Here is a 56,370-nt window from a genome sequence, read left to right as displayed (position 1 = left end):
TTAAAAAATGAAAAGAATATAGCCAGTAAAAATTTGGATAAATATAATAGCTACATTTATCTTAATAATTTTTTAATAAACACTAGAGCAATTGAAATATTTGATGAGGAGTATTCTAATAAAATTTTTAAAGAGGATGGACAATTTAAAAAACTAGATAAAAAATCATTACAGAATTTTGGAGAAAGTGCAAAAGGAGAATTTAAAATTTTAGAGGAACATTTGAATGATGTTAAAAAGCATATAAATGATAAACCTAAATATGATTTTGACCCTGAAGTTGAAAAATTTGTTAATACAGCTTTCAAATTGAAAGAAAAAATTTATTCTATTATAGATTATTATAGAAATGGGGACTTTGAGAAAGATAATTACAAAGAAGCTAAAAAATTAGATGAGGAATATTTTGAATTGTTAAACAATTTTTTTGACTCTTCAAAGGAGTACCTTGATAATATAGCGGATTTGGCATATGAAAATAATAAAGCATTTATAAAAGAATTGGAGAGAAATGGAGAAGTAGCTGTTTTAGCTATGGTGAAATACGGGAATACAGCAAATAGATTTTTAGATTTATTATATGGTAGAGATGATTTTGGCTTTTCAGATAAAGAATTGGAAGAGTTTAAAGAACTTAATCAAAAGCTTATTGAGGAGCTTTCAAATTTAGAAAATATTAAAGATAAACAGATTGAAGATGAAGGCTTAGATAAAAATATATATAGAAACCATTACACTAAAAATGCAAAAGAGCTTATAAAGTTTACAACAGCTATAATAGAAGGCATAGAAAAGAATAAAGAAAATCTTGACAATGAATTAGATGGTTTTGATAGAGTTTATTCTGATCTTGTAGATGCATATAATTCGATTATATGATGGTATTTTATTTTCTGAATTTGGTATGAAATGGAGGAAAAGTGAAGAAAAAGGTATTAATTTTATTAGTTGCAGTTTTTAGTTTATTTATATTAGCTTGTGGAGGCTCTAAGGATACCAAAAGTGAAAGACTAGAAAACTTTGCTTTTGAAGAAAGTATAGCTCAAAAAAATATAAAAAAGTATAATGATTATATAAAATTAAATAATTTTATAAAAGAGGAAAATCCTGTAGCTATATTTGATAATGAGTATCTAGATGAAATTTTTAATGAAATAGATTTTAGAGATCTTGAAGGTAAAAATTTACAAGATTTTGGACTTAAAGGTAAGGAAAGTTTTGAAAAATTTGAAGAAATTTTAAATGAAGTAAAGAAAAGTATAAGCGAAAGTCCAATCTATTATTTTGATGACAAAGTTGAAAAGCTAATAGAAGTTTCATTAAAATTAAAAGAGAATGTTTTTACTATAATAAATTACTATGGTAAAGCTGAATATAAAAATGATAACTATGCAAAAAGAGAAGATTTAAATAGGGAATATAATTTATTATTAGAAGATTTTTTTAATTACTCTGATGAGTTTTTTACTTATATGGAAAGATTAGAGTATGATGAAGATCTTAAAGAAATAATTACAGATTTAGGAAAAAATAAACAATTAGCACTTTATAGTTTGGGGAGATTTGTAATTTCTGCAAATGGCTTTGTGGATTTAATTTTCTATAAGGAAAAGTTAGAATTTTCTGACAAAGAAATAAGTAAATTAGCAGAAATAAATGAAAAGTTAAAAAAAGAATTGGCTAATATGGAAGCTTTAACAGATGAACAACTGACAGGAGAAAAGCTAAATATAGAAGAATTTAAAGAATTTTGGATTGTTAATGCAAAGGAAATTGTTGGATATTCTACTGAAGTAGTTGAAAAATTGAAAAGGAAAGAAAACATAGAAGAAACAATAAATACACTTGAAGAAACTCGATTTAATTTTGTAGATACATATAGCTCTATTGTGATGTAGAGTTTTATCTGAGAGCTTGTTCTAATCTATATGCCAATAAAAAATACTTGGAGAAAATAAAAAATGAAGACAGTAAAAAAAGAATGTGAAATAGAATTTGAGGAGAAGAAGTCGAAATTTATTGGCTATATAAAGCCTGTTTTTTCTAAGGAAGAAGCAGAAGAATTTATAAGAAAAATAAAAAATAAACATAGTGATGCAACTCATAATTGTTCCACTTACAAGATAAATATAGATGGGAAAGAATATTACAAAGCTGATGATGATGGTGAGCCGAGTGGAACGGCAGGTAAGCCTATGGGGGATATTTTAAATTACATGGGGGTAACTAATTTAGTTGTAGTTGCTACAAGGTATTTTGGAGGAATAAAACTAGGTGCTGGAGGTCTTGTAAGAGCCTATGCTAAGACGGCAAAATTAGCTGTAATTGAATCTGGAATAGTTGCTTTTGTGGAAAAAATAAATTTAATTTTTGAAATTCCTTATGAGAAAATTTCAGATTTAGAGGAATTATTAAGAGAGTTTGAAGCAGAAATTTTTGAAAAATCTTTTTTAGAAAGAGCAATTTATAAAATAAGAGTGAAAAAGGATTTTATAAATGCTGTACAGAGCTTATCTTATCTTAATATTATCAGCTGAATCTATCAAAACTATTAAAAAAGAAAAAAGGCTACTGCATTTTAAATTTAATTTGCAATAGCCTTTTTAATATTTTAAGCTATGTTCCACAATAAGTCCTATAGGAACTTTTATCAGTATTTCCTCTTAAATACATATCTTCAATTTTTTGAGAATAGTCATAGGGTCTAGATAAAATTTCTAAAAATTTCTTTAAACTTGTGAAATTTTTATTTTCACAGTCCTTTAAAATAACTTCTACAACTCGATTTCTAGGAATTACTAGTGGATTATTGGTCTGCATTAAATATTTTATATCCTTCTTAGTTTTGTTTTCAAGTTGTTGTCTTAATTTCCATTCTTCTTTCCATATTTTAAATTCTGTACTTGTGTAGAAATCTTTATTAGTCTTATCTTCGTAGTTTTCAGTTGTAAGAGCAACAAAAACATTTGTATAATCTGCCCTATACTTTTCCATTATTTTTAATAAACGATTAAATATCAGTCCATCATTTTCTTTTTCTTCAAATAGTCCTAGCTTAGCCCTCATTCCAGCTAACCAATAATTTTGATATAGCTTATTAAAATTTAACAGCTCTTTTTCTATCAGTTCAATGGACTTTTTTTCATCTAAACTGTCTTTATCTTCTTCATCATAAGTGTAGCTAAATAAAGGGAGTAAAGTTTCAGCAAAAACAGTTAAATTCCAATTAGCAATATATGGTTGATTTTTATAACGATATCTACCAAAAGTATCAATGGAACTAAAAACAGTATCGGGGTCATAAGTATCCATAAAGGCACAGGGACCATAGTCTATAGTTTCACCTGAAATTGACACATTGTCTGTGTTCATAACTCCATGAATAAAACCAACTAAAGACCATTTTGTAATTAATTTAGCCTGGAGTTCTGTAACATTTTTAAAAAACTCTAAATACTTTTTATTTGTAGTATATTTAGTATTTATATGAGGAAAGAGCCTATTTATTGTGTAGTCTGCTAATTTTTTTAAATCTTCGCTCTTCCCAAAGTTAAGGGCATACTCAAAAGTTCCCACTCTTATATGGCTGCTTGCTATTCTGCTTAAAATAGCACCAATTTTTGGAACTTCTCTATAAACAATTTCTCCTGTTTCGACTACAGCTAAGCTTCTTGTCGTGGGTACACCCAAAAAATACATAGCCTCACTTATAATATATTCTCTTAACATTGGGGCTAGGGCAGCTCTACCATCTCCACCTCGAGAATAAGGTGTTTTACCAGAACCTTTTAATTGAAGGTCATAGAGCTTTTTATCTTTTATAATTTCACCCAAAAGTATTGCCCTACCATCACCTAACATATTGAAATAAGCGAATTGATGACCAGCATAGGCCTGTGCTATTGGTATAGAAGTTTCTGGCAATTTATTGCCAGAAAATATATCAGTCAAAGTGCTTTCATTTTTTATATCTATATTATTTTTAAATTCACTTATAAGTTTTTCATTGAGAACTATAAGCTTAGGATTTTTTACTTTCGTTGGCTTTTGTATGGAATAAAACATTGCAGGTAGCTCATTATAATATGTATTTTTTATATTTAAAAACATTATTCTCCCATCATATTAAATTATCTTATATATTTTGTCTTTTTTTCTCTGAAAGGAAGATATAAAATGAATGAAAGTGCGATATAGATACCTTCAACAGAAAAAATATAATAAGGCCAAGGACCAAAAAAATCAACTGGTGATGCAGAAGATGGGGGTCTATTTACATATAAATAATTAGTTCCTAATCGTTCATTTAAAAAGTAAAGTCCAAAAGCAACTAAATTTAAGAAGATAAAAGAACCTATGGCACCAGCTTTGGTAACTCTGAAATTAAAATGAATTATTCCATAGGCAATACTGAATATTATAAAAAAATGAGTTATAAAAAAACTAATGCTTGCAAAATCTCTCATACCTTCTTTAAGTTCAGGCGTAATAATAGCAAATAGAGCTCCTATTCCCCAAAAATAAAGAGGTTGGAAAACAGCTTTGCTAGTAGTTAACATCATAATCCCTGCTAAAATAATAGTCAAGTTGCACAGATGTAAAGGCAGAAGATCTATAAACTTCTCTTCAAAGTAATGATGCCTATAGATAAGTTCAGCCACTTTTATTCCAAGTACAACAACAGCTAAAAATTTAGCCAAACTATCTTTTCTTACTATAAATCCTAAGAAAATAAATAATAAAGAAACAGCAAATCCAACTGCTATTGTTATAAGATGAGCATTTCCAAATAAAATAAATTTATCCATATAACCTCCTATTTATGAAAACCTAAGTCAGCAGGATTTATATCCCCCGAAATGTATTCTACTGAAGCATTGTTAAATTCAAATTTTTTACGATTTTCAGCTACTTTTTTTATAAGCGAGATAGTTTCCTGAGCTAAGTTATTTTCTTGATATTGACCTTTAGACCAATAGTTAATAACTAACTGACTATCTCCAAATACTTTATTTAAATTTGTTTTTTTTGCACATTCTAAAGCCAGATAAAGTCCTAAGAGCTCTCCAAAATTATTAGTTTTATCCTTTGTTAATTGGATATTATCAAATTCATTGATAAACCAAGAATTTTTATTTAAAAAGTTATTAAAGCTATCACTTTTTAAAATATAAATTAAGCTATTTCCTTCTTTATCAGTAATTCTAACCTCAACTCCTTGTCCACGACCAGTTCCAGCATCAAAGTATACACCTTCTTTTAACAGAGCTTTGAGCGAATTTGAAATTATTTTTTTATTTTCATATTCGGCACCGTTTTCAAGCCATATTTTTGCTTCATCATAAGATGAAAATGATTTGTATCTAGCCTTTGAGTTTTGGACAATAGATTTACATTCATCCCAAGTATTTACAATACCATAATTATTTTCATTTAAAAAATATGCATAAAATTTTTTTGCCATATTTCCTCCTATTTAACAATGATAACATAATTATCATGTTTTTAAAATAGAATTTATTTAAACATTAAAAAGTATAAAAAAATGATATAGTAGTACTATAAATAAAAACTATAGTATTTATTATATCTATATATTTTTATAAAACCAATAAAAGTAGTATACTTTAGCAATATAATTTTTATTAAAGGGGGAAATGTATGAAAAAAATAGCTTATTTGTTAATGTTAGTTTTATCAATTTTTCTTGTTGCTTGTGGTGGTGAGAAAAAGGAAAAGAAGGCAAGCCCAAATGGAAATAAGGTGATTATTGCACAAGGAGCAAAACCTAAATCTTTAGATCCTCATATGTATAATGAAATTCCAGGACTAGCTGTATCAAGACAATTTTACAATACTTTGTTTAATAGAGAAAAAGATGGAAGCATAACGCCAGAACTTGTAGAATCTTATGAATATGCTAGCGACACAGAATTAAACATTGTTTTAAAGAAGGGAGTAAAGTTTCATGATGACAGTGAACTTACAGCTGATGATGTGGTTTATAGTTTTGATAGAATGAAAGATAAACCAGGAGCATCTATAATGATAGCAGAAATAGATAAAGTTGAAAAAACGGGAGATTATTCTGTAAAAATACTTTTAAAAAATGCATCAGCTCCGCTTTTATTTAATCTAGCACATCCTATTACATCTATAGTTAATAAAAAATACGCAGAAACTAATGATTTAGCAAGTACTGCTATGGGGACAGGTTCTTATAAATTAATTTCATATGGAGATGGTGAAAAAATTGAAATGGAATCATTTAAAGATTATTTTGCAGGTGCTCCTAAAATAGATGGTATAGTATTTAGATCAATACCAGAGGACACAAGTAGACTTGCTGCTTTAGAAACAGGAGAAGTTGATATAGTTTATGGTATGTCTGCAATCTCAACTCAAACTATAGAAGCAAATGAGGCTCTTAGTTTAATTTCCGAACCAACTACTTCTACAGAATATATAACTCTAAATACAGAAAAAGCTCCATTTGATAATAAAGATTTTAGACTTGCTTTAAATTATGCAATTGATAAGAAAAGTATAGTTGACTCTATTTATTTAGGTAGGGCAAAAGTTGCAAAATCTATTGTAAATCCAAGCGTATTTGGTTATTATGAGGATATTGAAGGTTTTGAGTTTAATTTAGATAAGGCAAAAGAATTAATTCAAAAATCTGGAGTAGAAAACAAAAACTTTTCACTTTATGTAAATGATAATCCAGTTAGATTACAAGTTGCACAAATTATACAGGCAAATTTAAGAGAGTTAGGAATAGAGATGAAGATAGAAACTCTTGAGTGGGGAACTTATTTATCTAAAACAGGTGAAGGGGATTTCCAAGCTTATTTAGGTGGATGGGTATCAGGAACTTCTGATGCTGACATAGTTCTTTATCCGTTGCTTGATAGTAAATCTATTGGCTTTGCTGGAAATAGAGCTCGTTATTCAAATCCAGAGTTCGATGCAGAAGTTGAAGCAGCCCGTGTGGTTTTAAGCCCAGAAGCTAGAAAAGAACACTATAAAAAAGCTCAAATTATAGCACAAGAAGATTCTCCGCTTGTAGTTTTATTTAATAGAAATGAAAATATTGGAATTAACAAGAGAGTAAAAGGTTTTAATTATGATTCTACTACAATGCATAAATTAGGAAATTTAGAAATTGATGAGTAAAAATAAAATTATTTTAGAAGAGGAGGTTGTATAGATAAATATTTGGGTATTTATCATACAAAATAAGAATGCAAATTGATTTAAAATATATACTTGATAAAACAGTTGAACTTCTAGCTATTCCAAGTCCCGTTGGTTATACAGATTTGGGGATTGAATATATAAAAAAAGAATTAAAACATCTTGGACTTGAATATACAACGACAAAAAAAGGAGCTTTGATTAGCTATATAAAGGGCGAAAACTCTGAATATAAAAAAATGATTTCAGCTCATGTGGATACTTTAGGAGCCGTTGTAAAAAAAGTAAAGGCTAATGGAAGATTAGAGATAACCAATACAGGAGGTTATGCTTGGGGTTCTGTAGAAGGAGAGAATGTCAGTATACATACTATATCTGGAAAAATTTATGAGGGAACTCTCTTACCTATAAAAGCTTCTGTACATGTTTATGGTGATGTTGCAAGGGAAGCAGCTCGTGTGGAAGAAACTATGGAAGTTAGAATTGATGAAGATGTAAAAACAGCTGAAGATGTTTTTAAATTAGGTATTTGCCAAGGAGATTATATATCATATGAAACTAGAACTAAGATTTTAGATAATGGCTATATAAAATCAAGATATTTAGATGATAAGGTCTGTATAGCACAGGTATTAGGATATATAAAGTATTTAAAAGAGAATAATCTGAAACCTCAGACAGATTTATGGATCTATTTTTCTAACTATGAAGAAATAGGTCATGGAGTGTCGGTTTATCCTGATGACTTAGATGAGTTTATAGCTATTGACATAGGGTTGGTGGCAGGAGTAGATGCTCATGGAGATGAAAAAAAAGTAAATATAGTAGCTAAGGATAGCAGAACTCCTTATGACTTTGCTCTTAGAAAAAAATTGCAAAAAACTGCAGATGAAAATAAAATTAATTATACAGTTGGAGTGCACAATAGATATGGATCTGATGCAAGCATAGCAATACTACAAGGCTTTGATTTTAAATATGCATGTATAGGACCAAATGTAGATGCTACACATCACTATGAGAGATGTCATATAGATGGAATAGTTGAAACTGTAAAGTTAATGATAGCATACTTATAAAAGTTAAAAGAAGCTATTGCAAATAAGAATTTAAAAATGCAATAGCTTTTTTTATTTCCCAAATTTTCTCTTTTTATTAGAAAAAATAAATTTTTTTGAGCTGTCACAAATTAATGATAAAAATATTCAATTTGCAACAGCTCCTTTTTATTTTTCTTTATAAATATGTACTCCACTTGCTTGGTGTAGAGGAGTTATTGTAAGTTCAGGAATTTGAACTTTATCAGGGAGGTTTGCGACATAAAATATAGAGTCAGCAACATCTTCACCATAAAGGGGAACAATACCTTTGTAGACATTATCTGCTTTATTCTTATCACCATGAAATCGAACTATGCTAAATTCTGTTTCCACAAGTCCAGGTTTGACATTAGTTACCTTAATTTTTGTATCCATTAAGTCAGCCCTCATGGAGTCACTCATAGCTTTGACAGCAAATTTAGTGGCACAGTATATGCTACCACCTGGATAAGCTATATCACCAGCGACAGAACCAACATTTATAACAGAACAAACTTTTCCAGTTTTCAACATAAGAGGTATAATTGTGTTTCCTATATAAGCAAAGCCCTTAATGTTTGTGTCTATCATTTTGTCAATATTTTCTATTTTATAGTCATGAAATTTATCAAGACCTAAGGCTAAACCAGCATTGTTTACAAGGATTTCTATATTTTTCCAATTTTCAGGAAGAGAATTAATATTGGAGATGATTTCCATGTAATTTCTTACATCAAAAGAAAGGCAAATTACATCTATGTTATATTTTTCTTTAAATTTCTTTTTCATTTCATCTAAAATTTCTTTTCTTCTAGCACATAAAATTAAATTGGCACCAGCTTGAGCAAATTTTTCAGCACAGGCTTTTCCAATTCCACTGCTTGCTCCAGTTATAAATACAATTTTTCCTTTCACACGATTTTCCATATATTACCTCCTAATTAAATTATTTCTAATTTGTGGTCAAGCATTTATTTTCTTAATTTTAACATTAATTAAATTTCTAGTAAATAACAAAAAGCAGAGATTTCTTTTCTTTTTCAATTGACATGATATAAAAAAAGTGATAAAATCTATTGGCGTTAAATAATCACACCAATTATTTCTAAGCGGGGTGCTTCATAGAAATATGAATTGCTTAGTTTTGAGATTGGTGGAAGGATAACCAAATTAAAAAATCAGGAGGAAAAAATGTCAGTAGTATCAATGAAACAATTATTAGAAGCAGGAGTTCACTTTGGGCATCAAGCAAAAAGATGGAATCCAAAAATGAAGCCTTATATTTTCACAGAGAGAAATGGAATTCATGTAATTGATTTACATAAATCTTTAAAGAAGATAGAAGAAGCTTATGAAGAAATGAGAAAAATTGCTGAAAATGGGGGAAAAGTTTTATTTGTAGGAACAAAGAAACAGGCTCAAGAAGCAATTAAAGAACAAGCTGAAAGATCAGGTATGTACTATGTAAATAGCAGATGGTTAGGAGGAATGTTAACAAACTTCTCTACTATCAAGAAAAGAATTGAAAGAATGAAAGAATTAGAAAAAATGGACGCAGATGGAACTTTAGATTCTGGATATACGAAGAAAGAAGCGGCAGAATTTAGAAAAGAATTGGCAAAACTTTCTAAGAACTTATCAGGAATTAGAGATATGGAAAAAGCTCCAGATGCTATATATGTAGTGGATGTTAAAATGGAAGAACTTTCTGTAATAGAAGCAAATAACTTAAAAATTCCTGTATTTGCTATGATAGATACAAATGTTGATCCAGACTTAATAACTTATCCAATCCCAGCAAATGATGATGCAATAAGATCAGTAAAATTAATCACATCTGTAATTGCTAATGCAATTGTTGAAGGAAATCAAGGTAAAGAAGTTGTGGAACCAGAATCAGAAGAAGTGAATGTGGAAGAAGGTTCAGCAGAATAATTTATTAGCGTATTAGGAGGTATAAAAATGGCAGCAATAACAGCTGGTTTAGTAAAAGAATTAAGAGAAAGAACAGGAGCTGGAATGCTTGATTGTAAGAAAGCATTGGAAGCTAATGATGGAGATATAGAAAAGGCAATAGATTATCTAAGAGAAAAAGGTATAGCTAAGGCAGTAAGAAAAGCTGGAAGAATAGCAGCAGAAGGATTAATTTTTGATGCTGTTTCAGCAGATCATAAAAAAGCTGTTATATTAGAATTTAATTCTGAAACAGATTTCGTAGCAAAAAATGTTGAGTTTAAAGAATTTGGGAAGAAGCTAGTTGAATTAGTATTAGCTAAAAATATTTCAACACTGGAAGCTTTAACGGAAGCTGAATTTGAATCTGGGAAAACTGTTGCAACAGCTTTAACTGAGCTAATTGCTAAAATTGGTGAAAATATGAACTTAAGAAGATTATCAGTTGTAGATTCAAAAGATGGCTTTGTTGAAACATATAGTCACTTAGGAGGAAAGTTAGGAGTTATAGTTGAGATGTCTGGAGAAGCTACAGAAGCTAATTTAGTAAAAGCTAAAGATATTGCTATGCATGTTGCAGCTATGGATCCTAAATATTTATCAGAAGCTCAAGTGACAAAAACAGATTTAGAGCATGAGAAAGAAATAGCTAGAAAACAGTTAGAAGAAGAAGGAAAACCAGCACAGATAATAGAAAAAATACTTATTGGAAAAATGAATAAGTTCTATGAAGAAAACTGTCTTGTTGACCAAGTATTTGTAAAGGCTGAAAATAAAGAAACAGTTGCTCAGTATGCGGGAGATATAAAAGTTCTATCATTTGTAAGATACAAAGTTGGAGATGGAATAGAGAAGAAAGAAGAAGATTTTGCCGCAGAAGTTGCAGCTCAAATTAAAGGATAACAATTTAAGGAATGCAACATTTGCATTCCTTTTTTCTTATATTTGAAAACTTTAGGATTGATGAAATAATAATTGCCTGTTTATTAAAATGTATTATTAATATAGAAATATAAAAAGTAAATTCTATAAAAAATTAAAATAAAAAATTAGAAAACTTATTAGCTTTTTGCTATACTATATAATATAGAAAAATTTCTATTTATAAAAATGAACTTAGGAGGGAATATGGATACGAATCCTTTTTACAAAAAGATTCTATTGAAGTTAAGTGGTGAAGCTCTAATGGGTGAGCAAGAATTTGGAATATCAGCAGATATGATTATGATGTATTCAAGACAGATAAAAGAAATTGTTGAGCTTGGTGTTGAAGTCTCAATTGTTATTGGAGGTGGGAATATATTCAGAGGTCTGTCAGGTGCAGATCAAGGGGTTGATAGAGTGACAGGGGACCATATGGGTATGCTTGCAACAGTTATAAATTCGTTAGCTTTACAAAACTCTTTGGAAAAATTAGGTGTACAAACAAGAGTACAGACTGCAATTGAAATGCCTAAAATTGCTGAACCGTTTATAAAAAGGAAAGCTCAGAGACATTTGGAAAAAGGAAGAGTAGTTATTTTTGGAGCAGGAACAGGGAATCCATATTTTACAACAGATACTGCGGCGGCTTTAAGAGCTATAGAAATGAATGTAGATGTTGTCATCAAAGCTACAAAAGTTGATGGAATCTATGATAAGGATCCAGTTAAATATAAGGATGCATTTAAATATGAAAAAATAACATACAATGAGGTTTTAACAAAAGATTTAAAAGTTATGGATGCGACAGCCATATCACTTTGTAGAGAAAATAAATTACCTATTATAGTTTTTGATTCTTTAAAAGAAGGAAATTTGAAAAAAGTTGTAATGGGAGAAAATATAGGAACTATAGTATTAACAGACTAATAAGGGAGGAATTGAGATGACGGCAGAAATATTATTGAATGAATGTGAAACAAAAATGTTAAAAACGATTGATGCAGTGAAGGATAAGTTTACAGGAATAAGAGCTGGGAGAGCTAATATATCTATGTTGGATATGGTAAGAGTTGATTCTTATGGAAGTGAAGTGCCTTTAAATCAAATAGGGACAATTTCTGCTCCAGAAGCAAGGCTGCTAGTTATAGATCCTTGGGATAAAACTATGATATCTAAAATAGAGAAGGCTATACTTGCTTCTAATATAGGAATGACACCTAATAATGATGGTAGAGTTATAAGGCTTGTTTTACCTGAGCTGACTGCAGAGAGAAGAAAAGAGTATGTAAAACTTGCAAAAGCCGAAGCTGAAAATGGAAAAGTTGCAATAAGGAATATAAGAAAAGATGTTAATACTCATCTAAAAAAATTAGAAAAAGACAAAGATAATCCTATGTCAGAAGATGATTTAAAAGTTGCTGAAGGAAAGGTTCAAAATTTAACTGACAAGTATGTTAAAGAAATTGATGAACTTTTAGCTAAAAAGGAAAAAGAGATAACAACTATATAAAATCAAAAATCTCCTAAATTTTTTAGGAGATTTTTTATATATTAGAAGGAATAAGTTTAATGTATTTTTATATGAATAAAAGAATAAAAAAGATGCAGTTAATGTTTTAAGTTGAAGAGAAGAAATTATATATAATATTTAAGAAAATTAATAATACTATTTTTATAAAATTTTTTTAAATTTTTGTTGACAAAATAAAAAAAGTGTAGTATTATCATTTTATAAATTAGCACTCCTATAAGATGAGTGCTAACATAAAAATTAAGATTTGAAATGAGGTGAGTTTATGAATATATCTGATAGAGAGAAGTTAGTTCTCAATGCCATAATAGATTATTATTTAACTTTTGGTGATACAATCGGTTCAAGAACACTTGTGAAAAAATATGGAATAGATTTATCATCAGCAACAATAAGAAATGTTATGGCTGATTTAGAAGATATGGGATTTATAGAAAAAACTCACACATCTTCTGGACGAATTCCAACTGATATGGGGTATAAGTATTATTTAAGCGAACTTTTGAAGATAGAAAGACTTACTCAAGAAGAAAAAGAAAATATAAGTCTTGTTTATAATAGAAGAGTTGATGAGCTAGATAATATTTTAAAAAGAACTACAAATTTGCTATCTAAACTTACAAATTATGCAGGCATAGCAATAGAACCTAAAACAACCAATGAAAAAGTTGAAAAAATTGAGTTTGTTCATATAGATGAATATTTAATAATGATGGTCATTGTTATGGCTGACAGAAGAGTAAAAACTAAAAATATTCATTTGACATATCCAATGTCTAGAGTTGAGCTTGAAGAAAAAACAAGGGAACTTAATACAAAAATTAGAAATAATGAGATTGATATTCTTCAAATTGAAAGATATATACTAGGTGAGGATGAGGATTTAATATATGAAGATGAGATTCTTGAAAATGAAAATTTTAGTAAATATTTTGTAAATAACCTTTCTAGTATGCTTAAAGACAAAAGTATAAATGAAGTTGCCAATGTTATAGAATTTTTTAATGAAAGAGGAGATATAAGAGAACTTTTTGAAAAACTTATTGAACAGAGAACAGGAGAAAGTTCCAACAAGGTTAATGTAATATTTGGTGATGAGTTAGGTATAAAAGAATTGGAGGATTTTAGTTTTGTGTATTCTATTTACAACATACGAGGTTCTCAAGGAATAATAGGAGTTATGGGGCCTAAAAGAATGGCTTATTCCAAAACTATGGGACTTATAAATCATGTCAGTCGAGAAGTTAATAAGGTGCTCAACTTAATAGAGAAGAAAAAATAAAATTTAGGAGGATATAAATGCAAGAAAATGAATTAAAAGAAGAAGTTGTCGATGAGAAGATGGAAGAGATAAAAGAAACTAATTCTGACAATGAAGTATCTGAAGCAAGCGTTAATGAGGAGGGAAAAGAAGATCCTAAAGAAAATATAGAAAAACTAAAAGCAGAACTTGAGGATTGGAAACAATCTTATTTGAGAAAGCAAGCAGATTTTCAAAATTTTAGCAAAAGAAAAGAAAAAGAATTGGATGAACTTAGAAAATTTTCTTCTGAAAAGATAATAACGAAATTTTTGGGAAGTTTAGATAACTTAGAAAGAGCAATGGAGGCATCTTATGAAACTAAAGATTTTGATGCTCTAGTAAAGGGTGTTGAAATGATAGTTAGAGGAATAAAGGACATTATGTCCTCAGAAGGTGTTGAAGAAATAAAAGCTAGTGGAGAATATGATCCACAATATCATCATGCAGTGAGCGTGGAAGAGGATGAAAACTTTAAAGAAAATGAAATCGTGAAAGTTTTACAAAAAGGTTATATAATGAAAGGGAAGGTTATAAGACCGACTATGGTAACAGTTAAGAAATAATATTTAATAAGTGTATAAAAAAATTGATGAAATATAGGAGGAAAAAAATGGCAAAAATAATAGGAATTGACTTAGGAACAACAAACTCATGTGTTGCTATAATGGAAGGTGGAACAGCAACAATAATACCAAACTCAGAAGGAGCAAGAACTACACCTTCAGTTGTTAATATTAAAGAAAATGGAGAAACAGTTGTGGGAGAAATAGCAAAAAGACAAGCTATAACTAATCCTACTTCAACAGTGAGCTCAATAAAAACTCATATGGGCTCTGACTACAAGGTTGAAATATTTGGAAAAAAATATACTCCACAAGAAATATCTGCAAAAACATTACAAAAATTAAAGAAAGATGCAGAAGATTACTTAGGAGAAGAAATTAAGGAAGCAGTAATTACTGTGCCTGCTTACTTTACTGATTCACAAAGACAAGCTACAAAAGATGCTGGAACTATAGCTGGTTTAGAAGTAAAAAGAATTATAAATGAACCTACGGCAGCAGCTTTAGCTTATGGACTTGAAAAGAAAAAAGAAGAAAAAGTTTTAGTTTTTGACTTAGGTGGAGGAACATTCGATGTTTCTATACTTGAAATTTCTGATGGAGTTATAGAAGTTATTTCAACAGCAGGAAATAACCACCTAGGTGGAGATGATTTTGATGCTGAAGTAATAAAATGGTTAGTGGCAGAGTTTAAAAAAGAGACAGGAATTGATTTAGCAAATGATAAAATGGCTTATCAAAGACTTAAAGATGCAGCTGAAAAAGCTAAAAAGGAACTATCTACATTAATGGAAGCTTCTATTTCATTACCATTTATAACAATGGATGCAACAGGTCCTAAACATTTGGAAATGAAACTAACAAGAGCTAAATTTAATGATTTAACAAAACATTTAGTTGAAGCTACTCAAGGACCAACAAAAACAGCTCTATCTGATGCAGGACTTTCTGCAAATCAAATAGATGAAATACTATTAGTTGGAGGTTCAACAAGAATACCAGCAGTTCAAGAGTGGGTAGAATCTTATTTTGGTAAAAAACCTAATAAGGGTATAAATCCAGATGAAGTTGTTGCAGCAGGTGCAGCTATACAAGCTGGAGTACTTATGGGAGATGTAAAAGATGTATTACTTCTTGATGTAACTCCATTATCATTAGGAATTGAAACTTTAGGTGGAGTATTTACTAAAATGATAGAAAAGAATACTACTATACCAGTTAAGAAATCTCAAGTTTACTCAACAGCTGTAGATAATCAACCAGCAGTTACAATAAATGTATTACAAGGTGAAAGAGCGAAAGCTGCTGATAATCATAAATTAGGAGAATTTAATTTAGAAGGAATACCTGCTGCCCCAAGAGGAGTTCCTCAAATAGAAGTAACATTTGATATAGATGCTAATGGTATAGTTCATGTATCAGCGAAAGATTTAGGAACTGGAAAAGAAAATAAAGTAACAATTTCTGGCTCAACTAATCTATCTAAAGAAGAAATTGAAAGAATGACTAGAGAAGCTGAGGCTAATGCAGAGGAAGATAAAAAATTCCAAGAATTAGTAGAAGCTAGAAACAAAGCAGATATGTTAATATCTTCAACTGAAAAATCTTTAAAAGAAAATGGAGATAAGGCAACAGAAGAAGATAAGAAAAAAATTGAGGCAGCTTTAGAAGAACTTAAAAAAGTAAAAGATGGGGACAGCAAAGAAGCTATAGATAAGGCTGTAGAAGATTTATCGCAGGCAGCACATAAATTTGCTGAGGAACTATATAAAGAAGCACAAGCTCAGGCTCAAGCTCAACAGCAAGCAGGAGCTAATGCTGGAAATGATAAAAAAGATGAAGATGTAGCAGAGGCTGAAGTAGTAGATTAATTTATAAACTAATTAAATAAAATAGGAGGTTGTTGCAAATAAAATGCAACAACCCCTTTCTATCTTAAAAGAGAGGTACTTTATGAAAGGCGTATCATTTTTAGAAAATAATTATTTAGGATTAATAGCTATAATAGAAGAAAGAGATGGAATTAGCGCTATTGAATTTTTAAAGAATCAGAAAGATAGAATAGAGCTATTAAGAAATATGAAGGAAAGTGTACTTACAAAGGATTGCAAAAAACAATTGGAAGAATATTTTTCTGGAAAAAGAAGAAAATTTAATATTAAATTAGATACTATGGGCACAGATTTTCAAAAATCTGCATGGGAAGCTATGCAAAAAATTCCTTATGGGAAAACAATTTCTTATAGTGAAGAAGCAAAAATGATAGGAAATGAAAAAGCGGTTAGAGCAATAGGGCTTGCAAATGGGAAAAATAGAATACCTATTATTATACCTTGCCATAGAGTTATTGGAAAAAATGGGAAATTAGTAGGATATACTGGCGGACTGCATATAAAGGAATATCTTTTAAATCTTGAAAAGACTTATAGTATGTAATGTAAAATTAAAAAATTATTAAGTAATTTAAAGAGTAAGGAGAAAAGGAAATGACAAAAAGAGACTATTATGAAGTCCTTCAAGTAAATAAGGGAGCAAGTGAAGCAGAGATAAAAAAAGCCTATAGAAAGGCAGCTATGAAATATCACCCAGACAAATTTACAAGTGCAACAGAAAAAGAGAAAAAAGAGGCAGAAGATAAATTTAAAGAAGCAAATGAGGCGTATCAAGTGCTTTCAGATCCAGAGAAAAGGCAAAAATACGATCAGTTTGGTCATGCTGCATTTGAACAAGGTGGTGGCTTCAGTGGAGGAGCTGGCTTTGATTTTGGAGATATATTTGGAGATATATTTGGTAGCGGCTTTGGAGGAGGATTTAGTGGCTTCGGTGGTTTTGGAGGTTCAAGTGGCAGAAGCTATGTAGAAGCTGGAGCAGATTTAAGGTATACCTTAGAAATAACACTCGAAGAAGCAGCTCAAGGAGTAGAAAAGAAGATAAAATATAAAAGAACTGGCAAGTGTAATACTTGTGATGGAACAGGTGCAGAAGATAAACATTTAAAAACTTGTGCTAGATGTAATGGAAGTGGTCATATAATAACACAACAGAGAACAATTTTAGGAGTAATGCAATCACAAACGGTATGTCCTGACTGTCATGGTAGAGGAGAGGTTCCAGAGAAAAAATGTAAATCTTGCCATGGAAGTGGAGTAGAGAGAGAAACTCTGGAAAGAAAAATAAATATTCCTGCTGGTATAGATGATGGACAAAAATTAAAACTGTCTGGTTTTGGAGATGCAAGCACAAGCGGTGGACCTAATGGAGATTTGTATGTTCTTATTAAAATAAAAAGACATGAAATTTTTGAAAGAGATGAAGATGATTTATACTGTGAGATTCCTATATCATACTCAATGGCAGTTTTAGGGGGAGAGATAGAGATACCTACTTTAACTGCTAAGAAAACTATTAAAATACCAGAAGGTATAGAAAGTGGAAAATCTTTAAGAGTTAGAGGTGAGGGGATAAAATCTCTGAGAAGTGGTTATAAAGGAGATATAATTGTTAAAATTATAATAGAAACTCCAAGAAATTTATCTGATAAGCAAAAAGATCTGTTGCATAAATTTGAAGAAAGTTTAAATGAAAAAAATTATGAAAAGAAAACAAGTTTTTTTAAGAAAGTAAAAAAATTTTTCAAAGATGCTAGAGATTTTGTTGAAAAAGAAATGGAAAAATGAAAAATTATTCTTCTATAGCAGATGATGAAGAAAAGGAAGTTTAATACTTCCTTTTTTTGTGTAAAAAGAATTTTGAAATAAAGTAACTCATAGAAGAAATTTTAAAGTATCGATGAAAATTTAGAAAAAACTTGACGAAAGTTTCATTAGATAATAAAATTTCAAGTGTTAAGATTTATAAATAAATGAGGGCAGCAGATGAAAGAATATAAGCCATTGTGGATATTTAAAAATAGCCATATAAATACTATATTTCCAACTTTTTTCAGAAATATTGAAATAAAGTATGAAAGACAAAGAGTATTTTTTGAAGATAGTGATTTTTTAGATTTTGATTGGATAAAGAATAAAAATTCGAAGTTGATAATTCTTTGTCATGGTTTGGAAGGAAGTTCAAACAGCCATTATATTAAAGCTTTCGCTAAGTATTTTTCAAGTAGACAATGGGATGTATTGGCATTAAATTATAGATCTTGCAATGGAGAGATTAATCCCAGTCCTTTTTACTATGTATCTGGGAAGGGCGATGAAATAGAAAAAGCACTAGAATATACAGCAGATTACAGTGAGATAATTTTAATAGGCTTTAGTTTAGGAGCAAATAAGATTTTACATTATTTGGGAAATGAAGAGAATTTAAATAAAAAAATTAAAGGAGCCTTTGTTGTATCTCCTCCCTGTGACTTGGAAGGAAGTTCACAGATGATGATAAAAAAATCAAATCAACTATACACTAATTTCTTTTTAAAGCAGTTAAAAAACAAAGTTTTGGAAAAGCAAAAAAAATATCCGAATATCTTTAAAGCTTTTGATATATCGTTTGCAGATGTTTTGAATACAAAAAATTTAATAGCTTTTGACAATGAATTTACTGCTAAATTAAATGGTTATAGAAATGCAAAAGAATATTATATTAACAATAGTTCTCTATACACATTAAATAATATAAATATACCAACCATTATACTTACAGCTTTAGATGATCCTATGATGAGTTTAACCTGTTATCCTAAGGATATAGTAAAAAATAATCCTTTTTTAGAGTTAAAAACTCCTAAATATGGAGGACATGTGTCCTATGCTTCTTTTGGAAAGGAATACTGGTTGGAAAAATATGCTTATGAATATATAGAGAAAAAGATTTTGAAAAAAATGATGTTTTAGTTGAGAGTTTAAAAGAGATTTAACTGGGGGAAAAGATGGAAGAAAAAAAAGCAAAATTATCACTGGTAATGACAATGTTTATATTTGGAACTATCGGAATATTTGTGAATTATATAAACTTGCCCACCAATATAATAGCAGTTGTAAGAGGCTTTGTAGGAGCTATTTCTCTATTACTTATAACAAAGATAAAAAAAGAAAAAATTTCAATACAGGCAATAAGTAAGAATTGGAAGCTATTGTTCTTTTCTGGTTTTTTAATAGGTTTAAATTGGGTACTTTTATTTGAAGCATATAAGTATACAAGTGTTGCTATAGCAACTTTATGCTCTTATTTGGCTCCTATTTTTATGATGTTAACATCTTATTTTTTATTCAAGGAAAAATTAAGACCATCTAATTTTCTTTGTGTTTTTGTAGCTCTTTTAGGAATGGTTTTTGTTTCTGGAGTTTTTGAAACCAGTGAATATGCTGCAAATCATTTTAAGGGGGTATTATTTGGAGTAATGACAGCTATATGTTATACTTTTGTAATATTTATAAATAAGTCAATAAAAGATATTAGCCCTAATGATAAAACTGTAGTGCAATTATTTATAGCTGGACTTTCATTTTTGCCCTATACTTTGTTATCGAAAAATACAACTTCTATAAGTTTTGATTTTTTATCAATTTTTCTTTTACTCATAGTAGCTGTACTTCACACAGGTTATTCTTATTCTATTTATTTTAACTGTGTTGCTAAGTTGAAGACACAAACGGTTGCTATGTATAGTTATACAGACCCTATAGTTGCTATAGTTTTATCTACAATAATATTAAAACAAAAAATGACTCTTTTAAGTGTCATAGGAGCTATTTTAATTCTTGGTTCCACTATGGTAAATGAGTTACTGGAGAGGAGAAAAAAATAAAAGATTGATTTTAAACGGGGCTATTGCAACAGCCCCGTAATTTTTTTAAATAAATTTAAAATTTATAGTTTGCTCCAAGATTGAAAGCAATACCTCTTTGTTTTCCTAAAAACTTTTTAAGTTCAATATCCAAGGTTATATTATTTGTTAATTTAGCCTGCCATCCTAAATTTACTATAAAAGTACTACCTTTTAAAGATGGAGTAGGAGTAGTTAATCCTTTGTATGTTGCCTTTGCTTTTCCATTAAACTCATATTGATAAGCTAAGCTAGTGTGTATTCTATTGTTGTTATTTATATTATATGAAAAGTTACTTCCTAATAGAATATTACTACTTGTCGTAGATTTAAATTTATATTTTTCACCTGTGTTTAGCGTGACATCTTTTTTATTTTGGATATTCATAAGATATTTACTATATAACCTAATATTTTTGTTTTCATCTATTTTAAAAACTTTTCCAAGTCCCATATGCCAAGCATAGTATGATGTATTATATTTATAGTTAACAGGAGTAAAAAAACTACTAGATTTATAATCTGAATTAAGACGTCCTATATGCAGGCTATTTTCTAAAGATACATTATTTAAGAAAGTATATTTAGAGAAGAAACCTAGTCCTATATTTTTAATATCTCCTTCTGCTTTAATATTATTTTCTATATAACTTTTATATTTTCCCTGTCCATATTCAATTAATGCTCCATATACTAAATTGGCATTTTTAAGATATATTTTCTTTGATAGACCAGCATTTAAATGCTTTCCTTTTATGTCTATGTGTGAGCCTGTATTATTACGAATATCAGTATTATTCGTAGTAATAAATGAACCTGAGCTAGCTGTTGCAATATCTAAAACTTTTTCTGTAGTTAAGTGAAGTCCTTGATTGATAAAAGAAGCAAGCCCAGATGGAGTTTCTACTAGAGATTTAGTACTAGCATTTAAACTTATTTTAGGATTTTTTGTATTTACAAATATTTTTCTTTTGTCTTCAGAAATTTCTATATCATAAAGTAAAGAAATACCTTCTGATAATTTTCCAAGATTAATATTATTGTCAATGAAAGTGCCATTATCTTTTTTCAATAAAATAATTTCATTTACATTCGTATTTCCATCAACACTTGCATTGATGGTAGTGTTTGATAAATCGGTGTTATCATTAGAAGTTAGACTTAATATAATTTCATCATTTTTGATTGTATTTGGAATTTTAAAATCTATTTTTTGAAAAGCGGCTATATTATTAACACTAATTTTTTTAGTCTTTATAGAAAGACTGTTGTTTTCCATATTTTTATGAGTTTTAAAAAGTGGTGTTACAGCATTTTGCATTAAGATAGAACCATATAAATTAGTTCCATCTAAAATAGGATTTCCAGAAATTTCAATTTTATTATTTTTTGATTCAATATTATTTTCTGAAGAAGACAAAATTCCAGCAGCAATTATATTTTTAGCATTTGATACTTTACCACCATTGATAAAAATACTGTTATTATTTGCACTTGCTTTAGACTCTGCATCTGAGGATTCAGCTTGAGATATGGCAGCATAAATATTATTTTCTATTTCTCCAGAATTTATATGGATTTCATTATAGCTTGCTTCTGACATTACTGTATTTGAAGTAGAATTTGCAAGAGCTAAACCTCCTTCAACTGATTTATTTGTTGAATCACCTGTAATTTTTCCGTTGTTAATAATTACTTTATTTCCATTTGCAATTGAGCTAACCATTGTATTTCCCATGAAGTCACCAGAAAAAGCATATGCTCCTGTAATTTTTTTAATATTGCCATCATTAAGCTCTATGATATTTTGATTAGCAATTGATATAATTTCGAAATTTTTATTATCAGTAAAGTCATTTACCATGGCAGAGCTTTCTCCACCTGTAATAGAACTTAAATTGATATTTTTAATTGTTACTTTATTATTGCTAGCTTTTGCTGAAGCACTTCCATCGAATGTTGTAGAATCAGCTTTTCCACCGAAAATATTTCCTTTTAAACTAGAGTTATCAATAAAAATTTTGTTATTTTCAGCAAAAGTACTTACTTTTTCAGAGCCACCGCCTGTATAGTTATTCGCATCACCAGAAAATCCATAACTGTATCCACCAGCTATTTGCATAATATTTTTATCTATTTCGCCACCAAAAATTTCAAGTAAATTTTCCTTTGAACTAGCTGTAATTTCACTTTTTTGATTTAAAGAATTTGCATAACTTTGCCCAGCAGCTATGGTTGCACCATGAATATCTATACTATTTTTTATAGTTAATTTATTTTTTAATGTAGATGCATGTGCTACAGTAGAATTTGAATTTTCACTAACAATAATGCTAACTCTTCCACCAAAAGCCCCTCCAAATTCACTTCCATCAATATCTCCATTATTTATTAAAGTTTCGCTTTCACTTACCTCAGCTTTTCCACCATTTAAACTTAAAATATATGCCCCGCTTGTATCACCCATGGTCCCACTATTAATTATTGCTTTTCCCTTTTTTATATACCCGGTTGTAGTTGTATCTAAATTTAAATAACTTCCACTAACTTCATATACTTTTGAAGAATTTCCTATAAAAGGTTTAGTATAATTTAAAGTATTGATATTTCCTACTGTAATAGTAGCTTCTTTTCCATGAGAATTAGCAGTAACGATGTTTATACCTGTTGTAGGCGCACTCCAGTCTTCCTTAATTTCTTTTAATTCCAATGGAATAGCAGAGGCATAAATTCCTAAACCATATATAAAGAATATAGGGATAGTTTTTTTAATGTTTATTCTGCAAATTTTGTTCAATTTCATTATTGATTCCCCCTTATTTAGATATAAAAAAACAAAAAATTCTATTTATTATAGCATAGAAAAATATTTTTGCATATAAATTTTAATCACCAAAACAAAATTTATTTTTTTAAATATCAATATATTTAAAGTGTTTTTATTTTTATAAACCAAAATAAAAAATAAAAAAGATAAAAAAATACAAATAAATTTGATTTTTTATTTAACAAAAAATGAAAAAATTGAAAAAATAATTTCTTTATTTTATATAATGATATATAATGAATAAGAGATTTTTAGAAAAAATATTTCAAAAATTTATTTTCGGAGGGCTTATGTTAGAAGAGTTAATTTTAGATTTTAAAAAAATTTTTGGAGAATTTGAGAATATAAAAACATTTTTTTCACCAGGTAGAGTAAATTTGATTGGTGAGCATACAGATTATAATGGTGGGTTTGTATTTCCTTGTGCCTTAGATTTTGGAACTTATGCTGTAGTTAGGAAAAGAGAGGACAAAAATTTTAAAATGTACTCTAAAAATTTTGAACATTTGGGACTTATAGATTTTGCCTTGGAAGATTTAGTGTATAAGAGAAAAGATAACTGGGTCAACTATCCTAAAGGAGTAATAAAAGTATTTTTAGATCATGGTTTAGTAATTGATAGAGGTTTAGATATACTTTTTTATGGGAATATTCCAAATGGAGCGGGCTTATCTTCTTCTGCATCTCTAGAAGTATTGGTGGCAGTAATACTTAAAAATATGTTTAAGTTGGATATAGATATGATAGAGATGGTTAAATATTGCCAAATAGCTGAGAACAAATTTATTGGAGTTAATTCTGGAATTATGGATCAATTTGCAGTTGGAATGGGGAAAAAAGATAGAGCAATACTTTTAGACTGTAATTCACTAGATTATGAATATGTCCCTGTTAAATTAGAAAATATGAGTATAGTAATTGCCAATACAAATAAGAAAAGAGGACTTGCCGATTCAAAATATAATGAGAGAAGAGCTAGTTGTGAGGCAGCAGTAGAAGAACTTAATAGAAATGGTATTAATATAAAATATCTTGGTGAATTAACAGTTGAGGATTTTGAAAAAGTGAAGCACTTTATAAGAGATGAAGAACAACTAAAAAGAGCAAGGCATGCGGTTAAGGAAAATGAAAGGACAAAGGAAGCTGTTAAGATTTTAAAAGATGGTAAAATAGAAGAATTTGGAGAATTAATGAATGAATCTCATGTGTCATTAAGAGATGACTATGAGGTTACAGGAATAGAGCTGGATTCTTTAGTAGAAGCGGCCTGGAATGAAATTGGTACTATAGGTTCTCGTATGACAGGGGCTGGTTTTGGAGGATGTACAGTAAGTATAGTAAAAAATGAAAATTTGGAAAGCTTTATAAAAAATGTTGGAAAAAAATATAAAGCAAAGACAGGTTTAGAAGCTAGTTTTTATATAGCTAATATAGGAAATGGTGCTGGAGAAATAAAAGCTTAAAAACAAATTGGAGTTGGAAATATGGTTTATAGAGAAATAAAACATTTAATAGAATATGGAATAAAAAATTCTTTAATCGAAGAGGAAGATATAATCATAGTTAGAAATGAAATTATGACATTGCTTAATTTAAAGGAATGGACAGAGCCAGAGAATATAGAAACTGTAGTTGACTATCCGCAAGAGATATTAGATAAACTAACAGAATATGCTGTTTCACAAAAAATTATAGAAGATGGAATAGCAGATAGAGATCTTTTTGATACACTAATTATGGGGAAAATGACTCCTTTTCCAAGAGAAATAATAGCTAAATTTAAAAGCTTGGAAAAAGAAAGTATAGATAAAGCAACAGCTTATTATTATAATTTTTCGAAAAAAACAAATTATATAAGAACAGAGAGGATAGCAAAAAATTTATATTGGTTATCTCCAACTGAATATGGAAATTTAGAGATAACTATTAATTTATCAAAACCAGAAAAAGATCCAAAGGAAATAGAAAGAGAAAAAACTATTGTGAGAGCTAACTATCCAAAATGTTTACTATGCTATGAAAACGTTGGTTTTTCAGGAACTTTAGTTCATCCAGCGAGGCAAAATCATAGAGTTATACCTTTAAATCTAGCTAATGAAAAATGGTATTTTCAATATTCGCCTTATGTTTATTATAATGAACATGCAATAATATTTTCTTCTATTCACAGAGATATGAAAATAGATAGAGAAACTTTTAAGAGGATAGTGGACTTCTTAAAACAGTTTCCTCATTATTTTGTAGGTTCAAATGCAGATTTACCAATAGTTGGAGGTTCTATTTTAAGTCATGATCACTATCAAGGTGGAAGGCATGAATTTCCAATGGCAAAATCAGAAATAGAAAGAGAGATAAAATTTAAAAAATATCCAGAAATCCAAGCTGGTATAGTTAAATGGCCTATGTCTGTTATAAGAATAAAAGCTTTAGATACAGAAAAACTAATAGATTTGGCTGATGAAATCTTAAGAAAGTGGAGAGAATACTCAGATGCTGAGGTTGGACTTCTTGCTCATTCCTTTGAAAAAGCTCATAATACTATAACACCTATAGCAAGAAGAAGAGGTGAATATTACGAAATTGATTTAGTACTTAGAAATAATAGAACAGATGAAGGAAATCCTTTAGGGATTTTTCATCCTCATTCTGAGCATCATAATATAAAAAAAGAAAATATAGGTTTAATTGAAGTTATGGGTTTAGCTGTTTTACCAGGAAGATTAAAACATGAAATGAGAAAAATTGCAGAATTTTTAAAGGAGGAAGATAGTTTAAAAAAGATAGAAGAGGATAATGAAACTAAGAAACATTTAACTTGGCTAAAATCATTTTATAATAAGTATGAAAATGAAATAAAAGATTTTAAGGAAGAAGAGATTATTGAAAAAATTTTAAATGTAGAGATAGGAATTACTTTTTCAAGAGTATTGGAAGATGCTGGGGTATTTAAGAGAAATAAAAAAGGTGAGCAAGCCTTTTTAAAATTTATTGAAGAGCTAAATAAATAGGAGGACAAATGGCAGTATTGGTTTGTGGTGGTGCAGGATATATAGGTAGTCATGTTGTAAAATTGTTGGTTGAAAATAATAGAGAAGTTGTTGTAATAGATAATTTAGAAACAGGTCATGTGGATGCTGTTGATAAAAAAGCTACATTGGAAATAGGAGATTTAAAAGATGAAGAATTTTTAGACAGAGTTCTAAAAAAACATAAAATAGATGGAGTTATAGATTTTGCAGCTTTTTCTTTAGTTGGAGAGAGTGTACAAGAACCACTTAAATATTTTGAAAATAATTTTTATGGGACTCTATGTCTTTTAAAAGCTATGAAAAAACATAATGTTAATAACATAGTATTTTCATCAACAGCAGCAACTTATGGAGAAGCTGAAAATATTCCTATACTTGAAACTGATAAAACGGAGCCAACTAATCCTTATGGAGAAAGTAAATTAGCTGTAGAGAAAATGTTTAAGTGGGCTGCCAATGCTTATGGCTTAAAGTATACAGTACTTAGATATTTTAATGTTGCAGGTGCTCATTCAAGTGGAGAAATTGGAGAAGCTCACAGCTGTGAAACACACCTAATTCCTATAATTTTACAAGTAGCTTTAGGGCAAAGAGAGAAGATAGCAATATATGGAGATGACTATCCAACGGAAGATGGAACTTGTATAAGAGATTACATACATGTAATGGATTTAGCTGATGCACATCTTTTAGCATTGGATAGATTGAATAGTGGAGGGGATAATCAAATATTTAATTTGGGCAATGGAGAGGGGTTTTCTGTTAGACAGGTTATAGAGACAGCAAGAAAGATAACGGGGCATACTATACCAGAAGAACTATCTCCAAGAAGAGCAGGAGATCCAGCAAAATTAGTAGCATCATCGAAAAAGGCAAATGATATATTAAAATGGAAGCCTAAATATAATAAATTAGAGCAGATAATTGAGTCAGCATGGAAGTGGCATAAAAAAAATCCTAATGGATATGAAGATTAAAAAATAATTTTAACTGTATAAAATACGAAAAAATTAATTCTGAATACAACACATAACATTTAAAAAGGCGAGGAATGTTTAATATATATTTGACATATTGGAAATAATATAGTAAAATTTGAAAACTTAATCAATATTAATATGGAAAGTTAAATACAAGATAAACTATAAATTATTAAAAAATTTTTATAAAACTTAGGAGGACTGATAGAAATGAAATTATTTAAGAAAAGTATTTTTGTGGTGGCAATCTCTATGCTATTTATGTTTCTTTTAGCTTGTAGTAAATCAGAAGAGAAAAAAGAAGTTAAGGGAATTGACAGAAGTAAAGAGTTTATAACAGTTGCAACAGGACCAACAAGTGGAATCTATTTCCCAATAGGAGGAGCTTTTGCAGAGGCTTTAAAATCAGCAGGTTATAATACTAGTTCACAGGCAACAGGTGCTTCGGCAGAAAATATTTCTATGATTTCTAAAGGAGAAGCAGAAATAGCTATAGCAATGCAAGATTCAGTTATGCAAGCATATAAAGGTTTTGGTGCTTATGAAGGGAAGGCAAATCCAGAGTTAACTGCACTTATGCGTTTATGGCCTAACTATGTTCAATTAGTAACTTTAAAAAAATCAGGAATTAAGACAGTTGAAGATTTAAAAGGTAAGAGAGTAGGAGTGGGAGCAGCAAACTCTGGTGTAGAATTAAATGCTCGTATGATTTATGAAGCATATGGTATGACTTATGCAGATAGTAAAGTGGATTATTTATCTTATGGGGAAGCTATAGATCAAATGAAAAACGGTCAATGTGATGCAGCTTTTGTTACATCTGGCTTACCAAATGGAACTATAATGGAACTAGCAACAAGCTATGATATGGAAATAGTTCCTATAGATGGAGCAGGTAGAGATAAGCTTATAGAAAAATATCCATTCTTCTCTAAGACAATAGTTCCTGCAAATACATATAATAATGATAAAGATGTTGAATCAGTATTCGTTTACAATATAATGTTAGTAAATAGCAAACTTTCTGATGAAATGGTATATGATATGATAAATGTAATTTTTGAAAATATTGGAACAATAAAAGCTTCTCACAATGCTGCTAATAAAAATATAGATATGTCATTTGGTGTGGAAGATGTAAGAATACCATTACATCCAGGAGCAGCTAAATTCTGGCAAGAAAAAGGTTTTAAAACACCTAATAATTAAATTTTATAGAGTGGAGTTGCTGCAAATTAAATTTTAAAATGCAGCACTCTACAATTTAATAAAAAAAGGAAAAACGACTGATTATGAGGAGAATGAGATTAATTAAAATAGTCGTATTTTTTTTTATTCTCTTTTTGTTGTATGCTTGTTCTAAGAAAATAGAAATTTCTAATCAAATAACAAAAGAAATTTATTTAAGTCAGGGAATAAAAAAAGGAGATATTGTATCTTTTGAATGGGAACACTCATTTGAGCATATTGTATGGAAAGAATATTATAAACTGACAGATAAAAATACCTTTGAACTATTTACTATTGCAGTAGAGGGATTTGGAGCAGGGATACCAGCTGAAATGGATTGCACCTATAGATATGAAGATGGGATGATCTATATGGAAAATATAAAAAGTAGTAGTTTTAAAGAGTTTAATTGGATTAATTCTAAAAAACAACTAAAAAAAATTTTGATTAACGAAAGAGAAATTATAAAAGGAGAGGAACTCCCTGAGAGAGAAAAAATAAAACTATCAATAAAATAAAGAAATGAGGGAAATATTGTGATAAAAGAAGAAAAAATAGATAAGCAAGCTCTGCTAGAGGAATTTGAAAAAGAAAGCAGAACTAGAAATTTTGTAAGTCCCATTGTTGAGAAAGCATTAAAATGGATAGCTCTAATAGTTACTTTCTATCATCTAGCCTATGCATCTGGATATATAAGACCAGAAACTTTAAGGCATCGTTCTATACATGTTGGAATGATTTTATTTATGACCTTTGCTATATATCCAGCATTTAAAAAATCAAGTAGAAAATTTATTGCTTGGTATGATTATATATTTATGATACTATCAGTTGCTATTCCAACATATATGTGGGTTAATTATCAAGCTATAATTGATAGAGTTGGAGATGCAAATCAAATGGATGTAATTATGGGTACAATACTTGTTTTACTTGTAATAGAAGCATCTAGACGTATAACAGGTTGGGCTCTTCCTTTAATAGGGATAATTTTTATGATATATGCACTTATGGGAGCAAGACAGGGGCTTATACCTATAAATGTTCCAGGCTTATTTTTACATAGAGGTTTTCAGTGGACTAAGCTTATAGGACATTTATTTTCAAATACAGAAGGAATATATGGTACATCTGTAAATGTTGCATCAACATATATATTCCTATTCATAGTTTTTGGGGAAGTAATGAATAAGTGTGGAATGGGTAAATTTTTTAATGATATAGCAATAGGATTAGCTGGGCATACTAAAGGGGGACCAGCAAAAGTGGCTGTAATTGCAGCAGGTTTACTTGGTAGTATAAACGGTTCCGCTATAGCAAATGTTGTTACAACAGGAGCTTTTACTATTCCACTTATGAAAAAAATAGGTTATAGTAAAGAATTTTCAGGGGCAGTTTCTTCAACAGCATCAGTGGGAGGACAATTACTACCACCTATAATGGGAGCTGCAGCGTTTATAATGGCGGAAACTTTAGGTATAAAATATAAAGTGATTGTTGTTTCAGCAGCAATACCAGCTCTTATATATTATTTGGGAATTATATTCCAAATTCAAATGAGAGCTTCAAAAGATAAGTTGGATGGAATGCCAAAGGATCAACTTCCTAATGTAAAAGAAACTATGAAAATTTATGGTCACTTAGTAATTCCTATTATATTCTTAGTATATATGTTATTTTTTAGTGGTTATACAGTTATAAAGGGAGCTTTTTTAACTATTTTAATAACAATAGTTGTAGCACAGTTGAAAAAAGAAACTCGTATGAATTTAAAAGATATAGAGCAAGCTTTTATAGCTTCAGCTAAGTCAACTGTATCAGTTGCAATAGCTTGTGCTTGCGTAGGTATAGTTATAGGGGTTTCTAGCTTAACAGGTTTCACAATTAATATGGCAAGTACTATAATTTCATTAGGTGGAAAAAGTTTAATGCTGACTTTAGTATTTACTATGGTTACTTGTATGATATTAGGTATGGGTCTTCCAAGTATACCAGCTTATATTATAACTGTTACAATAGCAGCTCCTGCACTTATAGAATTGGGAATAAGACCTTTAGCAGCTCATTTATTCTGTTTTTACTTTGCAATGTTTGCAAATATTACTCCACCAGTTGCTTTAGCTTCTTTTGCAGCAGCAGGAATATCGGGTGGAAACCCTATGAAAACTGGTATTGTATCTGTAAAACTTGCATTAGCAGGCTTTATAATTCCGTATATGTTTGTATATAATAATCAATTATTATTGATAGATACAACATTTATTCAAGGAATACAAGTTGCATTAACAGCTTGTGTAGGAGTATTTTTAATAAGTGCAGCGGTAGAAGGATTCTTATATACAAAGGTAAATGTATTGATGAGGATTATTATGCTAGCTGGAGCATTTTTATTGATAGATAGCTCTTTATTAACAGATTTATTAGGAGTTGGAACTTTTATAGTAGCTGTAGCAGTGCAAAAACTACTAGCTAAAAAGCATAGTAATGTTGCAGTTTAACTTTTAGAAAAAAAGATAAATAAAATTTGTATGAGCTGTTGCAAATAGATTTTAAAAAGTTTTGCTTAGTTCTCTAAATATAAAATTTCGATATTTTAAAAAAATATAGCTTTGATAAAAATACTGGAATTATTATGAAGGAGCAACTTATAAAAACAGATGAAGTCTTTAAAGTGTAACAGCTTTATTTTTCTATGAATAAAAAAGATCTATAAAAATCTTTAAAATTGTCTATACTTATGATAGAATTAGAAATAGAAAAATTTAAGATATAAAGAGGGGATTGTATATGAAAAAGAGAGTTAGAACAAGAGTTGCTCCGTCACCTACTGGGGATCCGCATGTTGGAACAGCATACATTGCTTTGTTTAACATAGGTTTTTCTGCATCACACGATGGTGATTTCATTTTAAGAATAGAAGATACAGACAGAACAAGATATACAGAAGGTTCTGAGCAAATGATTTTTGATTCACTAAAATGGTTAGATTTAAATTATTCAGAAGGACCAGATGTTGGAGGGGACTATGGCCCTTATAGGCAATCTGAGAGATTTGATTTATATGGAAAATATGCAAAAGAATTAGTTGAAAAGGGGGGAGCTTATTATTGCTTTTGCGATCACGAAAGATTAGAAAATCTAAGAGAAAGGCAAAAAGCGATGGGAAAAGCACCAGGCTATGATGGACATTGCAGATCTCTTTCTCAAGAAGAAATTGATGCAAAGATTGCTGCAGGAGTACCCTATGTAATTAGATTAAAAATGCCTTATGAAGGAGAAACAATCATTCATGACAGATTGAGAGGAGATGTTGTTTTTGAAAATAGTAAGATAGATGATCAAGTTCTTTTAAAGGCTGACGGTTATCCTACATATCATTTGGCAAATATAGTTGATGACCACTTGATGGGGATTACACATGTTATAAGAGCAGAAGAATGGATACCTTCAACTCCAAAACATATTCAACTTTACAAGGCCTTTGGCTGGGAAGCTCCAGAATTTATACACATGCCTCTTTTGAGAAATGATGACAGAACTAAAATTTCTAAGAGAAAAAATCCAGTTTCTTTGATTTGGTATAAGGAAGAGGGGTATTTGAAAGAAGGGCTTATAAATTTCCTAGGTTTAATGGGTTATTCTTATGGAGATAATGTAGAAATATTCAGTCTTGAGGATTTTAAAAAGAATTTTAATATAGATAAGGTATCTCTTGGTGGTCCAGTTTTTGATCTTGTAAAATTAGGCTGGGTAAACAATCAACAGATGAAACTAAAAGATTTAGATGAACTGACAAGGTTAACTATTCCTTTCTTTATTAAAGAAAATTATTTAAAAGATGAAAATCTTTCTGAAAAAGAATTTGAAACTTTAAAGAAAGTAGTTGAAATAGAAAGAGAAGGAGCAAAAACTTTGAAGGAACTAGCGGGAAACTCTAAATTTTTCTTTATTGATGAATTTGATTTGCCAGAACTTAGAGAAGATATGGACAAAAAAGAAAGGAAAGGTATAGAAAGACTTTTATCTTCTTTAGAAGATGAAGCAGGAAAAAAATCTATAAAAACTTTTATTGATAAATTAGAAAACTGGGATAAAGATAGCTTTACTCCTGATGAAGCAAAAGAGTTGCTTCATTCTTTGTTAGATGAAATCGAAGGAGGACCAGGAAAAGTATATATGCCACTTAGAGCAGTTTTGACTGGTCAATCAAAGGGAGCGGATTTATATAATATTTTATATGTTATAGGGAAAGAAAGAGCTTTAAAGAGAATAAAAAGCACAATTACTAAATATGATATAAAACTGTAAAATTTAAAAGATGGAGTTATTGTATTTTAATGATTAAGTAAGTTATTTGTATGTTAAGCAAAGAACTTTAAATTCAAATTTACAATAGCCCCTTCTTTTTTTAAAAAAATTGGGGGGATAATGGAAGCACTTATTAAATCTTACTTTAAAATAAATGATTTTGGAACCGATATAAGAAAAGAAATAATAGCAGGAACAACAAATTTTCTAACAATGGCTTATATTTTAGGAGTTAACACTATAATTTTAAGCTCTACAGGAATGAATTTTAACTCAGTATTTTTAGCAACGGCTATTTCGTCTGCCATAGCATGTTTTGTAATGGGCTTATATGCCAATGCACCCTTAGGTTTAGCTCCTGGTATGGGTTCAAATTCTTTTTTTGCTTTTATTGTTGTAAAACTTTATGGTTATAGTTATCAAGAAGCTTTAGCTATGGTTTTTCTATCAGGCAGTTTTTTTATATTATTATCTTTAACAGGAATAAGAGATAAAATAATTAACTCCATTCCTAAAAATTTAAAACAAAGCATAGGAGCGGGAACAGGTTTTTTTATAGCTTTAATAGGATTGGTAAAAGCTGGAATAGTTGTTCCTAGCTCAGCAACTATAGTAACATTAGGAAATTTAAAAAATCCCACAGTTTTGCTGGCAATATTTGGATTTTTGTTAACAATTATTTTTATGAGTAGAAAAATAGAAGCAGCAGTTTTCCTAGGACTTTTGATAACAGGCTTTGTTGGAATAATATTAGGGAAATTTGGAGTTGAAGGTATGCCAACTTTTTCAAATGAAATTATAAAATTAAATAATAATTTAAATCATTTGGGAGAATTTAGTGAGGGATTAAAAAGTTTAATTAATAAACCAAAGGCAATATTTTTGATTTTTACCTTTTTCTTTGTAGATTTTTTTGATACAGCAGGAACTTTAGTCGCAATAACAAATAAAATAGAGAGTACTGTAGATAAAAAGTATGAAATGAAAAAGATGCTATTCAGTGATGCAGTAGGTACAGTCATAGGGTCAATTTTAGGAACTTCAACAATTACAACTCTTACGGAGTCAACAAGCGGTGTTGCAGCAGGAGGAAGAACAGGATTGACTGCAATAGTTACAGGTATATGGTTTTTAATATCATGGGTATTTACGCCACTTGTAACAATAGCTTCTCCTATAGCGATAGATGGAAGATTATTAGAACCAATAATAGCCCCTTCTTTAATATGTGTTGGAATCTTAATGGTGACACAGCTTTCAAAAATAGATTGGGATGATTTTTCATCAGCTGCCTCAGGCTTTGTAACTATAATTATAATGATTTTAAGCTACTCTATTCCTGATGGAATAGCAGCAGGTCTGATAGTTTATGTATTTTCCAAAATATTAACAAAAGATGTTAAAGATGTAAAAATAAGCGTTTGGTTAATGTTTATATTATTTTTGTTGCATTTTATATTAAAATAATGTTCCACAAGTTGTAAAAAAATATTCATCTGTGTTATAATTAAAATGGAGTTTTATCTAAAAATTTTAAGGGAGAGTGAATGTTTATAATTTTATTATTTCAGATAATTTTGGTTTTAAGCATTTTACTTTGGGTAAAAAGAAAGTTTATAAGAAAAATAAATTTAAAAAACATTATTTTATTAATAGGGATAGCTATAGCTCTGTTGCTATTAATGAATTATATTTTGCTTATAATAGCTTTTTATTTAGATAACTTAAATAATTTAAATCATTAGGGGGTAAGGTGGATACAATGTTACCTACACTACTGGTAATAGTATTTTTTATATTTGTTATTTCAGTAGGACTACAAAAAACAATACAGATTTTACCTGGTTTAATAATAATAGGTATATTATTTTGGATATTTGGCTGGGTAGTGATAAATTTTTTCTGGGTATTTGTAATTATTTGGTTTATAAAAAAATTATCTACACCTAAACAGACAAAAAGGACAACATATTACAGAACATATAGTACAAAAGATGCTGAGGAATTTTTTAGGCAATTTTATGGACAAAATGCATACCGACAAAATACAAGTTATGGGGGATATGGAAGATATAACCAAGGAAATTCAGCAACCAATACTTGGACATTAAATAAAGATGAATATTATAGAGAATTGGGTGTGAGTAAAGATTCTACCAAAGAAGAGTTAAGAAAAGCTTATTTAAGAAAAGTTAAAGAAAATCATCCAGATAGATTTACTAATGCTAGTGAGCAAGAAAAAAAATATCATGAAGAAAAATTAAAGAAAATAAACGAGGCTTATGATAATCTGACAAAGGATTTTTCATAAGAAAATGGAGGACTAATGGCTTTAAAAGCGATTATTATGGCTGCTGGAAAAGGAACTAGAATGAAATCGAATATTTCAAAGCTAATGCATATAGCTCATGGAAAACCTATAATTTCAAGAGTTATAGGTGCTTTGAGTCAGCTTGAAGTGGAGGAGAAAATTTTTATATTAGGGCATAAGAAGGAACAAGTTCTTAATTATTTTGGAGATATAAGTTATGTTGTTCAAGAAGAGCAATTGGGGACAGGTCATGCTGTTATGCAAGCTGAAAAGAAACTCTCTGGATATAAAGGAGATGTTTTAATTTTAAATGGAGATGTACCACTTTTAAAAGCAGAAACATTGAAGAAATTATATGACTTATATCTTGAGAGAAAAGTTGATGGCATAATTTTAACAGCTAATTTTGAAAATCCTTTTAGTTACGGTAGAGTTATAACTGAAGCGGGAAAAGTTTTGGGAATTGTAGAAGAGAAAGATGCAAGTGAAGAACAAAAAAAAGTAAAAGAAGTTAATGCTGGAGTTTATATATTTAAAGCTGAAGATTTACTTAATGCTTTATCTCAAATAAATAATAAAAATGAGAAGGGAGAATATTATTTAACTGATGTAGTAAAAATTTTATCAGGCTCAGGTAAAGAAATCATCTCTTATTCACTAGAAGACAGTATAGAAATACAAGGTGTAAACTCAAAGGTTGAGTTAGCACTTGTTTCAAAAATTTTAAGAGATAGAAAGAATAAAGATCTAATGGAAAAAGGAGTAATACTTATTGACCCAGCGACTACTTATATAGATGATGAGGTAGAGATAGGTATAGATACAGTAATTTATCCAAATGTAATAATTCAAGGTAAGACTGAAATAGGAGAAAATAATCAGATTCTTTCTAATACAAGAATTATAGATAGCAAGATTTTTAATAATATTAGGATAGAGAGTTCTGTAGTAGAAGAAAGTATATTAGAAGATGGGGTAACAATAGGGCCTTTTGCTCATTTAAGACCAAAGACTCATTTAAAAGAAAATGTACATATAGGAAATTTTGTAGAAACTAAAAAATCTATTCTAGAAAAAGGAGTAAAAGCAGGGCACTTAAGTTATTTAGGAGATTCACATATTGGAGAAAAAACTAATATAGGTGCAGGTACTATAACTTGTAACTATGATGGTAAGAATAAATTTAAAACAATTATAGGTAAAAATGTTTTTATAGGTAGTGATACTATGTTAGTAGCACCTGTGGAAATAGGGGACAATGCATTAATAGGAGCAGGCTCTGTAATAACTAAAAATGTTCCTAGTAATGCTCTTGGAGTTGCAAGAGGTAAACAAATAATAAAGGAAGGATGGAAAAAATAAAATGAAAAGTTTTAGTAATGTGAAGATCTTTGCAGGTAATTCGAACTTAGAATTGGCTAAGAAAATAGCTGACAGATGTGGCTTAGAATTAGGAAAATCAGAAATTCTTAGATTTAAGGATGGAGAAATTTATATTGAAATTGAAGAAACTGTAAGGGGTAGAGATGTATTTGTTGTACAATCAACATCTGAACCAGTAAATGAAAATATAATGGAGCTTTTAATCTTTGTTGATGCATTAAGAAGAGCTTCTGCTAAAACTATAAATGTAATAATTCCATATTATGGTTATGCAAGACAAGACAGAAAGTCTAAACCAAGAGAACCTATTACATCTAAACTGGTTGCCAATTTATTGACTACTGCTGGAGTAAATAGAGTGGTAACTATGGATTTACATGCAGATCAAATTCAAGGTTTTTTTGATATACCTGTTGATCATATGCAAGCTTTACCATTAATGGCAAAGTATTTTAAAGAAAAAGGACTTTTCGGTGATAAGGTTGTAGTTGTTTCTCCTGACATTGGAGGTGTAAAAAGAGCTAGAAAACTTGCTGAGAAATTAGATTGTAAAATAGCTATAATTGATAAAAGAAGACCGAAACCAAATATGTCTGAAGTTATGAATCTGATAGGAGAAGTTGAAGGTAAGATTGCGATATTTATAGATGATATGGTAGATACAGCAGGAACTATAACAAATGGAGCAGATGCAATTTTATCAAGAGGAGCTGTTGAAGCTTATGCATGTTGTTCACATGCTGTATTTTCAGATCCAGCAGTTGAAAGATTAGAAAAAAGTGGCTTGAAAGAGATAGTTGTAACTGATTCTATTTGTCTTCCTGAATATAAAAGAATAGATAAAGTTAAAATAATATCAGCAAATACAGTGCTTGCAGATGCTATAGATAGAATAGTGAACAATAAATCAGTTTCAGAATTATTTGAATAGGCGGGCTATGAAATTAAAAATAGAAAAAAAATTAGAATTTATCGGTGGAGAAACTAAGGATTTACTGAAGGAAAAAATCTTGGATGGTGGTTTAATAATATATCCAACAGATACAGTTTATGGCTTAGGGGCAATTATAACTAATCATATAGCCTTAGAAAATATATATAAAGTAAAAACTAGAAATTTTTCATCTCCACTTATAGCACTTATAAGTTCTGTAGATAAAATAGATAAAATTGCTTATTTAAGCGATAAAGAAAAAATTTTAGTTAAAAAATTAGCAAAAAAATTTTGGCCAGGTGCATTGACTATTATTTTAAAAAAGAAAGATATAGTTCCAGATATTATGGTATCGAACGGTAATACAGTAGGTATTAGAATTCCTAATTTAAAGTTAGCCTTGGATATAATAGATTTAGCAGGTGGCATACTTGCGACAACGAGTGCTAATATTTCAGGAGAAGCAAGCCCTAGATCGTATGAAGAATTAAGTGAAATTATAAAAGATAGAGTGGATATTCTTGTAGATGGAGGAAATTGTAAAATAGGAGAAGTGTCAACAATAATTGATTTGACAGGAAAAGTACCTAAAGTATTAAGACAGGGAGCAATAAGTTTGGATGAAATAGAAAAAACTATTGGGGAAGTGGAGGTGTAAAAATGAAAATGAGAGTTAATCCAGCAACTATGAATCCTATGGAGATGAACAATGTTTCATCTATGATGGGAATGATGAATAGTATTCAAAAAATAGGAAAATCAAAAAGAAAGTATTCAGTAAAATTAGAAAAAGGAGACAAGAAACTTCTTGTAAAATTTATAAATGAAGCAAAAAAACAATTTTCTGAAACAACATCAGGAGATCAGTATGCAGGTGTATATAATTTTCTGAATTATGTAAGTGATGTGGCAGCTAATAAAGATAGCAAAGAATTAAAAGTGAGTTTTGAGGAATATGAATTCTTGAAAAAAATGCTTATAGATTCTGTGAGGGCTATGGAAAAAATGCAATTTTTTTGGTATCAATTTATAAAAAAAGGAATGGTAAAAATATTGTGTAAACAATATAGAGAACTTCTAAAAAAATTTAATTAAAAAAAGGGCTATTGCAATATAGTGATTAAATAAGTAAAAACTTAAAAATCAAATTTGCAATAGTCTTTTTTATATAAATATCCTTTTTACTCGTCTTCCCAATCCTGTCATAATGTCCCAAGTACATAATTCATCTATATTTAAAGAATTTATAATCTCTGTGTTAATAATGGTAGCAGTATCACCAATTTTTATATTTTTTCTCTTTTCTTTTGGAATTTGAACCATGGTCATATCCATACAAATACTTCCTATGATTGGACATTTTATATTATTTATTAAGACATACGAACCTTTAGATAGATACTTTTTCATTCCGTCAGCATAACCTATGGGAAGAACAGCATAGGTTTCGCCAGCTGGGAGTTTAAAAGTTCTACCATATGAAACAAATGAAGATTCTAAAGTTTCTTTAATAAAAATAACTCTTGATTTAAGTGTGAAAACATTTTTTAGTCTTTTGTCTTTACTATTGCCACTAAAACCATACATTCCTAGTCCTACTCTGACTAGATTTCCTATTATATTTTCAGAAAAATTAGTAATACCAGCACTATTAGATATATGTATAAATTTAAATTTATAAGCTTCAACAATATTTTTAAATTTTTTAATTTGTTCTAAAGTGAAATTTCTTGACTCTTCAGTTAACAAATCTGTATCGGAAAGGTGAGAAAAAATACCTTTTAATTCGAGTTTATTCTTCAGGCAAAAACTTATAGCCTCTTCAATTTCAGTAATATTAAAACCAAGTCTAGTCATTCCTGTATCAATTTTTAAATGTATAGGAATTTTTAAATTGGATTTTTTTATGAAGTTTAAAGTTTCAAATGAACTTACAGATAGGTGAATATCTTTTTCGTGACTAGCATTTTCAAAATCTTCATTAAATGAAGCACCTAGGATAAGTATAGTATTTTTAATTCCAGATTTTCTTAGCTCTAAAGCTTCTTCTAAATTAGCGACACCAAAAAAATTTATACCAGCATCAACCAAGATTTTTGTTATCTCTATGGAGCCTAAACCATAGGCATTTGCTTTTACAACAGCTAAAATTTCTCTATTAGAAGCTAGTTCCTTTAATTTTTTTACATTATATATTATGTTCTTTGTGTCAATTTCAAGCCATGCTCTCATAACTTCCTCCAAATATTTTATTTTAAGAGGCTGTTGCATATTTTAAAAATTTTCTCAGTTCTGCACTTAAGCCTAAATAATCAAAAAAACTTTTTAGTGAATTTTTGAAATATTTAGATTACTAAGCAAAACTTTGTAAAAATTTAATTTGCAACAGCCCCTTATTAAGCTACTTATTAAAAATAAGATTTATTTAGATCCAAAAGGTTGTAGTTTTTTTACAGCACTATCTATAAAATTCTGGAAAACTTTTTGAGAGATAGAGTTTACCTCCTCTTTATTTACAGCAAGCAAAGAATAAATTTTACTATTATCTTCCCAAGCTCCTTTTTGAGTGACTTTTTTCATAATTAAATCTGTGGCATAAACAGTTAAGTCAGAAACAACAGGTGAAACTATACTTTTTGAAAAAGCATCCATATCTTCTAAGTTAGTTTTATAAATTGCTTCAACTTCTTTTCTTACTTGAGATCTAAGAGCTAAAGCAGCATCTTTATTAGCTTGTGATTGAGCAACTATAGAGCCACTTTTTGAAAGAGAAGCACTATTTAAAACATATAATTCCTTATCAGGATTAACTCTGGATGCAACAGCTTCTTGGATAGCTGTTGGTGCAGGAGTTGATGTCAGTTTAGGAAATACAGATTCAATTGATGAGCAAGAACTCAATAAAAGAATTGAAAGAGTTAGTAAAAATAACTTATTTTTAAACATTATTATCCTCCTAAAAAATATTTCTTGTATATTATAATATTATAGCACATATTATTATAACATATAAGAAAATAAAAAATAAGCTATTGAGAAATTCAATAGCTTAAGTTTTTTTATGCATTTATATCGTTTTTACAAGAATTTGTATCAAGATATTCTTTTAAGTTTTCAAAAGTTGTTTCTATCATATTAGAAGCTGCCTCATCAGTGTAAGAACCTACATGTGGAGTAACTAGTACTCTTGGATATAGATCTAAAAGTCTTTGGAAAGTAGGGAAACTTGCTTTAAATTCAGCTTCTCTATCTTTAAAATTCTTGAAGAAATAATTAACTTCTCCTTCTATTGTATCAATTCCAGCTCCCATTAAATGATTGCTTTCTAATGCATCAATAACAGCTTCAAGATCCATAAGCTCTCCTCTAGCAGTATTGATTAAAATAGAATTCTTCTTCATTTTAGATAAAAATTCTTTTGTAATAACTTTACCATTTTCTTTTATATATGGAGCATGAATACTTATAATATCGCTATTTTTTATTAGTTCATCCAAAGAAACCTGAGTTACTATATCTTCAATACCAGTTTTAGGAAACATATCATATCCTAAAACATTAGCTCCCAGTCCTTTAAATAATTTAGCAGCAGTAAACCCTATTTTTCCAAGCCCTATAATTCCAACATTACAATTTCTTATTTCTCTAGCAAACATAAATGGATCCACTGTAAAATTTCTCTCTTTGAATTTTTCTGCAGTGTAAGGTAGAGCTCTAAGCAATGACATTGCCATTGAAACAGCTAGTTCTGCTATTGCATTTGGAGAATAGAAAGGAACATAAGCAAGTTTAAAACCTAATTCTTTTGCATATTTTACATCTATGTGATTTGTTCCCACTGTTCTTGTGAAAAGATATTTAACGCCATAACTCTTGTACATATCAAGAACTTCTTTAGTAGCAAAACAGTTTCCACGAAGAACAACGCATTCAAAACCTTTTGCTTTCTCAGCAGTTTCTTTGCTGTTTAGATAATCTGGAATTAACTCTATTTCATAGTTAAACTTTTTGTTTAATGAATGAAATAAAGGAACTTCAACTTCTCTTACTCCATAAAATAAAACTCTCATAAAAAATCCTCCTTGATAAATTATTATAAAAAATTTTAATATAAACTATTTTAATAGATTATAACATAAAAAAAAAAAAAGATAAGTACAAAAAAAGAATAAGAAAAAGAAAAACAGTAAAAAAAAATAATACATTAAATATAAAGTTTAGAAAGCCTAGAAGAAACCATCATTACAATGATGGTAATATATACAAATTATTCATAGTATAAATACATATTTCAATAATAATTAAGTTTTTATATAAAAATTAAAACTTAAACCAAACAAAATGCTAAAAAAATGAAATAAAATTTTTCTTCTTGACAGAAATTTAAAAAATGTTAAAATGTATATAACAAAATCACTAATTTATTTGATATTATTATTTTTAATATTTTTAAGGAGGATTAGAATGAGTAAAGAAACTTTAAACCCACTATTGAATGCACAAGCACAAGTGAAAAAAGCATGTGATGCATTAGGAGCAAATCCAGCTGTATATGAACTTTTGAAAGAACCACAAAGAATAATAGAAATATCTATTCCAGTAAAAATGGATAATGGAACTATAAAAACTTTCAAAGGTTATAGATCTGCTCACAATGATGCTGTAGGTCCTTATAAAGGAGGAATAAGATTCCATCCAGATGTAAATGCAGATGAAGTTAAAGCACTTTCTATTTGGATGAGTATTAAATGTCAAGTTACAGGAATTCCTTATGGTGGAGGAAAAGGAGGAATTACTGTAGATCCTTCAGAATTATCAAAAAGAGAATTAGAAGAATTGTCTAGAGGTTATGTTAGAGGAATGTATAGATATTTAGGTGAAAAATTAGATATACCAGCTCCAGATGTAAATACTAATGGACAAATAATGGCATGGATGCAAGATGAATATAATAAAATTTCTGGAGAACAAGGAATAGGAGTTTTCACAGGAAAACCTTTAACTTATGGAGGGTCTCAAGGAAGAAATGAAGCAACTGGATTTGGAGTTGCTGTAATAATGAGAGAGTCTTTTAAAGCTTTAGGAAAAGATTTAAAGGGTTCTACAGTTGCAGTTCAAGGATTTGGAAATGTTGGAAAATTCACTGTAAAAAATATAATGAAATTAGGTGGAAAAGTTGTAGCTGTTGCTGAATTTGAAAAAGAAAAGGGAGCTTATGCAGTATATAAAGCTGAAGGATTCACTTTTTCTGAATTAGAAGCTGCAAAAGCTGCAGGAAGTTTAACAAAAGTAGCAGGGGCAAAAGTTCTTACTATGGATGAATTCTGGTCATTGGAAGTTGAAGGATTAGCTCCATGTGCATTAGAAAATGCAATTAAAGAACATGAAGCAAATTTAATAAAGGCAAAAGTTATTGCAGAAGGAGCAAATGGTCCAATAACTTTAGAGGCAGATGAAATTCTTTATAAAAAAGGAGTTGTAGTGGCTCCAGATATTTTAGCTAATGCTGGTGGAGTTACAGTATCTTATTTTGAATGGGTACAAAACTTATATGGATATTATTGGACAGAAAAAGAAGTAGAAGAAAAAGAAGAAAGAGCTATGGTTGATGCCTTCAAACCAATTTGGGAAATGAAGGTTGAGAAAAATGTTTCTTTCAGACAAGCGACTTATATGAAATCTATTGATAGAATCGCAAAAGCAATGGAAGTTAGAGGATGGCTATAATTCTTTAAAACAATAAAAATAAAGCAAAAAATGGTCTAGTTCTAACTAGACCATTTTTTTAAAAGTCATATAATAAAATAATATTGTGTTAAAATGATAAAAAATTTAATTTACAATAAAAAAAGTATAAAAAAAATAAATAATTTGCCTATATAAGATATATATTATGAAAAAAAAATAAAATAAAAAACTAGAAAAAATATGAAAAAAATAGTATTATTATATAGATAAAGATGTGAAAGGCAAACTTAGAGCTTTTTCTAAAAAAGAACTTAAAGTTCGAAAATAAGAAATAGTTTCTAGGTTAGAAAGTGACAATTTAATATTGTTAAAAGTACATAAAAAAGGAGGAACTATATGTGGACATCTCAGACTATGACTTTTTATGAAAGTTTTATAACTTTTTTAATAGGTTTTACAGTCGTTTTTACTTGTCTTGTTGCGCTTGCACTGTTTATAATTATATCTTCTAAGATAGTATCTATTATAACGAGTGCAATTCCAGAAGAAAAATCACAACAAGTAACAACACCTAAAACAGTTGCATCAACAACAACAGCAACAGTGGTAAAAGATAATCAGGAAGAATTGGAAAACTTAGCTGTTATCATTTCGGCTATTAGTGAAGAAATGAGAGAGCCAGTAGAAAATTTCCAAATAGTTAATATTAAGGAAATTTAAAATTAAAAGAGTTAAAAAAATTTAAGCTAAAATTGAAAGGAGAAAAAAATGAAATATGTAGTGACTTTAAACGGCAAAAAATTTGAGGTGGAAGTTGAAAAAGTTGGGGGAGGAAAATCTTTATCTCGTCAACCGATTGGGAGAGCAGAAAGAACAGTTGTGGCTTCAGAACCTGTAGTGGCAGCACCAGTAGCACCAACACCAACACCAGCTCCTGTAGCAGCAGCACCTGCACCATCAACAGGAGGTACAGAAATAACTTGTCCTATGCCAGGATCAATTTTAGATGTGAAAGTAAAAGTTGGAGATGTAGTGAAATATGGAGACTGTCTAGCTGTTTTAGAAGCAATGAAAATGGAAAATGATATTCCTGCAACAGCAGATGGAACAGTAGCAGAAATAAGAGTAAAAAAAGGAGATATGGTAGATACTGACGCCGTTCTAATAGTATTAAAATAATAGGAGGATTTTAAAATGAATTTTTTTAAAGTTATACAAGAATTACTAGAGCAGTCAGGATTCATTGCACTTAACTGGGAAAATATGGTAATGATATTAATTTCTTTTGTGCTTATATATTTAGCCATAGTTAAGAAATTTGAGCCTTTACTATTATTACCAATAGCTTTTGGAATGTTTTTAGCTAACATACCTCTAGTGGATTTAATGAAAGAAGGAGATCCTTGGTATACTTCAGGGGTTATTCGAATAATGTATAGTGGAATAAAAAGTAATTTATTTCCATGTTTGATATTTATGGGGGTAGGAGCAATGACAGATTTTGCTCCGTTAATAGCAAATCCTATAAGTTTAGTTTTAGGAGCAGCTGCTCAATTAGGTATATATGTGGCTTTTATGTTTGCTAATGCGACTGGACTTTTTACTCCAGCTCAGGCAGCAGCAATAGGAATAATAGGAGGAGCAGATGGACCAACATCTATTTATATAGCTAATAATTTAGCGCCTGAATTAGTTGCACCTATAGCAGTAGCAGCTTATTCTTATATGGCATTAATACCTCTTATTCAACCACCTATAATGAGACTTTTTACAACGAAAAAAGAAAGATCTGTAAAAATGAATCAATTGCGTAAGGTTAGTAAAGCAGAAAAAATAGTTTTTCCTGTTGCAACGGTACTATTTTGTTCTTTACTTTTACCTTCTGTAGCACCCTTACTTGGAATGTTAATGTTAGGAAATATATTTAAGGAATCAGGAGTTGTTCAAAGACTTTCGGATACAGCCCAAAATGCAATGATAAATATTATTACTATAATGTTAGGAGTAAGTGTTGGAGCAACAGCTAATGGTGCTATATTTTTAAGGATTCAAACTTTAGCAATAATCGCTATGGGGCTTGCAGCATTCGCTTTTTCGACAGCAGGTGGAGTGATTTTAGGGAAAATTTTATATTATTTAACTGGTGGAAAAATAAACCCATTAATTGGTTCCGCAGGGGTTTCTGCAGTTCCAATGGCAGCACGTGTTTCTCAGTCTGAAGGAGCTAGAGAAAATCCAACAAATTTCTTGTTGATGCATGCTATGGGACCAAATGTTGCAGGAGTTATAGGATCTGCAGTAGCGGCAGGATTTTTTATGTTAGTTTTCAAATAGAAGTAAAACAAGCTTTAAAATAAATTTTAGGAGGGATTTTTGTGAGTAAAGTAATGTCTTTACATGATGCGATAGCTAAATATGTTAAATCAGGAGATAGCTTATGTTTCGGTGGTTTTACAACAAATAGAAAACCATATGCAGCAGTATATGAAATAGTTAGACAAGGGTTAACAGATTTTATAGGATATTCAGGTCCAGCAGGTGGAGATTGGGATATTTTAATTGGAGAAGGAAGAATAAAGGCATTTATAAATTGTTATATAGCTAACTCTGGATATACAAATGTATGTAGAAGATTTAGACATGCAATTGAAAAAGAAAGAAGTTTATTAGTAGAAGATTATTCACAAGATGTCATTATGTTAATGCTTCATGCAGCTTCTTTAGGTTTACCATATTTACCAGTAAGTCTGATGCAAGGAAGCGATCTTGTTAATAAATGGGGAATCAGCAAAGAAGTAAGGGAAACAATAGCAAAACTACCTAATGATAAACTTGTGGAAGTAGAAAATCCGTTTAATCCAGGAGAAAAAGTTATAGCTGTTCCAGTTCCTAGATTAGATACAGCAATTATTCATGTACAAAAGGCATCTATAAATGGAACTTGTTCAATAGAGGGAGATGAATTTCACGATATAGATATAGCAATAGCTGCTAAAAAATGTATAGTTATAGCGGAAGAAATAGTGACAGAAGAAGAAATAAGAAAGGATCCTACAAAAAATTCGATTCCACAATTCTGTGTAGATGCTGTAGTTCATGCACCACATGGAGCACACCCATCTCAAGTTTACAATTATTATGATTATGATCCAGCATTTTATAAAATGTATGATAAGGTAACTCAAACAGAGGAAGACTTTAAAGCTTTTACAAAAGAATGGATATATGATATAAAAAATCATGATGAATATTTAGATAAGCTTGGAGCGAGTAGATTAGCTAAATTAAAAGTTGTTCCTGGGTTCCAATATGCAGCTAAATTAGTTAAGGAGGAAAAATAATGGCAAAGAATTATAAGAATTATACTAATAAAGAAATGCAAGCAATAACTATTGCTAAGGAAATAGTAGATGGACAAATTGTTATTGTTGGTACTGGATTACCTTTAATAGGAGCTTCACTTGCTAAAAATATTTTTGCCCCAAATTGTAAATTAATAGTGGAAAGTGGACTTATGGATTGTAGTCCTATAGAAGTTCCTAGATCTGTTGGAGATTCGAGACTTATGGGTCACTGTGCTGTTCAATGGCCAAATGTAAGATTTATAGGATTTGAAACTAATGAATGGCTAAATGATAATGACAGAATGATAGCTTTTATAGGGGGAGCTCAAATAGATCCTTATGGAAATGTCAACTCTACTTGTATAGGAGATTATTTTGCACCTAAAACAAGATTCACAGGAAGTGGAGGAGCGAATGGAATAGCTACATACTCAAATACAGTAATAATGATGCAACATGAAAAAAGAAGATTTATTGAAAAAATAGATTATGTAACAAGTGTTGGTTGGGGAGATGGGCCAGGTGGAAGAGAAAAACTTGGTTTACCTGGAAATAGAGGACCAAAGGCTGTTGTTACAGACAGAGGTGTTTTAAGATTTGATGAGAAGACAAAAAGAATGTATCTAGCTGGTTATTATCCAACTTCATCTATCGAAGAGATAGTTGAAAATACAGGTTTTGAAATAGATACATCAAGAGCTGTTTTATTAGAGGCACCTTCTGAAGAAGTTATTAAAATGATAAGAGAACAAATAGATCCAAATCAAGCATTTATAAAAGTGCCAGTAGAAGAGTAAAAGAAGGAGTGATTAAATAGATGAGTAATTTTTCAATGCCTAAATATTTTCAAAATATGCCAATTGTAGGAAAACCGCTATCTGTAATAGATGAAGCTAATGAAAATGAAATTAGAGAAGTAGAGGAATCTATAGCACAAGCTATAGAAGATATGCAACAAGCTGGAACTCCTGATCAAACAATTAATGATAAAGGTCAAATGACAGCTTTGCAAAGAGTTGCCGAATTAATAGATGAAGGTACATGGTATCCTCTAAATACTTTGTATAATCCAGAAGACTTTGAAACTGGAACAGGTATAGTAAAAGGATTAGCCAGAATAGAAGGAAAATGGGCAGTGGTAGTTGCCTCAGATAATAAAAAAATAGTTGGAGCTTGGGTTCCAGGACAGGCTGAAAATCTACTAAGAGCCTCAGATACTGCAAAATGTTTAGGTATTCCGTTAGTTTATGTATTAAACTGTAGTGGAGTTAAATTAGATGAACAAGAAATGGTATATCCTAATCGTCGTGGAGGGGGAACTCCATTCTTCCGTAATGCGGAATTACAACAATTAGGAATTCCAGTAATAGTTGGAATATATGGAACAAACCCAGCAGGAGGAGGATATCACAGTATAAGTCCTACAATTTTAATAGCACATGAAGATGCAAATATGGCAGTTGGAGGGGCAGGAATTGTTGGAGGAATGAATCCTAAAGGCTACATTGATATGGAAGGTGCTATACAAATAGCTGAAGCAACAATTAAAAGTAAAAATGTAGAAGTTCCTGGAACTATTGATATACATTATAATGAAACAGGATTTTTTAGAGAAGTATATGGAGATGAAATAGGAGTTTTAGAAGGAATTAGAAAATATATGAGTTATTTACCATCGTATAACTTAGATTTCTTCAGAGTTGATGAACCAACTGAACCACAATTTGATCCAGAAGATTTATATAGCATAGTACCGATGAATCAAAAGAAAATTTATAATATCTATGATGTAATAGGACGTCTATTTGACAATTCGGAATTTTCTGAATATAAAAAAGGTTATGGACCAGAAATTGTAACAGGGCTTGCTAAGGTGGATGGATTATTGGTAGGTGTAGTTGCAAATGCTCAAGGTTTACTTATGAATTATCCTGAATATAAAGAAAAATCTGTGGGTATTGGTGGAAAATTATACCGTCAAGGTCTTGTTAAAATGAGTGAATTTGTAAACCTATGCTCAAGAGATAGAGTACCAATAGTATGGTTACAAGATACTAGTGGAATAGATGTAGGAAATGATGCTGAAAAAGCGGAATTACTAGGGCTAGGTCAATCTTTAATTTACTCTATAGAAAATTCTGGTGTTCCTCAAATTGAAATATCTATCAGAAAAGCATCTGCAGCAGCTCACTATGTATTGGGTGGTCCACAAGGGAATAATACAAATGCATTTTCTTTAGGAACAGCAGCTACAGAGGTATATGTAATGAATGGAGAAACAGCAGCAAGTGCTATGTATTCAAGAAGGCTTGCTAAAGATCATCAAGCTGGAAAAGATTTACAACCTACAATTGATAAAATGAATAAACTAATAGAAGAGTATAAAACTAAGTCAAGACCAGCATACTGTGCAAAAATGGGAATGGTTGATGAAATAGTTCCTCTAAGAGAACTAAGAGGCTATATATTGGCATTTGTAAATGCAGTGTATCAAAATCCTAAATCTATATGTGCATTCCATCAAATGATATTACCAAGAGCAATTCGTGAGTTTAATACTTATGTTAAAAAATAAAATTATGAGAAAGAGGTAAAATATGGAAAGAATTGTTTTAAAGTTAGGAATGTTTGAAACTTTAGCCCTAGGAGTTTTAGCAATATATTTTGGGGATTTTTTAAGAAAAAAATTTCCAGTATTAAAAAAATACTGTTTACCAGCATCAGTTGTTGGAGGTACTATTTTTGCATTGATTTCTATGGGACTTTATTATGGTAATATCTTTGAATTAAGTTTTGATTACAAGGCAGTAAATACATTATTTTATTGTATATTTTTTGCAGCCAGTGGAGCAGCAGCATCTATGGCACTTCTAAAAAAAGGTGGGAAATTAGTTGTAATTTTTGCTATTTTAGCAGCTATTCTTGCTGCAGCACAGAATGCTATGGCACTTTTTGTGGGAAAACTAATGAATGTAAACCCTTTGATATCAATGATGACGGGAAGTATTCCTATGACAGGTGGGCATGGGAATGCAGCAGCATTTGCACCAATAGCCGTTGAAGCAGGGGCTTCAGCAGCCATGGAAGTAGCTATAGCAGCAGCAACATTTGGTTTAATATCAGGTTGTATACTAGGTGGACCATTTGGAAATTTTATAATAAAAAGACATAAATTAGAAGATCCAGAATTAGATGGAAAAGCTGAACTTGCTGAAATGGAAGAAGGGGAAGGAACTACAGGGCTGGCTATAGATAAAAAAAGTGTTGTAAATGCAATGTTTTTAATGTGTATAGCACTTGGAATAGGGCAAGTTTTAACTATTGTATTAAAAAATTATGGAATAAAATTTCCGATTCATGTTAGCTGTATGTTTGGTGGAATATTGATAAGACTTTTCTATGATAGAAAAAAAGGGAATCACGATGTATTATACGAAGCTATAGATACTGTAGGAGAATTTTCTCTAGGATTATTTGTATCTATGTCGATTATCACTATGAAATTATGGCAATTAGCAGATTTAGGTCCTGCTTTAGTAGTTTTACTATTAGCTCAACTTATATTAATAGTAGCTTTTTGTTACTTGTTATCTTTCAATTTGCTTGGAAGAGACTACGATGCAGCGGTTATGGCTGTAGGGCATACTGGTTTTGGATTAGGAGCAGTTCCAGTATCTATGACAACTATGCAAACTGTATGCAAGAAATATAGATATTCAAAGTTAGCTTTCTTTGTTGTCCCAGTCATAGGTGGATTTATAAGTAATATATCAAATGCTATAATAATTACAAAATTCTTAGATATAGCAAAAAGTATGGTGGGATTAGGATAGTCTTAAATTTTTAGGAATTTAAGTTTTTTAGGGAAAGGATAAAATAAATGAGTAAATATACAATGGGAATAGATATAGGTTCTACTGCATCTAAGGCTGTTATAATAAAAGATGGAAAGGAAATTGTTGCTAAATCTGTTATATCTGTAGGAACAGGAACAACAGGTCCTGCAAGAGTAATAAGAGATACTTTACAACAAATTGGTTTCGAAAGTATAGATCAGCTTGATGGTGCAGTTGCAACAGGCTATGGTAGAAATTCTATAGAAGAAGTCCCAGCACAGATGTCAGAATTATCATGTCATGCAAAAGGGGCACACTTTCTTTTTCCAAAAGTTAGTACCATAATAGATATAGGAGGTCAGGACTCAAAAGCTCTTAAAATAGGAGACAACGGCATGCTAGAAAATTTCGTAATGAATGATAAATGTGCAGCTGGGACAGGAAGATTCTTAGATGTTATAGCAAAAGTTTTAGAACTTCGTTTAGAGGATTTAGAAAAATTAGATGAAGAATCTAAGGTAGATGTTGCTATAAGTTCGACTTGCACAGTTTTTGCTGAGTCAGAAGTAATATCACAATTAGCTAAGGGAACAAAAGTTGAAGATATTATAAAAGGTATACATACAGCAATAGCTAGCCGTGTTGGAAGTTTAGCTAAAAGAGTTGGAATAAAAGACCAAGTTATAATGACTGGAGGAGTTGCATTAAATAAAGGAATGGTTCGAGCTCTAGAAAAAAATATAGGATTTAAAATATATACTAGCGAATATTGCCAATTAAATGGTGCAATTGGAGCTGCATTATTTGCTTATCAAAAATGTATGATGAACGAAAATAAATAAGTTTTAATAAATTCTAAAACATAGGGTAAGTATCAAAATTTTACCCTATGCATTTTAGAATTATTGTTATTTATAAATAAATATAGAAAAATACTATAAGTTTTTGTTTTTAAAAGGAATAGGAGGATACACTATGGCTGGTAAAATGGAAAAATTACCGAATAAAAAACCAAGACCAATAGAAGGACATAAACCTGCGGCAGCAGTTTTAAGAGGTGTTGTTGATAAAGTTTATGCAAATGCTTGGGAGGCAAAAAGAAGAGGAGAATTAGTAGGGTGGAGTTCATCAAAATTCCCTATTGAGCTAGCAAAAGCATTTGATTTAAATGTTGTATATCCTGAAAACCATGCAGCATCAACAGCTGCAAAGAAAGATGGATTAAGATTATGTCAAGCAGCAGAAGACATGGGCTATGATAATGATATATGTGGATATGCAAGAATAAGCTTGGCATATGCGGCTGGAGAACCAACGGATGCAAGAAGAATGCCTCAACCAGATTTTTTATTATGCTGTAATAATATTTGTAATATGATGACAAAGTGGTATGAGAATATAGCAAGAATGCATAATATTCCTTTGATAATGATAGATATACCATTTTCAAATACAGTAGATACACCTGAAGAAAAAATAGATTACTTAATAGGTCAATTTGAATATGCTATAAAGCAATTAGAAGAACTTACAGGTAAAAAATTTGATGAAAAGAAATTTGAAGAAGCTTGTGCAAGAGCTAATAGAACAGCAGCAGCATGGTTAAAATCTTGTAACTATATGTCATATAAACCATCTCCACTTAGTGGTTTTGATCTATTTAATCATATGGCAGATATAGTTGCTGCAAGATGTGATGAAGAAGCTGCAATGGGCTTTGAATTGTTGGCACAAGAATTTGAACAATCAATAAAAGAAGGAACTTCAACTTGGGAATATCCTGAAGAACATAGAATTTTATTCGAAGGTATACCTTGTTGGCCAGGTTTAAGACCTCTGTTTGAACCACTGAAAGATAATGGTGTCAATGTAACTGCTGTTGTATATGCTCCAGCATTTGGATTCAGATATGAAAATATGAGAGAAATGGCAGCAGCTTATTGTAAGGCTCCTTGTTCTGTGTGTATAGAAACAGGAGTTGAATGGCGTGAAACTATGGCGAAAGAAAATGGAATAAGTGGAGCTCTAGTAAATTACAATCGTAGTTGTAAACCTTGGAGTGGTGCTATGCCTGAAATAGAAAGAAGATGGAAGGAAGATTTAGGGATTCCAGTAGTTCACTTTGATGGCGACCAAGCTGATGAAAGAAACTTTTCTACAGAACAATATAATACAAGAGTACAGGGGCTTGTTGAAATAATGAATGAAAGAAAGGCAGAGAAATTAGCTAAAGGTGAGGATGTTTACACTAATTTTGAAAATACTAAAGAAACAGATTGGTCAAAACCAACACTAAAATAGGAGGAAAGAAATGGCTGAGATTAAGGAATTGTTAAATGATTTTAAGTACTATGCAAATAATCCAAGAAAACAATTGGATAAATATTTAGCTGAAGGAAAAAAAGCTGTAGGAATATTCCCTTATTATGCTCCAGAAGAAATTGTTTATGCTGCTGGAATAGTTCCTTTTGGTGTTTGGGGAGGACAAGGTCCAATAGAACAAGCAAAAAATTACTTTCCTACATTTTATTATTCATTGGCACTTAGATGTTTAGAAATGGCTTTAGATGGAACCTTAGATGGTTTGTCAGCTTCTATGGTAACTACTTTAGATGATACATTAAGACCATTCTCACAAAATTATAAGGTAAGTGCTGGAAGAAAAATACCTATGATTTTCTTAAATCATGGGCAACATAGAAAAGAGGATTTTGGTAAAAAATATAATGCTAGAATTTTTAATAAGGCAAAAGAAGAACTTGAAAAAATTTGTGATGTGAAAATAACAGATGAAAATCTAAAGAAAGCCTTTAAAGTATATAATGAAAACAGAGCAGAAAAGAGGAAATTTATAAAATTAGCAGCTACTCATCCACAAACAATCAAGGCATCAGATAGATGCTATGTTTTAAAAAGTTCTTATTTTATGTTAAAAGATGAACATACAGCACTTTTAAAAAAATTAAATGACAAGCTTGCAGCATTACCAGAAGAAGATTGGGATGGTGTTAGAGTTGTAACAAGTGGAGTTATAACTGATAACCCAGGATTACTAGAGGTTTTTGATAATTATAAAGTTTGTGTAGTTGCAGATGATGTAGCACATGAATCAAGAGCATTAAAAGTGGATATAGATCTATCAATAGAAGATCCTATGCTAGCATTAGCTGATCAATTTGCTCGTATGGATGAAGACCCTATACTATATGACCCAGATATTTATAAACGTCCAAAATATGTTCTTGATTTAGTAAAAGAAAATAAGGCAGATGGATGTTTGTTGTTTATGATGAACTTTAATGATACTGAAGAAATGGAATACCCATCTTTAAAACAAGCATTTGAGGCAGCAAAAGTACCTTTAATAAAAATGGGTTATGACCAACAAATGGCTGACTTTGGACAAGTTAAAACACAACTTGAAACATTTAATGAAATCGTACAACTTAGTAGATGGTAATATAAGGAGAGGGAAATGAGTCAAAATATATGGGAAAATGATGATTTTATTTTTAAAGGTGATGAATTGAAAGGAATGACACCAAAAGGAAAAGATAAAGTAAAATCTCAAGGTTTTACTGATATGGTAATTCCTGCGACTACTCCTGAAGGAGTACCAATAAAGAAAATCGGAAGTGAAGCTTTCTATAGAAGAGGACTTACTTCTGTTGTAATTCCTGATAGTGTAGAAAGTATTGGTTATGATGCTTTTGGAGTATGTAAATTAAGGGAAGTAAAGTTACCAGTTGCTTTGGTTGAAATTCAAGGTTTTGCTTTTTATAATAATAAATTAGAAAATATTATCTTTGGTGGAAAAGAAAGAATAATTGAACCAAGTGCATTTGCAATGAATAAGCTTGAAACAGTTAACCTTCCTAGTTCACTTGAAGAAATAGGAGCTTCGGCATTTTATAAAAATGAACTGAGCTCTATAAAATTCCCTGAAGGAATGAAAAAAATAGATATGTATGCTTTTTTAAAGAATAATATTTCTGAGGCAGAAATACCTAAAAATATAGAAGTTTTACATAGAAATGCTTTTGAAGCTAATACTACAATTATAAAATAAACATAAATGAGGAAATACACTTCTATATTTAAAAGATAGGAGTGTATTTTTATTATAAAATAAAATTTAAATTAAGAAATCACATTTAGATTATTTATTTCAAGTATTTGTTATAAGGAGGCTCTCTATGAAAGTTGAAAAAAATTTTAAAAGAAAGATTATGCTATTAGGAATTTTTGCCCTTTTACTTACTAGCTGCGGAGGTGGAGGAGGAGGCGGCGGTGGTGGAAGTTCGAATCTTCCAATAAAACCAAGTACTCCATCAGTTCCAGGAAAACCAAGTGTTCCAGGAAAACCTAGCACACCAATTCAACCTATTCCAGATAATTTTACAAAATTGGATAAAAGTAATATGTCTATGCTAAAAAATAGCTTAGAGAATGGAAGAAAAAATGTGATAGTAGCTATTCCAAGTGATACTAGAGCTTTAGATGGTAGTCAAGTTAAGGTTGCTATATTGGACAGTGATTTCAAACATAATCATACTTACAATGACCATTTTGAAAATTTTGATAATTTAAATATTAACTATTCTATAGAAATACTAAACAGACCAAGTTGGGATACAAAGGATAGTAAAAGTCCACATGGAGAACAAGTTCTGGAAGTATTAGCAGATAGAAATGTTGAGTATACAGGAAAAATTTTTGGAAAAGAAAGATATGATACTAATAATAAGACTAAGCTAAATATAATTGCAGCTAGCATAGGAAGTGGTGGAACAGATGTAAATAATAAAGGAGTAATTGCTAATTTAGATACTTATAGAAATATATTGAGCAGATTTGGTAGTCAAAAAGTAAAAATCTTTAATCAGTCTTGGGGTTCTGAAAAAACTATAATGGATCCAGAATATAAAGGAAAAAATTTAAGGAATTATGTATTTGATACTAAAGATGATGTAGGTTTCATATCTTTTTTTGAAGATGTTGTTGACAATAAGGGAGGACTTTTAGTTTGGGCAGCTGGAAATGATCCTAAAAATGATGTAGCTTTAGAAGCAGGACTTCCATATTTCAGTAAAAAATTGGAAAAAGGATGGATTGCAGCTGTTGGAATTTTTGCAGAAGAAACAAAAGTTGAAGGTGGAATAACAAAACCTACTGGAAGACTGAATGTACATGTTAATCCACATTTAAATTATCCAGGAAAAGAGGCAAAATGGTGGTCAATTTCAGCTGATGCTAAATCTATTTTTTGGCCCAAGGCAGGTACTGAAGGAACTCAATATAGTTATGGAATAGGTTCCTCTTATGCAGCACCAAGAGTTTCAAGGGCAGCGGCCTTGGTTGCAGAAAAATTTGATTGGATGAGTCCAAATCAAATTAGACAAACTCTGTTTACTACAACAGATAAAACTGAAATAGACAGTAGTCTAAGTTTGGAAGAAAGAAGAAGAGTTGAAATGTTACCTGATGATAGATATGGTTGGGGTATGTTAAACCAGGACAGAGCTTTAAAAGGACCAGGAGCTTTTACAAATATTTCATCTGATTTTTTTGGATCTCATGATTTTACTGCTAATATACCAAGTGGAAAAACTTCATATTTTGAAAATAAAATTTTAGGTAGAGGAAAACTAATAAAATCAGGTAAAGGGACTCTACATTTAACTAATGATAATTCATATTCTGGCGGAAGTATAGTAAATGCAGGAACTCTTGAAATCCACAAAATCCACTCTTCAGAAGTAACAGTTGAATCAGCAGGGAAATTGATTCTAAATCAGAAAGCTTTAATAGGTTATGATGAAGCATTTTTCAACATTATTAAAACAATAGATCCTCAAAAAATAACAACAAATACTCCTTTAAAAAATTATGGAAGCGTTGAAATTAATGGAACAACAGCAATAGTAGGAGGAGACTATACAGCATACAAAGGCTCAACAACTACATTTAATAGTGGAGCAAAACTAAATGTTTTGGGAAATATAAAAATAGAAAATGGAACAGTTAAGGTTCTTTCTGATAAATATGTTACTCAAGGTGAAAAATCTACTTTAATGGAAGGAAAAGCTTTTGAAGGCAATATTTCCAATGTTGAAGTAAATGGAATGAGAGTTGCAAGTGTAGAAGCAAATGATGGAAAATTAGTTGCAGAATTAT

General features: G+C 30.1%; 51 protein-coding genes. 43 read left to right on the top strand and 8 right to left on the bottom strand.

Going from position 1 to position 56,370, the window contains the following annotated elements:
- The 3 genes from Q4A58_RS01920 to Q4A58_RS01910 form a co-directional block, all read left to right on the top strand.
- Nucleotides 1-879, top strand: an 879-nt coding sequence (locus tag Q4A58_RS01920; protein WP_303116131.1) for a DUF3829 domain-containing protein, incomplete at its 5' end; no start/stop codon positions are given.
- A 41-nt stretch (nt 880-920) separates the two neighbouring features.
- A complete protein-coding gene (locus Q4A58_RS01915; RefSeq protein WP_303116130.1) occupies nt 921-1,898 on the top strand; it encodes a DUF3829 domain-containing protein in 978 nt (325 codons plus the stop codon).
- 63 nt (nt 1,899-1,961) lie between these two features.
- Nucleotides 1,962-2,537, top strand: coding sequence for a YigZ family protein (locus Q4A58_RS01910; protein ID WP_303116127.1), 576 nt, complete (start codon nt 1,962-1,964; stop codon nt 2,535-2,537).
- A gap of 79 nt (nt 2,538-2,616) precedes the next feature.
- On the opposite strand, the gene Q4A58_RS01905 is transcribed toward Q4A58_RS01910, so the two are convergent.
- The 3 genes from Q4A58_RS01905 to Q4A58_RS01895 are packed head-to-tail and all read right to left on the bottom strand — an operon-like array spanning nt 2,617 to nt 5,464.
- Nucleotides 2,617-4,110, bottom strand: a complete 1,494-nt coding sequence (locus tag Q4A58_RS01905; RefSeq protein WP_303116125.1) for a YdiU family protein — start codon at nt 4,108-4,110, stop codon at nt 2,617-2,619.
- Between the two features lie 20 nt (nt 4,111-4,130).
- Nucleotides 4,131-4,808 carry a TIGR02206 family membrane protein gene (locus tag Q4A58_RS01900; protein WP_303116123.1) on the bottom strand — a complete coding sequence of 226 codons (678 nt, stop codon included), beginning with the start codon at nt 4,806-4,808 and terminating at the stop codon, nt 4,131-4,133.
- A gap of 8 nt (nt 4,809-4,816) precedes the next feature.
- A complete protein-coding gene (locus Q4A58_RS01895; RefSeq protein ID WP_303116121.1) occupies nt 4,817-5,464 on the bottom strand; it encodes a ribonuclease H family protein in 648 nt (215 codons plus the stop codon).
- 197 nt (nt 5,465-5,661) lie between these two features.
- Here Q4A58_RS01895 and Q4A58_RS01890 point away from each other — a divergent pair, with 197 nt between their 5' ends.
- Together Q4A58_RS01890 and Q4A58_RS01885 are read left to right on the top strand one after the other, a co-directional pair.
- On the top strand, nt 5,662-7,176 hold the full coding sequence (locus Q4A58_RS01890; protein WP_303116118.1) for an ABC transporter substrate-binding protein: 1,515 nt from the start codon (nt 5,662-5,664) through the stop codon (nt 7,174-7,176).
- 68 nt (nt 7,177-7,244) lie between these two features.
- Entirely contained in the window at nt 7,245-8,276 is a 1,032-nt protein-coding gene (locus Q4A58_RS01885) for a M42 family metallopeptidase (RefSeq protein ID WP_303116115.1), read from the top strand.
- Nucleotides 8,277-8,423: 147 nt separating this feature from the next.
- On the opposite strand, the gene Q4A58_RS01880 is transcribed toward Q4A58_RS01885, so the two are convergent.
- On the bottom strand, nt 8,424-9,203 hold the full coding sequence (locus Q4A58_RS01880) for an SDR family NAD(P)-dependent oxidoreductase (RefSeq protein WP_303116112.1): 780 nt from the start codon (nt 9,201-9,203) through the stop codon (nt 8,424-8,426).
- 264 nt (nt 9,204-9,467) lie between these two features.
- Here Q4A58_RS01880 and rpsB point away from each other — a divergent pair, with 264 nt between their 5' ends.
- The 11 genes from rpsB (at nt 9,468) to Q4A58_RS01825 (ending at nt 20,305) form a co-directional block, all read left to right on the top strand.
- Nucleotides 9,468-10,211, top strand: coding sequence for a 30S ribosomal protein S2 (gene rpsB, locus Q4A58_RS01875; protein WP_303116110.1), 744 nt, complete (start codon nt 9,468-9,470; stop codon nt 10,209-10,211).
- A gap of 27 nt (nt 10,212-10,238) precedes the next feature.
- Nucleotides 10,239-11,132, top strand: a complete 894-nt coding sequence (gene tsf / locus Q4A58_RS01870; protein WP_303116108.1) for a translation elongation factor Ts — start codon at nt 10,239-10,241, stop codon at nt 11,130-11,132.
- A gap of 225 nt (nt 11,133-11,357) precedes the next feature.
- Complete coding sequence (gene pyrH / locus Q4A58_RS01865; protein ID WP_303116106.1) at nt 11,358-12,080, top strand: UMP kinase; 723 nt, start codon at nt 11,358-11,360, stop codon at nt 12,078-12,080.
- A 10-nt stretch (nt 12,081-12,090) separates the two neighbouring features.
- Complete coding sequence (gene frr, locus Q4A58_RS01860; RefSeq protein WP_303116133.1) at nt 12,091-12,663, top strand: ribosome recycling factor; 573 nt, start codon at nt 12,091-12,093, stop codon at nt 12,661-12,663.
- A gap of 286 nt (nt 12,664-12,949) precedes the next feature.
- Nucleotides 12,950-13,966: a heat-inducible transcriptional repressor HrcA gene (gene hrcA, locus Q4A58_RS01855; protein ID WP_303116104.1), complete on the top strand. Its 1,017-nt coding sequence runs from the start codon at nt 12,950-12,952 to the stop codon at nt 13,964-13,966.
- 17 nt (nt 13,967-13,983) lie between these two features.
- Complete coding sequence (grpE, locus tag Q4A58_RS01850) at nt 13,984-14,550, top strand: nucleotide exchange factor GrpE (protein WP_303116102.1); 567 nt, start codon at nt 13,984-13,986, stop codon at nt 14,548-14,550.
- A gap of 47 nt (nt 14,551-14,597) precedes the next feature.
- Complete coding sequence (gene dnaK / locus Q4A58_RS01845) at nt 14,598-16,421, top strand: molecular chaperone DnaK (RefSeq protein WP_303116099.1); 1,824 nt, start codon at nt 14,598-14,600, stop codon at nt 16,419-16,421.
- An 82-nt stretch (nt 16,422-16,503) separates the two neighbouring features.
- A complete protein-coding gene (locus Q4A58_RS01840) occupies nt 16,504-16,986 on the top strand; it encodes a methylated-DNA--[protein]-cysteine S-methyltransferase (RefSeq protein WP_303116097.1) in 483 nt (160 codons plus the stop codon).
- Between the two features lie 50 nt (nt 16,987-17,036).
- Complete coding sequence (dnaJ, locus tag Q4A58_RS01835; protein ID WP_303116095.1) at nt 17,037-18,227, top strand: molecular chaperone DnaJ; 1,191 nt, start codon at nt 17,037-17,039, stop codon at nt 18,225-18,227.
- 198 nt (nt 18,228-18,425) lie between these two features.
- Nucleotides 18,426-19,391 (top strand): YheT family hydrolase, encoded by a 966-nt coding sequence (locus Q4A58_RS01830; protein ID WP_303116092.1) that lies wholly within the window; start codon nt 18,426-18,428, stop codon nt 19,389-19,391.
- 35 nt (nt 19,392-19,426) lie between these two features.
- Complete coding sequence (locus Q4A58_RS01825) at nt 19,427-20,305, top strand: DMT family transporter (RefSeq protein WP_303116090.1); 879 nt, start codon at nt 19,427-19,429, stop codon at nt 20,303-20,305.
- Nucleotides 20,306-20,360: 55 nt separating this feature from the next.
- Here Q4A58_RS01825 and Q4A58_RS01820 read toward each other — a convergent pair whose 3' ends face one another.
- The gene (locus Q4A58_RS01820; protein WP_303116088.1) at nt 20,361-23,126 is read right to left on the bottom strand and encodes an autotransporter outer membrane beta-barrel domain-containing protein; all 2,766 of its coding nucleotides are present in this window, start codon (nt 23,124-23,126) and stop codon (nt 20,361-20,363) included.
- 314 nt (nt 23,127-23,440) lie between these two features.
- On the opposite strand from Q4A58_RS01820, the gene Q4A58_RS01815 reads away from it, so the two are divergent.
- The 14 genes from Q4A58_RS01815 to Q4A58_RS01750 all read left to right on the top strand — a co-directional run bounded on the left by Q4A58_RS01815 (nt 23,441) and on the right by Q4A58_RS01750 (nt 38,420).
- Nucleotides 23,441-24,613 (top strand): galactokinase, encoded by a 1,173-nt coding sequence (locus Q4A58_RS01815; protein ID WP_303116086.1) that lies wholly within the window; start codon nt 23,441-23,443, stop codon nt 24,611-24,613.
- Between the two features lie 21 nt (nt 24,614-24,634).
- Nucleotides 24,635-26,158, top strand: a complete 1,524-nt coding sequence (locus Q4A58_RS01810; protein ID WP_303116084.1) for a UDP-glucose--hexose-1-phosphate uridylyltransferase — start codon at nt 24,635-24,637, stop codon at nt 26,156-26,158.
- An 8-nt stretch (nt 26,159-26,166) separates the two neighbouring features.
- Complete coding sequence (galE, locus tag Q4A58_RS01805; protein WP_303116082.1) at nt 26,167-27,156, top strand: UDP-glucose 4-epimerase GalE; 990 nt, start codon at nt 26,167-26,169, stop codon at nt 27,154-27,156.
- Between the two features lie 213 nt (nt 27,157-27,369).
- On the top strand, nt 27,370-28,368 hold the full coding sequence (locus tag Q4A58_RS01800) for a TAXI family TRAP transporter solute-binding subunit (RefSeq protein WP_303116079.1): 999 nt from the start codon (nt 27,370-27,372) through the stop codon (nt 28,366-28,368).
- 92 nt (nt 28,369-28,460) lie between these two features.
- A complete protein-coding gene (locus tag Q4A58_RS01795) occupies nt 28,461-28,907 on the top strand; it encodes a DUF1850 domain-containing protein (RefSeq protein WP_303116077.1) in 447 nt (148 codons plus the stop codon).
- An 18-nt stretch (nt 28,908-28,925) separates the two neighbouring features.
- Complete coding sequence (locus tag Q4A58_RS01790; RefSeq protein ID WP_303116074.1) at nt 28,926-30,887, top strand: TRAP transporter permease; 1,962 nt, start codon at nt 28,926-28,928, stop codon at nt 30,885-30,887.
- Between the two features lie 289 nt (nt 30,888-31,176).
- Nucleotides 31,177-32,697 (top strand): glutamate--tRNA ligase, encoded by a 1,521-nt coding sequence (gene gltX / locus Q4A58_RS01785; protein WP_303116071.1) that lies wholly within the window; start codon nt 31,177-31,179, stop codon nt 32,695-32,697.
- Between the two features lie 120 nt (nt 32,698-32,817).
- Nucleotides 32,818-34,164 carry an NCS2 family permease gene (locus Q4A58_RS01780; protein ID WP_303116069.1) on the top strand — a complete coding sequence of 449 codons (1,347 nt, stop codon included), beginning with the start codon at nt 32,818-32,820 and terminating at the stop codon, nt 34,162-34,164.
- A gap of 80 nt (nt 34,165-34,244) precedes the next feature.
- Nucleotides 34,245-34,442 (top strand): hypothetical protein, encoded by a 198-nt coding sequence (locus Q4A58_RS01775; RefSeq protein ID WP_303116068.1) that lies wholly within the window; start codon nt 34,245-34,247, stop codon nt 34,440-34,442.
- 17 nt (nt 34,443-34,459) lie between these two features.
- Nucleotides 34,460-35,008: a DnaJ family molecular chaperone gene (locus Q4A58_RS01770; RefSeq protein WP_368501020.1), complete on the top strand. Its 549-nt coding sequence runs from the start codon at nt 34,460-34,462 to the stop codon at nt 35,006-35,008.
- A gap of 15 nt (nt 35,009-35,023) precedes the next feature.
- Entirely contained in the window at nt 35,024-36,370 is a 1,347-nt protein-coding gene (glmU, locus tag Q4A58_RS01765; RefSeq protein ID WP_303116066.1) for a bifunctional UDP-N-acetylglucosamine diphosphorylase/glucosamine-1-phosphate N-acetyltransferase GlmU, read from the top strand.
- A gap of 1 nt (nt 36,371) precedes the next feature.
- Nucleotides 36,372-37,322: a ribose-phosphate diphosphokinase gene (locus Q4A58_RS01760; RefSeq protein WP_303116065.1), complete on the top strand. Its 951-nt coding sequence runs from the start codon at nt 36,372-36,374 to the stop codon at nt 37,320-37,322.
- Nucleotides 37,323-37,329: 7 nt separating this feature from the next.
- Entirely contained in the window at nt 37,330-37,983 is a 654-nt protein-coding gene (locus Q4A58_RS01755) for an L-threonylcarbamoyladenylate synthase (RefSeq protein ID WP_303116064.1), read from the top strand.
- 2 nt (nt 37,984-37,985) lie between these two features.
- A complete protein-coding gene (locus tag Q4A58_RS01750; protein ID WP_303116063.1) occupies nt 37,986-38,420 on the top strand; it encodes a hypothetical protein in 435 nt (144 codons plus the stop codon).
- 69 nt (nt 38,421-38,489) lie between these two features.
- On the opposite strand, the gene alr is transcribed toward Q4A58_RS01750, so the two are convergent.
- The 3 genes from alr to Q4A58_RS01735 form a co-directional block, all read right to left on the bottom strand.
- The gene (gene alr, locus Q4A58_RS01745; protein WP_303116062.1) at nt 38,490-39,557 is read right to left on the bottom strand and encodes an alanine racemase; all 1,068 of its coding nucleotides are present in this window, start codon (nt 39,555-39,557) and stop codon (nt 38,490-38,492) included.
- 189 nt (nt 39,558-39,746) lie between these two features.
- A complete protein-coding gene (locus Q4A58_RS01740; protein WP_303116061.1) occupies nt 39,747-40,271 on the bottom strand; it encodes a hypothetical protein in 525 nt (174 codons plus the stop codon).
- 113 nt (nt 40,272-40,384) lie between these two features.
- Nucleotides 40,385-41,395: a 2-hydroxyacid dehydrogenase gene (locus Q4A58_RS01735; protein WP_303116060.1), complete on the bottom strand. Its 1,011-nt coding sequence runs from the start codon at nt 41,393-41,395 to the stop codon at nt 40,385-40,387.
- A gap of 394 nt (nt 41,396-41,789) precedes the next feature.
- On the opposite strand from Q4A58_RS01735, the gene Q4A58_RS01730 reads away from it, so the two are divergent.
- The 13 genes from Q4A58_RS01730 to Q4A58_RS01670 all read left to right on the top strand — a co-directional run.
- Nucleotides 41,790-43,052: a Glu/Leu/Phe/Val dehydrogenase gene (locus Q4A58_RS01730; RefSeq protein ID WP_303116059.1), complete on the top strand. Its 1,263-nt coding sequence runs from the start codon at nt 41,790-41,792 to the stop codon at nt 43,050-43,052.
- A 357-nt stretch (nt 43,053-43,409) separates the two neighbouring features.
- Nucleotides 43,410-43,733: an OadG family transporter subunit gene (locus tag Q4A58_RS01725; protein WP_303116058.1), complete on the top strand. Its 324-nt coding sequence runs from the start codon at nt 43,410-43,412 to the stop codon at nt 43,731-43,733.
- 48 nt (nt 43,734-43,781) lie between these two features.
- A complete protein-coding gene (locus tag Q4A58_RS01720; protein WP_303116056.1) occupies nt 43,782-44,192 on the top strand; it encodes a biotin/lipoyl-containing protein in 411 nt (136 codons plus the stop codon).
- A 15-nt stretch (nt 44,193-44,207) separates the two neighbouring features.
- The gene (locus Q4A58_RS01715) at nt 44,208-45,347 is read left to right on the top strand and encodes a sodium ion-translocating decarboxylase subunit beta (RefSeq protein WP_303116054.1); all 1,140 of its coding nucleotides are present in this window, start codon (nt 44,208-44,210) and stop codon (nt 45,345-45,347) included.
- Between the two features lie 41 nt (nt 45,348-45,388).
- Nucleotides 45,389-46,354: a glutaconate CoA-transferase subunit A gene (gctA, locus tag Q4A58_RS01710; protein WP_303116053.1), complete on the top strand. Its 966-nt coding sequence runs from the start codon at nt 45,389-45,391 to the stop codon at nt 46,352-46,354.
- A complete protein-coding gene (gene gctB, locus Q4A58_RS01705) occupies nt 46,354-47,154 on the top strand; it encodes a glutaconate CoA-transferase subunit B (RefSeq protein ID WP_303116050.1) in 801 nt (266 codons plus the stop codon). Before gctA ends, gctB begins: the two co-directional genes overlap by 1 nt.
- Before the next feature lie 20 nt (nt 47,155-47,174).
- Nucleotides 47,175-48,932 carry an acyl-CoA carboxylase subunit beta gene (locus Q4A58_RS01700; protein ID WP_303116049.1) on the top strand — a complete coding sequence of 586 codons (1,758 nt, stop codon included), beginning with the start codon at nt 47,175-47,177 and terminating at the stop codon, nt 48,930-48,932.
- Between the two features lie 22 nt (nt 48,933-48,954).
- On the top strand, nt 48,955-50,190 hold the full coding sequence (locus tag Q4A58_RS01695) for a sodium/glutamate symporter (RefSeq protein WP_303116047.1): 1,236 nt from the start codon (nt 48,955-48,957) through the stop codon (nt 50,188-50,190).
- 47 nt (nt 50,191-50,237) lie between these two features.
- Nucleotides 50,238-51,035: an acyl-CoA dehydratase activase gene (locus Q4A58_RS01690; RefSeq protein WP_303116046.1), complete on the top strand. Its 798-nt coding sequence runs from the start codon at nt 50,238-50,240 to the stop codon at nt 51,033-51,035.
- A gap of 133 nt (nt 51,036-51,168) precedes the next feature.
- Nucleotides 51,169-52,494: a 2-hydroxyacyl-CoA dehydratase subunit D gene (locus Q4A58_RS01685; protein ID WP_303116045.1), complete on the top strand. Its 1,326-nt coding sequence runs from the start codon at nt 51,169-51,171 to the stop codon at nt 52,492-52,494.
- A gap of 10 nt (nt 52,495-52,504) precedes the next feature.
- Nucleotides 52,505-53,653 (top strand): 2-hydroxyacyl-CoA dehydratase subunit D, encoded by a 1,149-nt coding sequence (locus Q4A58_RS01680; protein WP_303116043.1) that lies wholly within the window; start codon nt 52,505-52,507, stop codon nt 53,651-53,653.
- 15 nt (nt 53,654-53,668) lie between these two features.
- Nucleotides 53,669-54,262: a leucine-rich repeat domain-containing protein gene (locus Q4A58_RS01675; protein ID WP_303116041.1), complete on the top strand. Its 594-nt coding sequence runs from the start codon at nt 53,669-53,671 to the stop codon at nt 54,260-54,262.
- A 127-nt stretch (nt 54,263-54,389) separates the two neighbouring features.
- On the top strand, nt 54,390-56,370 hold a 1,981-nt coding region (locus tag Q4A58_RS01670; RefSeq protein WP_303116040.1), incomplete at its 3' end, for a S8 family serine peptidase.

It is taken from the genome of Fusobacterium sp., assembly GCF_030528405.1.
GTDB lineage: Bacteria > Fusobacteriota > Fusobacteriia > Fusobacteriales > Fusobacteriaceae > Fusobacterium.
The sequence above is the reverse complement of the archived record's forward strand: the minus strand, read 5'-3'. Positions and strand labels throughout refer to the sequence as shown.

Coding starts and splice junctions, on each gene's coding strand:
- Q4A58_RS01910 (WP_303116127.1), top strand. CDS start 1,962: ATGAAGACAGTAAAAAAAGAATGTGAAATAGAATTTGAGGAGAAGAAG.
- Q4A58_RS01905 (WP_303116125.1), bottom strand. CDS start 4,110: ATGTTTTTAAATATAAAAAATACATATTATAATGAGCTACCTGCAATG.
- Q4A58_RS01900 (WP_303116123.1), bottom strand. CDS start 4,808: ATGGATAAATTTATTTTATTTGGAAATGCTCATCTTATAACAATAGCA.
- Q4A58_RS01895 (WP_303116121.1), bottom strand. CDS start 5,464: ATGGCAAAAAAATTTTATGCATATTTTTTAAATGAAAATAATTATGGT.
- Q4A58_RS01890 (WP_303116118.1), top strand. CDS start 5,662: ATGAAAAAAATAGCTTATTTGTTAATGTTAGTTTTATCAATTTTTCTT.
- Q4A58_RS01885 (WP_303116115.1), top strand. CDS start 7,245: ATGCAAATTGATTTAAAATATATACTTGATAAAACAGTTGAACTTCTA.
- Q4A58_RS01880 (WP_303116112.1), bottom strand. CDS start 9,203: ATGGAAAATCGTGTGAAAGGAAAAATTGTATTTATAACTGGAGCAAGC.
- rpsB (WP_303116110.1), top strand. CDS start 9,468: ATGTCAGTAGTATCAATGAAACAATTATTAGAAGCAGGAGTTCACTTT.
- tsf (WP_303116108.1), top strand. CDS start 10,239: ATGGCAGCAATAACAGCTGGTTTAGTAAAAGAATTAAGAGAAAGAACA.
- pyrH (WP_303116106.1), top strand. CDS start 11,358: ATGGATACGAATCCTTTTTACAAAAAGATTCTATTGAAGTTAAGTGGT.
- hrcA (WP_303116104.1), top strand. CDS start 12,950: ATGAATATATCTGATAGAGAGAAGTTAGTTCTCAATGCCATAATAGAT.
- grpE (WP_303116102.1), top strand. CDS start 13,984: ATGCAAGAAAATGAATTAAAAGAAGAAGTTGTCGATGAGAAGATGGAA.
- dnaK (WP_303116099.1), top strand. CDS start 14,598: ATGGCAAAAATAATAGGAATTGACTTAGGAACAACAAACTCATGTGTT.
- Q4A58_RS01840 (WP_303116097.1), top strand. CDS start 16,504: ATGAAAGGCGTATCATTTTTAGAAAATAATTATTTAGGATTAATAGCT.
- dnaJ (WP_303116095.1), top strand. CDS start 17,037: ATGACAAAAAGAGACTATTATGAAGTCCTTCAAGTAAATAAGGGAGCA.
- Q4A58_RS01830 (WP_303116092.1), top strand. CDS start 18,426: ATGAAAGAATATAAGCCATTGTGGATATTTAAAAATAGCCATATAAAT.
- Q4A58_RS01825 (WP_303116090.1), top strand. CDS start 19,427: ATGGAAGAAAAAAAAGCAAAATTATCACTGGTAATGACAATGTTTATA.
- Q4A58_RS01820 (WP_303116088.1), bottom strand. CDS start 23,126: ATGAAATTGAACAAAATTTGCAGAATAAACATTAAAAAAACTATCCCT.
- Q4A58_RS01815 (WP_303116086.1), top strand. CDS start 23,441: ATGTTAGAAGAGTTAATTTTAGATTTTAAAAAAATTTTTGGAGAATTT.
- Q4A58_RS01810 (WP_303116084.1), top strand. CDS start 24,635: ATGGTTTATAGAGAAATAAAACATTTAATAGAATATGGAATAAAAAAT.
- galE (WP_303116082.1), top strand. CDS start 26,167: ATGGCAGTATTGGTTTGTGGTGGTGCAGGATATATAGGTAGTCATGTT.
- Q4A58_RS01800 (WP_303116079.1), top strand. CDS start 27,370: ATGAAATTATTTAAGAAAAGTATTTTTGTGGTGGCAATCTCTATGCTA.
- Q4A58_RS01795 (WP_303116077.1), top strand. CDS start 28,461: ATGAGATTAATTAAAATAGTCGTATTTTTTTTTATTCTCTTTTTGTTG.
- gltX (WP_303116071.1), top strand. CDS start 31,177: ATGAAAAAGAGAGTTAGAACAAGAGTTGCTCCGTCACCTACTGGGGAT.
- Q4A58_RS01780 (WP_303116069.1), top strand. CDS start 32,818: ATGGAAGCACTTATTAAATCTTACTTTAAAATAAATGATTTTGGAACC.
- Q4A58_RS01775 (WP_303116068.1), top strand. CDS start 34,245: ATGTTTATAATTTTATTATTTCAGATAATTTTGGTTTTAAGCATTTTA.
- Q4A58_RS01770 (WP_368501020.1), top strand. CDS start 34,460: ATGTTACCTACACTACTGGTAATAGTATTTTTTATATTTGTTATTTCA.
- glmU (WP_303116066.1), top strand. CDS start 35,024: ATGGCTTTAAAAGCGATTATTATGGCTGCTGGAAAAGGAACTAGAATG.
- Q4A58_RS01760 (WP_303116065.1), top strand. CDS start 36,372: ATGAAAAGTTTTAGTAATGTGAAGATCTTTGCAGGTAATTCGAACTTA.
- Q4A58_RS01755 (WP_303116064.1), top strand. CDS start 37,330: ATGAAATTAAAAATAGAAAAAAAATTAGAATTTATCGGTGGAGAAACT.
- Q4A58_RS01750 (WP_303116063.1), top strand. CDS start 37,986: ATGAAAATGAGAGTTAATCCAGCAACTATGAATCCTATGGAGATGAAC.
- alr (WP_303116062.1), bottom strand. CDS start 39,557: ATGAGAGCATGGCTTGAAATTGACACAAAGAACATAATATATAATGTA.
- Q4A58_RS01740 (WP_303116061.1), bottom strand. CDS start 40,271: ATGTTTAAAAATAAGTTATTTTTACTAACTCTTTCAATTCTTTTATTG.
- Q4A58_RS01735 (WP_303116060.1), bottom strand. CDS start 41,395: ATGAGAGTTTTATTTTATGGAGTAAGAGAAGTTGAAGTTCCTTTATTT.
- Q4A58_RS01730 (WP_303116059.1), top strand. CDS start 41,790: ATGAGTAAAGAAACTTTAAACCCACTATTGAATGCACAAGCACAAGTG.
- Q4A58_RS01725 (WP_303116058.1), top strand. CDS start 43,410: ATGTGGACATCTCAGACTATGACTTTTTATGAAAGTTTTATAACTTTT.
- Q4A58_RS01720 (WP_303116056.1), top strand. CDS start 43,782: ATGAAATATGTAGTGACTTTAAACGGCAAAAAATTTGAGGTGGAAGTT.
- Q4A58_RS01715 (WP_303116054.1), top strand. CDS start 44,208: ATGAATTTTTTTAAAGTTATACAAGAATTACTAGAGCAGTCAGGATTC.
- gctB (WP_303116050.1), top strand. CDS start 46,354: ATGGCAAAGAATTATAAGAATTATACTAATAAAGAAATGCAAGCAATA.
- Q4A58_RS01700 (WP_303116049.1), top strand. CDS start 47,175: ATGAGTAATTTTTCAATGCCTAAATATTTTCAAAATATGCCAATTGTA.
- Q4A58_RS01695 (WP_303116047.1), top strand. CDS start 48,955: ATGGAAAGAATTGTTTTAAAGTTAGGAATGTTTGAAACTTTAGCCCTA.
- Q4A58_RS01690 (WP_303116046.1), top strand. CDS start 50,238: ATGAGTAAATATACAATGGGAATAGATATAGGTTCTACTGCATCTAAG.
- Q4A58_RS01685 (WP_303116045.1), top strand. CDS start 51,169: ATGGCTGGTAAAATGGAAAAATTACCGAATAAAAAACCAAGACCAATA.
- Q4A58_RS01680 (WP_303116043.1), top strand. CDS start 52,505: ATGGCTGAGATTAAGGAATTGTTAAATGATTTTAAGTACTATGCAAAT.
- Q4A58_RS01675 (WP_303116041.1), top strand. CDS start 53,669: ATGAGTCAAAATATATGGGAAAATGATGATTTTATTTTTAAAGGTGAT.